Annotated in this window: 47 protein-coding genes (2 of these 47 only partly in view); 36 read left to right on the top strand and 11 right to left on the bottom strand. The window is 69.2% G+C overall.

Annotated features, from left to right (window positions below; translation table 11 throughout):
• From NUG20_RS21710 to NUG20_RS21680, 7 genes are all read left to right on the top strand, one after another.
• A protein-coding gene (locus NUG20_RS21710; RefSeq protein ID WP_263396422.1) for an OpgD/OpgG family glucan biosynthesis protein crosses the window boundary here: on the top strand, positions 1-1459 show its 3' portion. 146 nt of this gene lie to the left of the window's left edge; 1459 of the gene's 1605 nt are visible here — the last part of the coding sequence; the start codon falls outside the window, past its left edge; the stop codon is at positions 1457-1459.
• Positions 1460-1896: 437 nt separating this feature from the next.
• A complete protein-coding gene (locus tag NUG20_RS21705) occupies positions 1897-2868 on the top strand; it encodes an IS110 family transposase (RefSeq protein WP_263396421.1) in 972 nt (323 codons plus the stop codon).
• A 215-nt stretch (positions 2869-3083) separates the two neighbouring features.
• Complete coding sequence (locus NUG20_RS21700; protein ID WP_263396420.1) at positions 3084-5360, top strand: TonB-dependent receptor; 2277 nt, start codon at positions 3084-3086, stop codon at positions 5358-5360.
• 6 nt (positions 5361-5366) lie between these two features.
• Positions 5367-5663, top strand: coding sequence for a hypothetical protein (locus tag NUG20_RS21695; RefSeq protein ID WP_263396419.1), 297 nt, complete (start codon positions 5367-5369; stop codon positions 5661-5663).
• Positions 5653-5925, top strand: a complete 273-nt coding sequence (locus NUG20_RS21690; protein ID WP_263396418.1) for a hypothetical protein — start codon at positions 5653-5655, stop codon at positions 5923-5925. The genes NUG20_RS21695 and NUG20_RS21690 overlap by 11 nt, the downstream gene beginning before the upstream one ends.
• Entirely contained in the window at positions 5922-7469 is a 1548-nt protein-coding gene (locus NUG20_RS21685) for a PepSY-associated TM helix domain-containing protein (protein ID WP_263396417.1), read from the top strand. The genes NUG20_RS21690 and NUG20_RS21685 overlap by 4 nt, the downstream gene beginning before the upstream one ends.
• A gap of 244 nt (positions 7470-7713) precedes the next feature.
• Positions 7714-8895 (top strand): GGDEF domain-containing protein, encoded by a 1182-nt coding sequence (locus NUG20_RS21680; RefSeq protein WP_263396416.1) that lies wholly within the window; start codon positions 7714-7716, stop codon positions 8893-8895.
• A 235-nt stretch (positions 8896-9130) separates the two neighbouring features.
• Here the strand turns inward: NUG20_RS21680 and NUG20_RS21675 are convergent, their stop codons facing one another.
• Positions 9131-10804: a carboxylesterase/lipase family protein gene (locus NUG20_RS21675; RefSeq protein WP_263396415.1), complete on the bottom strand. Its 1674-nt coding sequence runs from the start codon at positions 10802-10804 to the stop codon at positions 9131-9133.
• A gap of 179 nt (positions 10805-10983) precedes the next feature.
• Positions 10984-12147, bottom strand: a complete 1164-nt coding sequence (locus NUG20_RS21670; protein ID WP_263396414.1) for an alpha/beta hydrolase — start codon at positions 12145-12147, stop codon at positions 10984-10986.
• A 335-nt stretch (positions 12148-12482) separates the two neighbouring features.
• Here NUG20_RS21670 and NUG20_RS21665 point away from each other — a divergent pair, with 335 nt between their 5' ends.
• From NUG20_RS21665 to NUG20_RS21615, 11 genes are all read left to right on the top strand, one after another.
• On the top strand, positions 12483-13307 hold the full coding sequence (locus NUG20_RS21665; protein ID WP_263396413.1) for a 2-keto-4-pentenoate hydratase: 825 nt from the start codon (positions 12483-12485) through the stop codon (positions 13305-13307).
• 35 nt (positions 13308-13342) lie between these two features.
• Positions 13343-14335, top strand: coding sequence for a TRAP transporter substrate-binding protein (locus NUG20_RS21660; protein ID WP_263396412.1), 993 nt, complete (start codon positions 13343-13345; stop codon positions 14333-14335).
• Positions 14336-14345: 10 nt separating this feature from the next.
• Positions 14346-14864, top strand: coding sequence for a TRAP transporter small permease (locus NUG20_RS21655; RefSeq protein ID WP_263396411.1), 519 nt, complete (start codon positions 14346-14348; stop codon positions 14862-14864).
• A 3-nt stretch (positions 14865-14867) separates the two neighbouring features.
• Complete coding sequence (locus NUG20_RS21650; protein ID WP_263396410.1) at positions 14868-16151, top strand: TRAP transporter large permease; 1284 nt, start codon at positions 14868-14870, stop codon at positions 16149-16151.
• Positions 16152-16225: 74 nt separating this feature from the next.
• The gene (locus NUG20_RS21645) at positions 16226-17809 is read left to right on the top strand and encodes a family 43 glycosylhydrolase (RefSeq protein WP_263396409.1); all 1584 of its coding nucleotides are present in this window, start codon (positions 16226-16228) and stop codon (positions 17807-17809) included.
• Between the two features lie 47 nt (positions 17810-17856).
• Complete coding sequence (locus NUG20_RS21640) at positions 17857-18915, top strand: LacI family DNA-binding transcriptional regulator (RefSeq protein ID WP_263396408.1); 1059 nt, start codon at positions 17857-17859, stop codon at positions 18913-18915.
• A gap of 668 nt (positions 18916-19583) precedes the next feature.
• Positions 19584-20438: a 5-dehydro-4-deoxy-D-glucuronate isomerase gene (kduI, locus tag NUG20_RS21635; RefSeq protein WP_263396407.1), complete on the top strand. Its 855-nt coding sequence runs from the start codon at positions 19584-19586 to the stop codon at positions 20436-20438.
• A gap of 73 nt (positions 20439-20511) precedes the next feature.
• Entirely contained in the window at positions 20512-21267 is a 756-nt protein-coding gene (gene kduD / locus NUG20_RS21630; protein ID WP_263396406.1) for a 2-dehydro-3-deoxy-D-gluconate 5-dehydrogenase KduD, read from the top strand.
• 156 nt (positions 21268-21423) lie between these two features.
• Positions 21424-22080: an RpiB/LacA/LacB family sugar-phosphate isomerase gene (locus NUG20_RS21625; RefSeq protein ID WP_263396405.1), complete on the top strand. Its 657-nt coding sequence runs from the start codon at positions 21424-21426 to the stop codon at positions 22078-22080.
• Positions 22081-22215: 135 nt separating this feature from the next.
• Entirely contained in the window at positions 22216-23343 is a 1128-nt protein-coding gene (locus tag NUG20_RS21620) for a GDSL-type esterase/lipase family protein (RefSeq protein WP_263398574.1), read from the top strand.
• Positions 23344-23467: 124 nt separating this feature from the next.
• Complete coding sequence (locus NUG20_RS21615) at positions 23468-24670, top strand: Fic family protein (protein ID WP_263396404.1); 1203 nt, start codon at positions 23468-23470, stop codon at positions 24668-24670.
• Positions 24671-24699: 29 nt separating this feature from the next.
• Here NUG20_RS21615 and phhA read toward each other — a convergent pair whose 3' ends face one another.
• A complete protein-coding gene (phhA, locus tag NUG20_RS21610; RefSeq protein ID WP_263396403.1) occupies positions 24700-25590 on the bottom strand; it encodes a phenylalanine 4-monooxygenase in 891 nt (296 codons plus the stop codon).
• 126 nt (positions 25591-25716) lie between these two features.
• On the opposite strand from phhA, the gene NUG20_RS21605 reads away from it, so the two are divergent.
• Together NUG20_RS21605 and NUG20_RS21600 are read left to right on the top strand one after the other, a co-directional pair.
• Positions 25717-26196 carry an Lrp/AsnC family transcriptional regulator gene (locus tag NUG20_RS21605; RefSeq protein ID WP_263396402.1) on the top strand — a complete coding sequence of 160 codons (480 nt, stop codon included), beginning with the start codon at positions 25717-25719 and terminating at the stop codon, positions 26194-26196.
• Positions 26197-26446: 250 nt separating this feature from the next.
• On the top strand, positions 26447-28654 hold the full coding sequence (locus tag NUG20_RS21600; RefSeq protein WP_263396401.1) for a TonB-dependent siderophore receptor: 2208 nt from the start codon (positions 26447-26449) through the stop codon (positions 28652-28654).
• Positions 28655-28743: 89 nt separating this feature from the next.
• Here the strand turns inward: NUG20_RS21600 and NUG20_RS21595 are convergent, their stop codons facing one another.
• The 3 genes from NUG20_RS21595 to NUG20_RS21585 all read right to left on the bottom strand — a co-directional run bounded on the left by NUG20_RS21595 (position 28744) and on the right by NUG20_RS21585 (position 31098).
• On the bottom strand, positions 28744-29772 hold the full coding sequence (locus NUG20_RS21595; RefSeq protein ID WP_263396400.1) for a patatin-like phospholipase family protein: 1029 nt from the start codon (positions 29770-29772) through the stop codon (positions 28744-28746).
• Positions 29773-29896: 124 nt separating this feature from the next.
• Positions 29897-30538 (bottom strand): NrsF family protein, encoded by a 642-nt coding sequence (locus tag NUG20_RS21590; protein ID WP_263396399.1) that lies wholly within the window; start codon positions 30536-30538, stop codon positions 29897-29899.
• Positions 30535-31098: a sigma-70 family RNA polymerase sigma factor gene (locus NUG20_RS21585; protein WP_263396398.1), complete on the bottom strand. Its 564-nt coding sequence runs from the start codon at positions 31096-31098 to the stop codon at positions 30535-30537. The genes NUG20_RS21590 and NUG20_RS21585 overlap by 4 nt, the downstream gene beginning before the upstream one ends.
• A 519-nt stretch (positions 31099-31617) precedes the next feature.
• On the opposite strand from NUG20_RS21585, the gene NUG20_RS21580 reads away from it, so the two are divergent.
• From NUG20_RS21580 to NUG20_RS21550, 7 genes are all read left to right on the top strand, one after another.
• A complete protein-coding gene (locus tag NUG20_RS21580; protein WP_263396397.1) occupies positions 31618-31905 on the top strand; it encodes a BufA1 family periplasmic bufferin-type metallophore in 288 nt (95 codons plus the stop codon).
• Between the two features lie 16 nt (positions 31906-31921).
• Positions 31922-32764 (top strand): MNIO family bufferin maturase, encoded by an 843-nt coding sequence (locus NUG20_RS21575; protein WP_263396396.1) that lies wholly within the window; start codon positions 31922-31924, stop codon positions 32762-32764.
• A complete protein-coding gene (locus tag NUG20_RS21570) occupies positions 32761-33522 on the top strand; it encodes an HvfC/BufC N-terminal domain-containing protein (protein ID WP_263396395.1) in 762 nt (253 codons plus the stop codon). Before NUG20_RS21575 ends, NUG20_RS21570 begins: the two co-directional genes overlap by 4 nt.
• Positions 33519-33977, top strand: coding sequence for a DoxX family protein (locus NUG20_RS21565; RefSeq protein ID WP_263396394.1), 459 nt, complete (start codon positions 33519-33521; stop codon positions 33975-33977). The genes NUG20_RS21570 and NUG20_RS21565 overlap by 4 nt, the downstream gene beginning before the upstream one ends.
• Positions 33978-34063: 86 nt before the next feature.
• Positions 34064-34339, top strand: coding sequence for a BufA2 family periplasmic bufferin-type metallophore (locus NUG20_RS21560; protein ID WP_263396393.1), 276 nt, complete (start codon positions 34064-34066; stop codon positions 34337-34339).
• A 67-nt stretch (positions 34340-34406) separates the two neighbouring features.
• A complete protein-coding gene (locus NUG20_RS21555; protein ID WP_263396392.1) occupies positions 34407-35243 on the top strand; it encodes an MNIO family bufferin maturase in 837 nt (278 codons plus the stop codon).
• Positions 35240-35977: an HvfC/BufC N-terminal domain-containing protein gene (locus NUG20_RS21550; protein WP_263396391.1), complete on the top strand. Its 738-nt coding sequence runs from the start codon at positions 35240-35242 to the stop codon at positions 35975-35977. The genes NUG20_RS21555 and NUG20_RS21550 overlap by 4 nt, the downstream gene beginning before the upstream one ends.
• Before the next feature lie 36 nt (positions 35978-36013).
• On the opposite strand, the gene NUG20_RS21545 is transcribed toward NUG20_RS21550, so the two are convergent.
• Entirely contained in the window at positions 36014-37033 is a 1020-nt protein-coding gene (locus NUG20_RS21545; protein ID WP_263396390.1) for a TIGR00266 family protein, read from the bottom strand.
• A gap of 993 nt (positions 37034-38026) precedes the next feature.
• Between NUG20_RS21545 and NUG20_RS21540 the strand changes: the two genes are divergently transcribed.
• A complete protein-coding gene (locus tag NUG20_RS21540) occupies positions 38027-40939 on the top strand; it encodes a TonB-dependent receptor plug domain-containing protein (protein WP_263396389.1) in 2913 nt (970 codons plus the stop codon).
• 305 nt (positions 40940-41244) lie between these two features.
• On the opposite strand, the gene NUG20_RS21535 is transcribed toward NUG20_RS21540, so the two are convergent.
• From NUG20_RS21535 to NUG20_RS21520, 4 genes are all read right to left on the bottom strand, one after another.
• Positions 41245-42099, bottom strand: coding sequence for an acid phosphatase (locus NUG20_RS21535; protein WP_263396388.1), 855 nt, complete (start codon positions 42097-42099; stop codon positions 41245-41247).
• A gap of 169 nt (positions 42100-42268) precedes the next feature.
• Positions 42269-43135, bottom strand: a complete 867-nt coding sequence (locus NUG20_RS21530; protein WP_263396387.1) for an acid phosphatase — start codon at positions 43133-43135, stop codon at positions 42269-42271.
• 321 nt (positions 43136-43456) lie between these two features.
• On the bottom strand, positions 43457-44245 hold the full coding sequence (locus NUG20_RS21525; protein ID WP_263396386.1) for a rhomboid family intramembrane serine protease: 789 nt from the start codon (positions 44243-44245) through the stop codon (positions 43457-43459).
• A gap of 102 nt (positions 44246-44347) precedes the next feature.
• Complete coding sequence (locus NUG20_RS21520) at positions 44348-45301, bottom strand: TerC family protein (protein WP_263396385.1); 954 nt, start codon at positions 45299-45301, stop codon at positions 44348-44350.
• A 256-nt stretch (positions 45302-45557) separates the two neighbouring features.
• Between NUG20_RS21520 and NUG20_RS21515 the strand changes: the two genes are divergently transcribed.
• The 8 genes from NUG20_RS21515 to NUG20_RS21480 form a co-directional block, all read left to right on the top strand.
• Positions 45558-46739 carry a class I SAM-dependent rRNA methyltransferase gene (locus NUG20_RS21515; protein ID WP_263396384.1) on the top strand — a complete coding sequence of 394 codons (1182 nt, stop codon included), beginning with the start codon at positions 45558-45560 and terminating at the stop codon, positions 46737-46739.
• A gap of 773 nt (positions 46740-47512) precedes the next feature.
• Positions 47513-50686: a TonB-dependent receptor gene (locus tag NUG20_RS21510; protein ID WP_263396383.1), complete on the top strand. Its 3174-nt coding sequence runs from the start codon at positions 47513-47515 to the stop codon at positions 50684-50686.
• Positions 50687-50824: 138 nt separating this feature from the next.
• On the top strand, positions 50825-51589 hold the full coding sequence (locus NUG20_RS21505; RefSeq protein WP_263396382.1) for a SapC family protein: 765 nt from the start codon (positions 50825-50827) through the stop codon (positions 51587-51589).
• Positions 51590-51594: 5 nt separating this feature from the next.
• Positions 51595-52614 carry a cupin-like domain-containing protein gene (locus NUG20_RS21500; RefSeq protein ID WP_263396381.1) on the top strand — a complete coding sequence of 340 codons (1020 nt, stop codon included), beginning with the start codon at positions 51595-51597 and terminating at the stop codon, positions 52612-52614.
• A 68-nt stretch (positions 52615-52682) separates the two neighbouring features.
• Positions 52683-54206 carry a tryptophan halogenase family protein gene (locus NUG20_RS21495; protein WP_263396380.1) on the top strand — a complete coding sequence of 508 codons (1524 nt, stop codon included), beginning with the start codon at positions 52683-52685 and terminating at the stop codon, positions 54204-54206.
• Between the two features lie 215 nt (positions 54207-54421).
• Positions 54422-54919, top strand: a complete 498-nt coding sequence (locus NUG20_RS21490) for a hypothetical protein (protein ID WP_263396379.1) — start codon at positions 54422-54424, stop codon at positions 54917-54919.
• 113 nt (positions 54920-55032) lie between these two features.
• Entirely contained in the window at positions 55033-56295 is a 1263-nt protein-coding gene (locus NUG20_RS21485) for a dipeptidase (RefSeq protein ID WP_263396378.1), read from the top strand.
• A 316-nt stretch (positions 56296-56611) separates the two neighbouring features.
• A protein-coding gene (locus NUG20_RS21480) for a glycerate kinase (RefSeq protein ID WP_263396377.1) crosses the window boundary here: on the top strand, positions 56612-57671 show its 5' portion. It continues 86 nt past the right edge of the window; only the first 1060 of its 1146 coding nucleotides appear in the window; the start codon lies at positions 56612-56614; its stop codon lies beyond the right edge, outside the window.

Raw genomic sequence — 57671 nt, 5'->3', positions numbered from 1 at the left:
GGGCCACGCCCGGGCCATGGCCCAGGCGCCGTACCAGAGCCACAAGCGGGTGCTGCCGGGACCGTTGGAAGCGCTGAACTGGGACCAGTACCAGTCGATCCGCTACCGCCAGGACCATGCGCTGTGGGCGGTCGACAAGGGGCCGAAGTTCCAGGCCAAGTTCTTCCACCTGGGCCTGTACTTCAAGACGCCGGTGCACATGTTTGACCTGGTCGACGGGCAGGCGCAGGAACTGGCCTACGACGGCGCCGCGTTCGACTACGGCAAGAGCGGTCTGCAGGGCAAGCACCTGCCCAAGGAGCTGGGCTTCGCCGGCTTCCGCCTCAACACCAAGCAGGACACCGATCGCGATTTCGCCGCGTTCCTCGGTGCCAGCTATTTCCGCGCGGTGGGCAAGGAAGGCCAGTACGGCCAATCCGCGCGCGGACTGGCGATCGATACCGGCACCGGCGGGCCGGAGGAGTTCCCGGACTTCATCGCCTACTGGCTGGAGCAGCCCAAGGCCGGCTCGGATACCGTGGTGGTGTACGCGCTGCTGGACTCGCCGAGCGTGGCCGGCGCCTACCGCTTCGCGATCACCAACGGCGACGTGCTGCTGATGGACATCGACAGCGCGCTATACCCGCGCAAGACCATCGAGCGGCTGGGCCTGGGACCGTGCACCAGCATGTACCAGGTCGGCGAGAACGACCGTCGCATGGACTGGGACTGGCGCCCGGAGATCCACGACACCGACGGCCTGGCGATGTGGACCGGCGGCGGCGAATGGATCTGGCGGCCGCTGTGCAATCCGCCGCAGCTGCGCTTCAACATGTTCGTCGACGAGAACCCGCGCGGTTTCGGCCTGCTGCAACGCGACCGCAATTTCGACCACTACCACGACGACGGCGTGTACTACGAGAAGCGTCCGTGCCTGTGGGTGGAGCCGAAGCAGGGCTGGGGCAAGGGCTCGGTGCAGCTGGTGGAGATTCCCACCGTCGACGAGACCTTCGACAACATCGTCGCGTTCTGGAATCCGCAGGACAAACCGCAGCCCGGGCAGGAACTGCTGTTCGGCTATCGCCTGTACTGGGGTGCGCAGCCGCCGGCCGCCTCGCCGCTGGCGCATTGCGTGGCGACCCGCACGGGCCTGGGCGGCGTGGTCGGGCAGAAGCGCAACCACTTCTCCTGGCGCTTCGCGGTGGACTTCGTCGGCGGCGAGCTGGCCAAGCTCGGCAAGGACAAGGACGCCAAGGTCGAAGCGGTGCTGCAGCTGAGCCGCGGCAGCACCGAGATCGTCTCGGCGCGGCCGCTGCACGAACTCTCCGGCTACCGCGCAATGTTCGACGTGGTGCCGCCGGATGGGGGCACCCAGCAGATCGACATCCGCCTGTTCCTGCGCGCCGGCGGCAAGCCGCTGACCGAAACCTGGCTGTACCAGTGGACGCCGCCGCCGGCGGCCGAGCGCAAGCTGTATTGAGTGCGGCCGGGCGCTGCCGCGGCATGCGCGGCAGCGCTTGGCGGCTGCGGTTTTACGTCGCCTGGATCCATGCGCATTGCCCGCGATGGTGCGCTGCTTACGGGCAGCGGGTCGGGCGCATCTCAGGATTTGGGCCCGACGTTTCCGCGGTGTGCACAGTGGCCGGCTTTGCTTGTCGCGGCTGAAGCCGCTCCTTGTATCTGGACATGGCGCCCCTGAAGGCGTTATGTCTTCCGACTGATCATCGGGGGAGGTGCGGGAAGTCCAGTCGCTCCTGAAGCTTCGAGCTTGTGCTGTAGATCGGCTCCCGCCCTCCATCTGCTGGCCCTGTGGTGTCCGCACGGTATCCAGAGTCCGCCGCTGGCGTGAACTCGCATCCACAAGGCAGGACCGGGCGCAGCGATGATCGTGATCACCCATCCGATGGAGGAGTCCTTATGTCCCCAGTCGTCGGCATTGACGTCGCCAAGCGCAGTTTCGATCTGGCCATCGACCTGGCCAACGGCAAGTACCGCACCAAGGCCAAGCTTCCCAACGATCCGAAGGGCTTCCAGGCCCTGCACGCGTGGCTGCAGACGCACGCGCAGGCGGACAGCTGGATCGTGATGGAAGCCACCGGCACCTACCACGAGGCGCTAGCCGAGTTCGTGCATGGGTTGGGCTACCGCGTGTGCGTACTCAACCCAGCGCAGATGGCGCTGTATGCACGCAGCCAGCTGACCCGGGTCAAGACCGACCGCAGCGATGCCAAGCTGATCGCCAGCTACGGCCAGCGCCATGCGGCGCAGCTGCGGCCCTGGCAGCCCGACCCGCCGGCGCTCAAGCAGCTCAAGGCGCTGGTGCGGCGCCGGGACGACCTGCTGCAAATGCTGCAGATGGAGCGCAACCGCCTGGACGTGGCCGCGCCGGTGGTGCGCGACTCGCTCCTGGAGAACATCGGCCAGTTGCAGGCGCGCATCGCGCAGATTGAACGGGCCATCGACGACCAGATCGACCAGGACCCGACCTTGCGCGGGCAGCGCGACCTGCTGGTGAGCATCGATGGGATCGCCGACACCAGCGCGGCGTTGATGCTGGCCGAACTTGGCAATGTGGAGCGCTTCGCCCACGCCTCGGCGGTGACCGCCTTTGCCGGGCTCAACCCCCGGCTGCAGGAGTCCGGCAAGCGCCAGGGCCAGGTCTGCATCTCCCGCACCGGCTCCCCGCGGCTGCGCGCGGGCCTGTACATGCCGGCCCTGGTCGCCATGACCCACAATCCGGTCGTCCGTGCGCTGAAGCAGCGCCTGCGCGAACGCGGCAAAGCCGGCAAGCAAATCGTCTGCGCCGCCATGCGCAAGTTGCTGCATCTTGCCTACGGCGTCCTCAAATCAAACACGCCCTTCGATCCTCAAAAGGCCATTGCCTGTTAGACGGGAAGACGGTATCTACAGAGGGCCGCTCCGTCCTGAAGAGCGGGAGAACCCAATGCCGAAGATCCGCCATGGCAGCCCTTGATACGCCGCACAAATTTGTAGCCGCCATCTTCACGCTCTGTTAAAGTCCGCGCCCAGCGCTGCCGGGTCCGGCAGCCAGGCACAGCCGCCGCCATGCCTCCGTCCGATCCTGCTTCCACGGAGCGATGCGCGTGCGCGTCAACTTGCTGTTGCTGTCCGTTTCCATTGCCGCGGTCCTGGCCAGCCCGGCGCATGCGCTGGCCGCCGAGGCGGTCGCGGCCGATCCCACCACCCTGGACCGCATCGTCGTCACCGGCGAGAAGCGCGAGCGCACGCTGCAGGACACCACCAGCAGCGTGGCGGTGACCACTCAGGCGCGGATCGAGCAGGAAAACCTGCAGAACCTCTACGAGGTGTTCAATCGCACCGCCAACGTGTCGCAGAGCTACGGCGATCTGGGCTTCACCATCCGCGGTATCCGCGACATCGACGGCGGCGGCGATGCGCCGCTGGCCACCATCTACCTGGACGGCGCGGCGCTGCCGCGGACCGCGACCAGTTCGGCGCCGCTGAGCATGTGGGACCTGCAGCAGGTGGAGATCCTGCGCGGGCCGCAGTCCACGCTGCAGGGCGAGAACGCGCTGGCCGGCGCGGTGATCCTGCACACCGCCGAGCCGACCATGGACTGGGAAGGCAAGGTGCGCGTGCTGGCGTCCGATCCGTCCGACCGCACCCTGGCCGCGGCGTTCGGCGGCCCATTGGTGGCCGACGAACTGGCGTTCCGCACCTCGGTCGAGCAGCGCAGCTTCGATGGCTACCTGTGGAACGACACGCGCCAGGCCTCCGACGATGCGCAGCATGCGCTGACCTACCGCGGCAAGCTGCTGTGGACCCCGTCGGCGATCGAGGGTCTGCGGGTCCAGCTCGGCTACACCAAGGCGCACCGCACCGGGCCGTACCTGTACGTGTACCTGCACACCGACGAAGCGGGCGCCTTCAAGCGTCGGGTCAACCACGACAACGTCCCCAACCGCAACCGCACCGACAGCGACATCGCCACCCTCAACGTCGACTACGCCCTCAACGCGGCCTGGTCGCTGTCGGCGGTGACGGCGTGGAACGAGGTGGACCTCGACAGCACCTGGGACGGCGACCGCAGCGCGGTGCAGATCGCCGATGCCAGGCGCGTGACCGGCACCCGCACCACCTCGCAGGAGCTGCGCCTGAACTACGACGGCCAGGCGGTGGAGGGTCTGTTCGGCGCGTACTGGGCCAGGCACGAGACCGAGGACGACCTGGTCAATCGGCTCGACGTGAACACCCCGCTCGCCACCATCACCCGCCTGCTGCGCGGCGCCGGCTTCCCGGCCGCCAACGCGGCGGCGATCTCGGCCGCGTATGGGCGGGCGTTGCCGGTGATCCCGGTGTCGTACGTCAGCGCGTCGCCGACCACCTCGGAGAACCGCGCGCTGTTCGCCGACGGGCAGTGGCATGTCGGCCGCGGCTTCTCGCTGATCGGCGGCTTCCGCTACGACCGCCAGCGCTACGAGATGGCCTCCAGTACCAACGCGACCTTCGTCGGCACCTATCCGAGCCCCGCCAGCTTCGCCAGCCCGGGCACCGCGCTGTACCAGGCGATCGATGCGATCAACGCCGGCGTGGCCGGCATCGTCGCCTCGGCCAGCGGCGAGGTGCCGAACAACGCGCGCGACTTCAGCGCGTTCCTGCCCAAGCTCGGCGCGCGCTACGAATGGAGCCCGGACCTGGCTGCCAGCCTGGTGGTGCAGCGCGGCTACCGCTCCGGCGGTTCCAGCTTCAACACCGCGCGCAGCCAGGCCTTCGCCTACGACCCGGAATACACCTGGAACTACGAGGCCGCGCTGCGCTCGCAGTGGCTGGACGGGCGCCTGAGCGTCAACGCCAACGCCTACTACATCGACTGGAAGGACAAGCAGGTCTTCGCCTTCTTCGGTCTCAACGACTACGACTACAACACCATCAACGCCGGTCGCGCGCACCTGTACGGCTTCGAGCTGGAGGCCAGCCACCGGCTCGGCGAAGGCTTCGACTGGTATGCGTCGCTGGGCTATTCGCGCACCCGCTTCGACGAGTTCAAGACCGTGGTCGGCGCCGAGATCACCGACTATGCCGGCCGCGAGTTCGCCTACGCGCCGCGCTGGACCGCGGCCGCGGGCGCCAACTGGCGCTTCGGCGGCGGCTGGGTCGCCAACCTCAACGCCAACTTCCGCGACAAGGTCTACACCGACATCGGCACCGACTCGCCGCAGCTGGCCTCGCGCACGCTGGTCAATGCAAAGTTCGGCTACGAGACCCTGGACTGGAGCGCCTGGGTGTTCGCCAACAACCTGCTCGACAAGCAGTACCTGCAGTACCGCTGGACCGACCAGCCGATCGCCGTCCTCGGCGCACCGCGCGTGGTCGGCATCGGCTTCGAGATGCGCTGGTAAACGCCCATGGCCATGCACGCACTGACCACCGCTGTGTACCTGCTCGCCGCACCGCTGGCGGCGCTGGCGTTCTACCTGGCCACCGCGCACCAGCGCCTGCGCCCGGCCTGGCGTCGGCATGCGCACGCGCTGCGCGTGGCCGGCGTGGCGCTGTCGGCGCTGGCGCTGGCCGCGGCGATCGTCGCGCTCGGGGTGTGGGCCGGGACGTTCGCGGCGCTGAGCGCGCTGATGCTCGCCGCGGTCGCGTTGCCGTACCTGGACGCCTGGTGGCAGCTGCGCGGAGGCCACGCCGATGTGGGCTAGGTGGCTGGCGGCGATCGTGCTGGGCTTGCCGCTGGCGGTGGGCGTGGTCGGGCTGTGCGTGCTGGTGTGGCCGGGCGCGCTGCAGGTGCACACGCTGCCCTGGCTATTGCTGATGTTCCCGCTGTGGATCGGCGCGATGTCGCTGGCGTTCGTGTTCCGCAGCGGCGCGCGCGCCTGGCTGTGGCTGGGCCTGGCCACGCTGCTGTGCCATGGCCTGCTGTACGCGCTGAAGGCCGGCGGCCTCGTGCAGGTGACGGTATGAAGGCGGCGACCCTGCGCCAGTTCCTGTCGGCGCACAGCTGGATGGGCCTGCTCGCCGGCATGGCCTTGTTCATCGCGTTCTACGCCGGCGCGATCACCGTGTTCACGCACGAGCTCAACGAGTGGCCGCGCCCGGCGGCTACGGTCGCGCCGCCGGCGCAGGCACCGGAGCAGGCCACGCAGGCATTGGCCGATGCGGTGTTGGCGCGGCATCCGGCGCTGGCCGAATCGTTCACCCTGACCCTGCCGGGCGAGCACGGCGCGCAGCCGCGGCTGTATGCGTTCGGGCCACCGGCGCAGCCGTTCGGCGGCACCGTGCAGTTCCAGCCCGGCGCCGACGGGCAACCGCTGCAGCTGCCGCAACGCACCGGTTTCGTCGACTTCCTGTACGACCTGCATTTCACCGCCGGCTTGCCGCGCACCTTCGGCACCTACCTGTTCGGCGTGGTCTGCATCCTCTATGGCCTGGCGTTGGTCAGTGGCGTGGTGCTGTACGCGCCGGTGTTCCTGAAGGACCTGTTCGCGCTGCGCCTGGGACGCAACGTCAAGCGCGTGTGGCAGGACGCGCACAACGTGGTCGGCATGCTGTCGTTGCCGTTCCATGTGATCTTCGCCTGGTCCGGCGCGGTGCTGGCGCTGGGCGTGCTGCTGCTGGCGCCATTCCAGTACCTGGTGTTCGACGGCAAGCTGATGCAGGTGTTGGAGCCGGATCTGGAACTGACGCCGCACGTGCAGCCGGCGCACATCAAGGCGCCGCCGCTGCCGGTGGCCGAGCTGCTGGCGCGGGCGCGCGCGGCCAGCCCGGGCTTCGAGCCGGAAAGCCTGTCCTTCCACGACGCCGGCGATGCCAATGCGCGCGTGGAAATCTACGGCCAGCACCCGCAGCGCCGGCTCAACACGCTGGCCGGCGTGGCCATGGAAGCTGCAACCGGCAAGGTGCTGCGTGTGCTGGCGCCGCAGGACATGTCGCCCGGCGTGGCGTCGCTGCGCGGGCTGCAGGCGTTGCACTACGCCAACTTCGGCGGGGCGCCAGTGCGCTGGCTGTATTTCCTGCTCGGCTTGGGCGGCGCGTTCCTGTTCTACAGCGGCAATCTGCTGTGGGTGGAGGCGCGGCGCAAGCGGCGCCAGCAGGCGCAGCCGTGGCGCACGCACGCGATGGCGCGGCTCACCGTCGGCCTCTGCCTGGGCTGTGTGGCCGGCGTGTCGGCGCTGTTCGTGGCCGCACGCCTGTTGCCGCCGGGGCAGGAACGCACCGTGTACTACGCGGTGTTCGGCCTGGGCGTGGCGTGGGCGCTGCTGCGCCCCACCGCGCGCGGCGCCTACGAACTGCTGCTGGCCTGCGCCGCGCTCACCGCGCTGGTGCCGCTGGCCGCGCTGCGCGGTGCCGGCGGCTGGGTGGCGCCGTGGAGCAGCGCGCTGCTGCTGGCGGTCGACGGCTGCGCGTTGGCGCTGGCCTGGACGTACTGGCAGATGGCACGCGCCAGCTTGCGCCGTGGCCGCCAGGGCGATCCCAACAGCGTGTGGGCGCTGCCGGCCAAGGCCTGAGCGCGCCCGCGCGCGGCGGCGAACGCGCCAGCGACGCGGTAGCGCCAGCCAGCGCTGCCTGAATGTTTGGCTCGAAAGCCGTGCCGCGGCACGCGTGCACCGTGGGTCAAAAAGTGGACAATCGCGCGCCAGTGATTTCTCATGTCCCTGGAAGTCGGAGCCGGCAGCGTCAGCGCTGTGCGTCGCGCGGTCGCATGGTGTGGCCGTCACCGTGTGCTGCCACGCTGCGTCTACAGGGGATCGCATGCACCATCGCCACGAAGGGCCGCCCGACGTTCCGTCCGGCGACGCCTATGCCCGCCAGTTGCGCGACGGCTTCGCCACGCTGCGTTTCGACCCGCCGCTGGAATTGGCCTATCGCCGCCATACCGCCGCGACCATGGGCTTCGCGCAGCGCGTGGCGGCCTCGCTGGGGGTATTGATCGCGTTGCTGCTGCTGGCATGGGACGCGCTGCATTTTGGCTGGCTGGGCGGCGCCGACCTGGCCGGTTACGCGGTGGCGGTGCGCGCGGCGACCTTGCTGGCGCTGCTGTGGGCGGCGGTGTCGATCCATCGCGCGTCCTCGCACGGGCCGGGCCGGGCCGCGGTGCTGCTGCTGGTCGGCGGCACCGGGCTGGTGCTGTCCAGCATCGGCTACCCACCGCAGGAACTGCGCTACGCCGCGGCGGTGATGACGCTGGTGATCGTCGCCGGGTTCTTCCCGCTGGGTCTGGCGCTGTGGCAGAGCGTGGCGGTGGCGCTGGCGTTGTGCGCGATCAGCGCCGCGGCCGCGCATCTGCTGCTGGACGGCGCGGCGCAGGACGCCTACCTGCGGTTGCAATGGCTGCTGTGGGTCGCGGTGCCGATCGGCGCGGTCGGCGGCTACCTGCGCGAGCATTCTCGGCGCGAAGGCTTCCTGCAGCGCCGGGTCCGCGACGACGAGGCCCTGCGTGACGCGCTCACCGGCCTGGGCGATCGCCGCCGCTTCGACGAGCACCTGGCGGTGGCGCTGGCCGAAACCCGGCGCCTGCAGCACGGGCTGGCGTTGATCCTGGTCGAACTGGACGGGTTCGCCGCCTTCGTGCAGCGCTATGGCCCGCGCGAGGCCGACCGCGCGGTGGTGGGCGTGGCCGAGGTACTGCAATGCCTGCTGCGGCCGATGGATGTGACCATGCGCATCGACGCCGATCGCTTCGCGCTGGTGCTGTACGACGCCAGCGGCGCGCACCTGCGGCAGGTGGCGCCGGCGCTGCGCGACATGGTCGAACTGCTGGCGATCGAACATGCCGACATGGCGTCCGAACAGCTCAGCGTCAGCGTCGGCGCGCTGCTCGCCGCACCGACCGACACCGCCGCCACGCTGCTGGAACGCGCCGAAACGCTGCTGCAGCGCGCGCGCGTCGGCGGCGGCAACCAGGTGGTGCTGGCCGAGGAGACCGGCTGGTAGCGCGGCCGGTATCGACGCGGGCTTGGCTTTCCTTGAGTGCTATTGCACATTGTAGGAGCGACTTCAGTCGCGACGGGCGCTACTGGTAGTGCCTGTCGCGGCTGAAGCCGCTCCTACAAAAAGCGGTTCCAGTTCGACAGAAGATGCTGAGGCGTGCGATCCGGATGAAGTCGCTGCTACGGCCTGCTGGCAAGCGATCGAAAAACACGCTCCCGGCTGCCCCGCAGCGCCAGCCTCAGAACGTCCCGCGCTGCACGAACGGCGCCTGCTGGTACAGGCGGCGCTCGCCGCCGCGCGGGTCGTGCGCCAGGCGGCTGTCGGCGTCGAACAGCATGGTCTCGCGCTGGGCGAGCGAATACCGTTCCCATCGCGGCAACGCGGCATGGTTGGGATCGCCGTGGCGGGCGAAGGCGAGCAGCGCTTGGCTCATCGCATCGGCCACGCGCTGCGCGTCGGCGCCGTCGCCGGTGCGCGAGCCGGGCTGGCGGATGTTGTCGAACAGCAGCGGGATGTCCAGGCCGTGGAACGCGCCGAACTTGCCGCCGTCCAGCGGCGAGCCCCAGTCCAGCTGGTAGGCCCAGGTCGGTGCGTCCTGCCGCGCGCGCGCCTCGGCCTCTTCGATCGCGCCGCGCCACGAGCGTCCGGCGGTGGTGGCGGCGAAGAACACCTCGCTCGGCGTGTACTGCGGATACAGCCGGCGGTACTCGGCGATCACCACCTGCGGCAGCAGGTCCACGTACTGCTCCTGTTCCAGTTTCGCCGGCAGCGTGTCCCAGGTCAGCGCGAAGTTGGCCGGATCGTTGCCGAGGAAGGCGCGGGTCTCGTCGTGGGTGTTGCCGATCACCATCGGGATCTGCGCCGACTGCGGCGGCGCGTCGGGCCAGAACGGGTGCCGTTGCAGCACCTGCGCGTCCAGCACCGGCCCCAGGTACAGGCCGGTGTTCTCCACCCGCGACGGGTCGCGGGTGCGGGTGGCCTCGAGCAGGCGCTGTAGCGGCAGCGTGCGCAGCGCCGTCAGTTGCGTGGCGTCGAGTTGCAAGGCCTGCAGCAGCAATTGCGCGCGCTGCGTGGCTGCGCGTGGGCCGGCGGCGGTGACCTGCTGGCCGCTCATCGTCCAGGCGCGATGGAACAGGCCTTTTGCAGTCGGCATCGCCATCAGCGTGGCGATTTTGGCGCCGCCGCCGGACTGGCCGAACACGGTGACGTTGCCGGCATCGCCGCCGAATTCGGCCGCGTGCTGGCGCACCCATTGCAGCGCCTGCACCAGGTCGAGCTGGCCGACGTTGCCGGATGCGGCGAAGTCGGCACCGCCGAGCTGCGCCAGGTACAGATAGCCGAACGCGTTGAGGCGGTGGTTGACGCTGATCACCACCACGTCGCCGCGCCGGCACAGGCGCACGCCGTCGTACTGCGGGTCGCTGCCGGAGCCGTTGTTGTAGGCGCCGCCGTGGATGTAGAACAGGATCGGGCGCTTTGCGCCGTCGCGCAGGCCGGGCGTCCACACGTTGAGGAACAGGCAGTCCTCGCTGACCGGGTCGAGCTTGAGCTGCGGCGCCGAGGCGGCGTAGCCGCTGCAGTCGCGCACGCCGCGCCAGGGCTGCTCCGGCAGCGCCGGCTGGAAGCGGCGCGGCGCGGTGTCGGCGCCGTAGGGAATGCCCTTGAACACCTGCACGCCCTGGTCGCGATAGCCGCGGATGCGCCCGCTGCGGGTGCGCGCCAGCGGCGCTTGCGGGTCGGCGGGTGCGGGTGCGGGTGCGGCGTCGGCGCGACCGCCCGGCAGGGCGCCGCTCAGCGCCAGTGCGCCGAGCGCGCCGCCGTGCAGGAAACGGCGGCGGCCGTGGTCGTCGGGTGCCGTGGACACGGCGGCGGCAAGGTCGGCAGGCGGTGTGGCGGCGGGTGTGGTGGTCATGCGTGGCGGAGTCCGTGGGCAGGCGCCGCCGGCCCCGGGCGAAGGTCCGGGCCGGCAGCGGAAAGGGTCGGGTGGATGCGGCGCGGCGCTATGCCAAGCGCCGCTCGGGGCGGTGCGATGCAGGCGGCGTGCGGCGCTCGGTCATGACGGTCTGGTGCATGGCAATGCGGCAGCGCCTGCTACTGCTTCGGCGCGGCAGGCGGGATCGGCGCCAGCGCGGTCGCATCGCCCTGCACGCTACGCATCCAATCCAGCGCCAGCGTCGGCCAGGCCGCCAGCGGCAGGCCGGCGATGCCACGGGTGCCGAACCCGTGGCCGCCATGCGCGAACAGATGCAGTTCCGCCGGCACCCCGGCCTGGCGCAGCGCCTGGTAGAACAGCAGGCTGTTCTCCACCGGCACCACCCGATCGTCCTGCGCGTGCACCAGAAAGGTCGGCGGCATCGCCGGAATCACGCGGTTCTGCAGCGAATACGCGGTCATCGTGGCCGCATCGGCATGCTTGCCCAGCAGCCGCAGGCGCGAGCCGGTATGCGCTGCGGTGCCGCTGCCCATGTCGATGACCGGGTACAGCAGCAGCAGGAAGTCCGGCCGCGCGCTGAGCCGGTCGATTGCATCGCGCGCCGGATAGACGCGCTCGGCGTAGCGGGTGCCGAGGCTGGCGGCGACATGGCCGCCGGCGGAGAAGCCAATCGCGCCGACCCGCTGCGGGTCCACGCCGTAGTCGGCGGCACGCGCGCGGATCAGGCGCAGCGCGCGCTGCGCGTCGGCCAACGGCAGGTCGCGTTGCGCCGCCGCGGCGGCGCCGGCGGCCTCCGCATCGGGCAGCCGGTAACGCAGCACGAACAGGGTGATGCCGGCCTGTTCGGCGAAGATCGGCAGCAACGCCGTGCCTTCCTTGTCCAGCACGATGCGCGCGTAGCCGCCGCCGGGGGCGACCAGCAACGCACTGCCGTTCGGCGTCTTCGGCCGGTACACCACCAGGTAGGGCTGGTAGCGGCCGCTGATGGCGCGGTCGGGCAGCGCCGGATCGTCGCTGCGGTCGACGATGCGCGCCTGCTCCGGACCGGGCGCGGAACCCGGGGCCGGGCCCGGCCACAGCGGGATGCGCGCCGCCTGCTCGGCGGCGGTCTCGCTGCCGGGATGCTCCGCGGCCGCGGCCGCGGCAGGGCCGGCGCCGGCCAAGCCGACGACCAGCGCCAGCAGCGCTCCACGTGCCGCCGGCCGCTGCGCGCGCACCGCGCGCGGCAGCGCCGCCACGACGCCGGTGCGCGACAGCCCTCGTGGAGCCGCTGCGGCTGTGCCCGGCTCCGGCCTGCCGATCTCTTTCTGGATTCGCCTCATCGCCATGTTCCCTCGCAAACGTACGCGCTCGATCGGCCGCATCGGCAACGCCATGCGGCAAGCGCCAGCAAGTATCCGCGGCACGGGTTAAAGAGGTGGCAGCCTGCGCCGCCCGCCGCCCGCCGCCCGCCGCCCGCCGCCCGCCGCCCGCCGCCCGGAGTCCGGAGTCCGGAGTCCCGAGCCCCGAGCCCCGAGCCCCGAGTCCCGAGTCCCGAGTCCCGGCCTTTTTGCCGCACCGCACATTGCCAATGACACCGGTTTACCATATACAACTGCGCAACGCGTTGTCGATGAGCGGCGCAGCAATTTTTCCCGATCCCCAACCTTTTGCGGAGATGCCCTTGAGCACTCATTCCGGCCCTTCGGATACGCCAGCGTCCGCGTTGGCCGACATCGCGGCCCGCTTCGTCCAGGCCCGCCAGCAAGGCCGTTCGCTGCCCGATTTCCCCGGCACCATCCCCGACGACCTGGAAACCGCCTACCGCGTGCAGGACCTGGCGATCGCGCAATGGCCGGACCAGGTGGTCGGCTGGAAGGTCGGCTACATCGGCGCCGAGCGCCGCGACCACTCCGGCGACGAGCGCTTGCTCGGCCCGATCTTCGCCCGCAATCTGTGGAATGCCACCGGTGGAACAACGGACATCCCGGTGTTCGCCGGCGGCTTCGGCGCGGTCGAGGCCGAGTATGTGATGCGCCTGGATGCGGACGTGCCGGCCGACCAGTTGCACTGGACCCCGGAGCAGGCCGCGCAGGTCCCGTCCACGCTGTTCATCGGCGTGGAAGTGGCCAGCAGCCCGCTGGCCACGATCAACCAGCTAGGGCCGCGGGTGGTGATCTCCGACTTCGGCAACAACAACGGCCTGATCCTGGGGCCGCAGGTCGCCGACTGGGCCACGCTGGACGAGGCCGCGCTGCTGGCGGAAACCCTGATCGAGGGCCAGCGCGTCGGCAGCGGTGGTGCCACCCTGCTGCCGGGCGGGCTGCGCGCGGCGTTCGCGTTCGCGCTGGCGCGTTCGGCACGCCGCGGCCGGCCGCTCAAGCGCGGCGAGCTGATCGCCACCGGCAACGCCACCGGCATCCACGACATCGCCATCGGCCAGCACGCGACGATCCGTTTCGACGGCTATGGCGAACTTCATTGCAGGGCCGTCGCGGCGTAAGCCGCGGCAGCCGACGACGCGCGGGAGGGCGCAGCATGATCACTCGTAGAGGTTTCCTCGGCGCAGGGCTGGCCGCGGCCGCTGCCGCCCCGCTGGGCACGCTGGCCCAGGCCGGCGGCGGCAGCCGGTTGCTGACCGCCACCGACGTGCACGTGGCCGACTATCCCACCGTGGAGGCGGTGCGCTGGTTCGGGCAGACTCTGGAGCAGCAGACCGGCGGCCGGCTGAAACTGCGCCAGTACCATTCCGGCCAGCTCGGCCGCGAAGCGGAAGCGATCGACATGGCGCGCTTCGGCGCCATCGACATCACCCGGGTCTATTCCGGCGCGCTCAACAACACCTTCCCGCTGACCCAGGCGCTGTGCCTGCCGTACGTGTTCGACTCGGTGCCGCACCTGCGCCGCGCGATCGACGGCCATGTCGGCGACAGCATCCTGGCCAGTTTCGAGCAGCGCGACCTGGTCGGCCTGGCCATCTACGATTGCGGCGCGCGCTGCTTCTACAACACCAAGCACCCGCTGCATCGTCCGGAAGATCTGCACGGGCTGAAGCTGCGCGTGGCCTCGTCGGACATCTTCCTCAAGCTGATGCGCATGCTCGGCGCCAATCCGACGCCGATGTCGCTGGGCGAAACCTTCTCGGCGATGGAGACGCACATGATCGACGGCGCCGAGAACAACATGCGCAGCTTCCAGTCCAGCCGCCATTTCGAGGCCGCGCGCTACTGGTCGCAGAGCGAGCATTCCTACGCGCCGGACGTGCTGGTGATGTCGCGGCGCAGCTTCCAGGCGCTGGCGCCGGGCGACCGCGCGCTGGTGGTGGAGACCGCGCGGCAATCGGTGGCGGTGATGCGCAAGCTGTGGGATGCCTCCGAGTCGAAGGCGCGCCAGGAAGTGACCGACTACGGCGTGCTGGTCAACGAGGTGGACATGCCCGCCTTCCGCAAGGCCGCCGCACCGCTGCTGGCCGAGTACCGGCGGCAGCCGGAGATCGAAGCCCTGTACCGCCGCATCCGCGATTTCGCTTGAGGCCATGCCGATGACCGACCCCGCCATTGCCGTCCCGGTGGCGCCGCTGCAGCGGCTGCTGGACCGGATCTCCAACCTCGCCATCGGCATCGCCGCCGCCGCCCTGCTCGGGCTGGTGGTGGTGCAGGGCTGGCAGGTGTTCACCCGCTACGTGCTCAACAATTCGCCGAGCTGGACCGAGCCGGTGACGCTGCTGCTGCTGAGCACCGCGATGAGCATGGCGGCGGCGGCCGGCGTGCATACCCGGCGCCACTTCGGCTTCTTCCTGCTGGCCGAGAAGATGCACGCCCACGTGCGCCGGGTCATCGACCTGATCCGCCCGCTGATGATCGTCGCCATCGGCGCGGTCATCGCCTGGTGGGGCGGCGTGCTGCTGCTGGACGGGCTGGACATCAAGATGGCCGGCGCCGCGCTGCCGCAGAGCATCAACTACCTGCCGCTGTCGATCGGCGGCGCGCTGATGAGCGTGTTCGCGTTGTACCAGGCGTGGCAGGTGCTGCGCCCGGCCACCGCTGAAGGAGTGAACTGATCCATGGCCATTGCAATCCTGCTCGGGCTGTTCGTGCTGCTGCTGCTGATCGGCGTGCCGGTGGCCTATGCGCTGGGCGCCGCGGCGCTGGCGACGATCCTGTACCTGGACCTGCCGGCGATCGTGTTGGTGCAGCAGATCTCCGCCGGCAGCGGCTCGGCATCGTTGATCGCCATTCCGTTGTTCATCTTCGCCGGCGAACTGATGCTGCGCGGCGGCATCTCCGAACGCCTGATCGCCCTGGCCTCGTCGTTGGTGGGGCGCATGCGCGGCGGCCTGGGCCAGGTCAGCGTGCTGTCCTCGCTGTTCTTCGGCGGTGTGTCCGGCTCGGCCATCGCCGACGTGTCGGCGGTCGGCGGCACCATGATTCCGCAGATGATCAAGCGCGGCTACGACCGCGACTACGCGGTCAACGTGAGCATGACCGCGGCGCTGGTCGCGCTGCTGGTGCCGCCGTCGCACAACCTGATCCTGTTCTCGGCCGCAGCCGGCGGTGGGCTGTCGATCGCCGACCTGTTCGCGGCCGGCATCTTCCCGGCGCTGCTGATGACCGTGGCGATGATGATCACCGGCTATGCGGTGGCGCGCCATCGCGGCTACGGCACCGAACCGTTCCCGGGCTGGCGCGCGGTGGCGTTGCGCCTGATCGGCGCGCTGCCGGGGCTGGGCCTGGTCGCGCTGATCTTCGTCGGCATCCGCGCCGGCATCTTCACCGCGGTGGAGAGCGCGGCGATCGCGGTGGTGTATGCGTTGCTGGTCACCGCACTGCTGTATCGGCAACTGCGCTGGGCCGAGTTCTTCGCCGCGGTCACGCATGCCTCGCGCACCACCGGCGTGATCCTGTTCGTGATCGCCACCGCGGCGGTGTTCGGCTGGCTGCTGGCCTACCTGCAGGTGCCGGCGGCGGCGGTGAAGCTGCTGCAATCGGTCGCCGACGGCAAGAACACCGTGTTGCTGATGATCGTGATCATGCTGCTGTTGCTGGGCATGTTCATGGACCTGGCGCCGAAGATCCTGATCTGCACGCCGATCTTCCTGCCGGTGGTGAAGGCCTACGGCATCGACCCGATCCACTTCGGGCTGGTGATGGTGCTGGCCGGCGGCATCGGCCTGATCACCCCGCCGATCGGCTCGGTGCTGTTCATCGGCACCTCGATCGGACAGATCACCGTGGCCCAGAGCATGCGCACGATCTGGCCGTTCTGGCTGGCGGCGCTGTGCGTGCTGCTGATCGTGGCGTTCTTCCCGGAACTGTCGCTGTGGTTGCCGCGCGCGCTGCGCGCCTGATCCTTCGTGGCGCGGCCGTCATCGCCGGCCGCGTCCCCATACGCGCCGGCGGCGCGAACCCAGGAGTGGAATCCATGACTTCGCCTACCACCTCGTCCTCCCTGCGCTGGCTGCTGCTGGCCGGCCTGCTCGCCGCTAGCACGCTGGCCGCGGCGGCCGACTGGAAACGCGGCATCGAGCACCAGCGCATCGCCGACCAGGGCGACGGCACCTTCCTCAACCCGGTGCTGGCCGGCGACCATCCCGATCCGTCGGTGCTCAAGGACGGCGACGACTACTACCTCACCCTGTCCTCGTTCGACGCCTACCCCGGCCTGCCGATCTGGCACTCGCGCGATCTGGTCAACTGGCAGCCGCTGGGCCACGCCATCACCGAGAACGTCGGCGCGATCTGGGCGCCGGACCTGATCAAGCACGGCGGGCGCTACTACATCTACTTCCCGGCGCGGCGTGGCGAGCAGGGCCAGCGCAGCAACTTCGTGGTCTGGGCCGACGACATCAAGGGCCCGTGGAGCGCGCCGATCGACATCGGCCTGGGCAAGTACATCGACCCCGGCCACGCGGTCGGCGAAGACGGCAAGCGCTACCTGTTCCTGAGCGGCGGCGACTACGTGCAGCTGTCCGACGATGGCCTGAAGGTGGTCGGTACGCCCAAGCACGTCTACGACGGCTGGAAGTACCCGGAAAGCTGGGACGTGGAGGCCTATGCGCAGGAAGGGCCGAAGATCACCCGCCACAACGGCTGGTACTACATGACCACCGCGGTCGGCGGCACCGCCGGGCCGCCGACCGGGCACATGGTGATCACCGCGCGCTCGCGTTCGATCCATGGGCCTTGGCAGAACGCGCCGAACAACCCGATCACCCGCACCAAGAGCGCGGCCGAGCCGTGGTGGTCGCGCGGCCACGCGACCCTGGTCGAAGGCACCGACGACCGCTGGTGGATGCTCTACCACGGCTACGAGAACGGCTACTGGACGCTGGGCCGGCAGGCGCTGCTGGACCCGATCGAGTGGACCGCCGACGGCTGGTTCGTGGCCAAGGGCGGCGATCTCGGCACGCCGCTGAAAAAGCCCAGCGGGCAGGCGCTGCCGCACGGCTTGGCGCTGTCGGACGCGTTCCGCGGCGGTCGACTCGGCCCGCAGTGGTCGTTCTTCAACCCGGGCCGCGACGAGTACCAGCGGCTGTCGTTTGGCGACGGCACGCTGAGCGTGCAGGGCAAGGGTCGTGCGCCGCGCGACAGTTCGCCGCTGACCGTGATCGCCCCCGACACCGCCTACCAGTTCGAAGTGGAGATGGAGATCGAGCCCGGCGCGCAGGGCGGCGCGCTGCTGTTCTACAGCGAGCGCCTGTACGCCGGGGTCGGCAGCAACGGCGAGGCCTTCGTCATGCACCGCTACGGCGAGGAGCGCCCGGCGCAGCTGGCGCCCAGCGCCAAGGGCGGTCGGCTGTGGTTGCGGGTGCGCAACGACCGCCACATCGTCACCATCCACAGCAGCCGCGACGGCAAGACGTGGACCAAGTACCCGGTGCAGATGGAAGTGTCCGGCTACCACCACAACGTCGCCGGCAAGTTCCTGGCGCTGAAGCCGGCGCTGTATGCGGCCGGAAATGGAAAGGTGCATTTCCGTCAATTCCGCTACCGCGCGCTGGACTGAACATGACTACCGGTAGAATCCGTCCTCTTCCGTCCGGTTTTCCGTCCATGGCGCCGAGCAAACCCACTTCCGCCGATGTCCACGCCTCCGTCCACGGCAAGGCGGCGACGATCAACGACATCGCGCGCCTGTCCGGGGTGTCGAAGAAGACGGTGTCGCGGATCATCAACAACTCGCCGCTGGTGCGCAAGGACACGCGCGAGAAGGTCGAGGCGCTGATGCGCGAGGTCGGCTACGCGCCGGATCCGCTGGCGCGCGGACTGGCGTTCCGGCGTTCGTTCCTGATCGGCATGGTCTACGACAACCCCACCGCGCAGTACATCGTGGACATGCAGTACGGCGCGCTGGACGCGCTGCGCGGTTCCAGCTTCGAACTGGTGGTGCATCCGTGCGACAGCCGCAGCCCCGGCTACATCGAGGGCGTGCGCCGCTTCGTGCAGCAGCAGAAATTGCACGGCGTGATCCTGGTGCCGCGCGCCTCCGAGGACCAGGCGCTGGCCGACATGCTCGCCGGCATCGGCGTGCGCTACACCCGCATCGCCTCGCTGCCGCTGGACGCCACCTCGCAGATGGTGGTCACCCACGACCGCGACGGCGCCGCCGAGGCCGCCGACTACCTGCTGTCGCTGGGCCACCGCGAGATCGCACTGATCACCGGTCCCAGCGCCTACCGCTCGGCGCACGAGCGCACCGCCGGCTTCATCGACGCGCTGACCCGGCGCGGCATCGAACTGCCGCCGGAGCGCATCGTCGAGGCCGGCTACACCTTCGAATCCGGCGTGGCCGCGGCCGAGAAACTGCTGCTCGGCAAGCAGCGCCCGAGCGCGATCTTCACCGGCAACGACGAGATGGCCGCCGGCGTGTACAAGGTCGCGCTGCGCGCCAGCATCAACATCCCGCGCCAGCTGTCGATCATCGGCTACGACGACAGCCCGCTGGCCTCGCGCCTATGGCCGTCGCTGACCTCGGTGCGTCGGCACACCCGCGACACCGGCCGCACCGCCGCGGCGATGCTGATCCAGCCCGAAGGCACCCCGGCGCTGGCCGTGGCCAGCGTGCGCCCGCACCTGATCGTGCGCGACTCCTGCCAGCCGCCGGAAGATTGATGAAGCCGCTGAGCCCCTCTCCCTCCGGGAGAGGGGTTGGGGTGAGGGTACGGCGCGCAGCGTCTCGCTGGGTTTGGGTGCACGAGGCTGCGCCCGTACCCTCATCCGCCCCTGCGGGGCACCTTCTCCCGCTGGGAGAAGGGAGCAGCCGTAGCCCCTCTCCCGTCGGGAGAGGGGTTGGGGTGAGGGTACGGCGCGAAGCGTCCCGCTGAGTTTGGGTGCACGAGACTGCGCCCGTACCCTCATCCGCCCCTTCGGGGCACCTTCTCCCGCTGGGAGAAGGGAGCAGCCGTAGCCCCTCTCCCGTCGGGAGAGGGGTGGGGTGAGGGTCCGGCGCGAAGCGTCTCGCGGAGTTTGGGTGCATGAGGCTGCGCCCGTACCCTCATCCGCCCCTGCGGGGCACCTTCTCCCGCTGGGAGAAGGGAGCAGCCGTAGCCCCTCTCCCGTCGGGAGAGGGGTTGGGGTGAGGGTCCGGCGCGAAGCGTCTCGCGGAGTTTGGGTGCATGAGGCTGCGCCCGTACCCTCATCCGCCCCTGCGGGGCACCTTCTCCCGGTGGGAGAAGGGAGCACCCCATTTCGTGCACTGCGCAATGACACCGGTTTACCAGAGCGGCTAGAATGCCCTTCTGCGGGCCGTCGCCTGGCCCCTGCTTGCCCCGGAGATCCCCATGTCCCTGTACTGCAAGACCCACTACGCCACCCATCCCGACGCCATCAAGGGCGCCAGCAACGACCAACTGCGCGAGCTGTACCTGCTCGATGGCCTGTTCGTCGACGACGCGGTCACCCTGAAGTACACCCACTACGAGCGCTTCGTGCTCGGCGGTGCGGCGCCGGTGAGCAAGGCCGTGCAACTGCCGAAGCAGACCGAGCCGGCCTCCGCCGCCGGCCATCCGTTCCTGGAGCGCCGCGAGCTGGGCGTGATCAACGTCGGCGCCGGCAGCGGCACGGTCACCGTGGACGGCACCGCCTACACGCTGGGACCAAAGGACGGCCTGTACGTGGCGATGGGCAGCGAGGAGGTGGTGTTCGCCTCCGACGATGCGGCCAACCCGGCCCGCTTTTACCTGGCCTCGACCCCGGCGCATGCGCGTTTCCAGACCAAGCAACTGTCGATCAAGGACGCGGTGGCGCTGGACCGCGGCGCGCTGGAGACCAGCAACGAGCGCACCATCTACCAGTTCATCGTGCCGGCCACCTGCCAGTCCTCGCAGCTGCTGCTGGGCCTGACCGTGCTCAAGCCCGGCAGCGTCTGGAACACCATGCCGCCGCACCTGCACGACCGCCGCAGCGAGGTCTATTTCTACTTCGACCTCGGCGCCAACGATCGCGTCTACCACTTCATGGGCGAGCCGGACGCGCAGCGCCACATCGTGATCCAGAACGACGAAGCCGTGGTATCGCCGCCGTGGTCGATCCACATGGGCGCCGGCACCAGCAACTACGCCTTCATCTGGGCGATGGGCGGCGAGAACCTGGACTACACCGACATGCACGTGCTGGACATCTGCCAGCTCAAGTAGGCCGTCGTGCGCGCCATGCGCGCCGCCGCCGCGTTTTCGACCGCATCCGCATCACTCATAGGAAGCATCCGCAATGACGAACCCGTTCAGTCTCGAAGGCAAGGTCGCACTGGTCACCGGCGCCAACACCGGCCTCGGCCAGGGCATCGCGCTGGCGCTGGCGCAGGCCGGCGCCGACATCGCCGCCGCCGGCATCCAGGCGCCCACCGAGACCGAGGAAAAGGTCAAGGCGCTGGGCCGCCGCTTCGTCGCCATCGAGGCCAACCTGATCAGCATCGAGCCGGTGCAGCGCGTGCTCGACGAGACCCTCGCCGGGCTCGGCGGCCTCGACATCCTGGTCAACAACGCCGGCCTGATCCGCCGCGCCGACGCGGTGGATTTCAGCGAGCAGGACTGGGACGACGTGATGAACGTCAACATCAAGTCCGCGTTCTTCATGTCGCAGGCGGCCGGCCGCCACTTCATCGCCCAGGGCAGCGGCAAGATCATCAACATCGCCTCGATGCTGTCGTTCCAGGGCGGCATCCGCGTGCCCTCGTACACCGCCAGCAAGTCCGGCATCGCCGGCATCACCCGCCTGCTGGCCAACGAGTGGGGCGCCAAGGGCCTGAACATCAACGCCATCGCGCCGGGCTACATGGCCACCGACAACACCGCGCAGCTGCGCGCCGACGCGGCGCGCAACCAGTCGATCCTGGAGCGCATCCCGGCCGGTCGCTGGGGCGTGCCGGAAGACCTCGGCGGCACCGCGGTGTTCCTGGCCAGCAGCGCCTCGGACTACGTCAACGGCACCATCATCCCGGTCGATGGCGGCTGGCTGGCGCGCTGAGCCAAGCACGCAGCGTGCGCTGCTCCCTTCTCCCCCCCGGGAGAAGGTGCCCGCAGGGCGGATGAGGGTTGGCCCGCACGCACACCATCCAGATGCAGACGGCGGTCGGCGCCACATCAATCACACGCACCATCTTCCCCCGCAATCGGAGACACCATGAAAATCGCACTGATGAATGAATTCAGCCAGGCCGGCAAGAACCCGGTGATCCTGCAGCAGCTCACCGACGTGGCGAGCGCGCAGGGCCACAGCGTGTTCAACGTCGGCATGGACGGCGACGACGATCATCGCCTGACCTACATCCACCTGGGCATCGTCGCCAGCCTGCTGCTCAACTCCAAGGCGGTCGACTTCGTCGTCGCCGGCTGCGGCACCGGCCAGGGCGCGATGATGTCGCTCAACGCCTACCCGGGCGTGTTCTGCGGCTACTGCATCGAGCCGACCGACGCCTACCTGTTCGCCCAGGTCAACAACGGCAACGCGCTGGCGCTGGCCTTCGCCAAGGGCTACGGCTGGGGCGCGGAAATCAACGTGCGCTACATCTTCGAGAAGGCCTTCAGCGGCGAGCGCGGCATGGGCTACCCGGCCGAGCGCCGCGAGTCGCAGCAGGCCAATGCCGGCATCCTCGCCCAGGTCAAGCAGGCCACCGCCAAGTCCTACCTGGACGGCCTGCGCGCGATCGATCCGGAACTGGTCAAGCAGGCGGTCGGCGGCGAGCGCTTCCAGCAGTGCTTCTTCGACAACGCGCAGGATGCCGAGATCCGCGCCTTCGTCGCCGGCGTGCTGGGCAAGCCGGAAGCCGCCGCGGCCTGACCGCACAGCGCCACGCTCGAACCCCTCTCCCGCGGAGAGGGGTTGGGGTGAGGGCCGAACACGATCGACCAAGCGGCACCACGCTTCCCATCGGCTTGGCGTGCTTCCCGCCGACAGGCGCAGGATGCCAAGCGCATACACAGCGCAGCGGAGTCCACCATGCGTCTGCTCTTTTCTGCATTGCTGTCGCTCTGCGCCGGGATCGCCTGCGCCGAGCCGCAGCGCGTGTTCATCGCCGGCGATTCCACCGCGGCCGAATACGGCCCCGAACGCGCGCCGCAGGCCGGCTGGGGCCAGGCCTTGCAGAGCTATCTGGATCCGACCGCCTGGCAGGTGCGCAACCACGCCAAGGGCGGGCGCAGCGCGCGCAGCTTCATCGCCGAAGGCCGCCTCGACGCCATCGCCAAGGACCTGCGCCGCGGCGACGTGCTGCTGATCCAGTTCGGCCACAACGATGCCAAGGTCGAAGACCCTACGCGTTACGACGACCCGGACACCGCTTACCCGCAGTATCTGATGCGCTACGTGCAACTGGCCCGCGACAAGCGCGCCACGCCGGTGTTGATCACCCCGGTCGCGCGGCTGCTGTACGACTTCGGTTCGCTGCTCGACACCCACGGGCTGTACACCCAGGCGGTGAAACAGCTGGCCACGCGCGAGCAGGTCGCGCTGATCGACCTCAACGCCAGTTCCACCCGCTGGATCCGCGCGCTGGGCGAGCAGGGCGCCAAGCCGTACTTCATGTTCGTGCCCGAGCAGAACAAGGCCGACGGCACCCACTTCAGCACCGCCGGCGCCACCGCCGTGGCCTGCCTGGTGCTGCGCGACTGGGTGGCGTCGACGCCCGAGCTGAAACCGGCCTTGAAGCGTGACATCGACTGCGACGTGAGTCAGCCCGCAGGGCAGGGCAGCGAGCCGGCCAAGCCCTCGCGCGTTGTCCACGAGCGCGATATCGGCATCAGTCAGCCCGGCCCGCACGGCGGCGCCGGGCCGACCACCGCGTATCCCTTCTTCGCCGACGACAAGGACCTGCCCTTCGTGCTGCGCAAGCGCGTGCTGCACAAGGGCGCGGGCATCGGCCTGCACCCGCAGCACAAGGACGAGATCTATTACATCGTCAGCGGGCAGGGCAGCTACGTGCTGGATGGCAAGCAGTACGACGTGGCGGCAGGCGATGCGCTGCTGACCCGGGTGGGCAGCCTGCATGCGCTGCAGCAGCGGGGGGAGCAGGATCTGGTGGTGCTGCTGGCGTATCCGCGGTGAAGCCCAGCCGGGCAGGGCCCGGCTCTACCAGCGCCAACCTTCAAAAGCCATTGATGCTTTTGAAGGATGGCGCACCAAACTTCAAAAGCGTAGAGTGCTTTTGAAGTTTAGGGCGGAGGGTTCCATGCGACGGGAAGACATAGCGGTCCCACTGCGCCAGTACCTGGTGCCGGTCGAAGGTCGCACGAACCTGGTGGCCATGACAGCCCCGCCAACGCCGCGCAGGCTGCCCGCTGGGCAGTCGGGCAACCGCGAACTGTTCGCTGGCGCCAACGCGGCGCTGGCCCGGCTGGAACAGGCAATGCGCCACTGGCCTGCCCCGGATCTGGTCACCCGTACCTTGGCGCGACGCGAAGCCGTGCAGAGCTCCCAGATAGAAGGGACCCAGACCGATCTGGACCAGTTGCTGGTGTATGAAGCTACCCTTGGCCTCGACGGCCTGCCCGCCGACGTGGTGGTCACCGAGCGTTACGTACAGGCGCTGCAGGACGGCCTTGAAGCGGTCAAGGAGCGGGGTAGGTCCGCCATCGACCTTGCGCTGGTCAATCACCTGCACGCAGTGCTGATGCAGGACACGCCCGAGCATTTCCCAAAGGGCAGCTATCGTCAGGAACAGGCCGTCATCGGCCCGTTGGGAGGACGCCTTGAAGACGCACGCTTCGTTCCTTCGCCGCCGGACCGGATCGGCGAGGCGATGCAGGAACTGGAACGGCAGATGCTGCAGTACCAGGCGGCGGAAGACGAACAGTTCGAACTGAACATCCTTGCCCAGCTCGCCATCGCGCACGCCCAGTTCGAAACCATCCATCCATACAAGGATGGCAATGGACGCACCGGTCGGCTGCTGATGCCGCTGATACTGGCGGCAGAAGGATATCCACCGCTGTACCTGTCCGGCGCATTGCTCCGAAGCAAGGACACCTACTACGAAGCGCTCAACCAGGTGCAGATCAAAGGCAACTGGGTACCGTGGATGGATATGGTCTCCAAGGCCGTGGTGGAGTCGGCGAACGATGCGATCGCCATCGCCGAGGACATGCAGCAGCTTGTAGCAGAGTGGTCGGTGAAGGTAAGCCGCTATCGCGGCGATTCTGTCGCGCGTCGACTTCCCGCGCTGCTGGTCGGCCATCCGGTGGTCACGGCGTCACAGGTTGCTTCGCTGCTGGATGTGTCTGACCGGTCAGCGCTTACCGGCATCTATGCGCTCGAGGAGGCCGGAATCCTGTCGAAGGGCAACGAGAAGAAGTGGGGCAGGACGTACCACGCCCACGCCGTCCTCAAGCGACTCAACCAGCCACCAGCGCGCGTGGCTACGCGGCCGCGTTGAAAGCAGCCGGGCAGAGCCCGGCTCTACGGTTAAACGTCGCCGCCTTCCGCCCAGCCTTCGCCGGTGCCCTTCTGGTACACGCGGTCGCCTTCCTGAACCTCGCCGGCCGGCAGGTGCTCCTGGGTTTCCAGCGCCACATAGATCGGAGTGAAGTCCGGCGCAGTCGCCTGCATCAGCTGCTCGAAGCTGTCGATGACGAAGTAGGTCTTCTGGAAGGTGTCGATGCGGTAGCGGGTGCGCATGATCCGCGCCAGGTCGAAGCCGATGCGGTTGGGCGCGGCCGATTCCAGCGCGTACAGCGATTCGCCCTTGGACGAGACGATGCCGGCGCCGAAGATGCGCAGGCCGTCGGCGCTGGCGATCAGTCCGAATTCCACCGTGTACCAGTACAGGCGGGTGAGGTTCTGCAACGCGTCCGGGCCGATGCCGTGCGCCTTCACTCCGCCGCGGCCGTAGGCCTGCATGTAGTCGGCGAACAGCGGGTTCATCAACAGCGGCACGTGGCCGAACAGGTCGTGGAACAGGTCCGGCTCGGCGATGTAGTCGATCTGCTCGGGACGGCGGATCCACCAGGTCACCGGGAAGCGGCGATTGGCCAGGTGATCGAAGAAATCCAGTTCCGGCAGCAGGCCTTCGACTCCGACCAGGGTCCAGCCGGTGGCCGCGCCCAGCACCTCGTTGAGCTGCTCGAAGCGCGGGATCGCCTGCGGGTTCATACCCATCGCGTCCTGCGCCTGCAGGAACTCGTCGCAGGCGCGGCCGACCAGCAGTTCGCGCTGGCGCTGGTACAGCGTGCCCCAGGTGGCGTGGTCGTCGGCGCTGTAGCTGTCCCATGGCTGCGCGACCACGGCCGTGGTGTAGACCGGCACGTAGCCCTTGTCGGTCTGCTGGTGTTCGACGCGGCGCGGTGCGGTTTCCATGGGCGGTAGCTCCGGAAGAGTGCCTGTGATGGTAGGCGCCAAGCCACGCAATGGGCTTGCGAAGTTGCGCGCTTGCGGCCGCTGCGCGCAAGATTGTTGCACCAAAGCCATGTTGCAGAGCAATAAATGACCGATTCGGCCGCGTTCGACCGCACCGACCTGCGCCTGCTGGCCCTGTTGCAACGGCAGGGCCGGGCCAGCAATGCCGAGCTGGCGGCCCAGGTGAACCTGTCGCCGTCGGCCTGCCTGCGCCGGGTGCAGCGGCTGGAGGCCGACGGGATCGTGGCCGGCTACGCGGCACGCCTGGTGCCGGGCGCGATCGGCCTGGGTCTGCAGGCCTTCGTCCGGGTGCAGCTGGAAAAGCATGGGCAAAGCGGCATCGCCCACTTCGCCGACAGCGTGCAGGGCTGGGACGAGGTGGTCGCCTGCCACGCGCTGACCGGCGACATGGACTACCTGCTGCACGTCTACGTGCGCGATCTGGCGCATTTCTCCGCCTTCCTGCTGGACAAGCTGCTCAATGCCGCCGGCGTGGCCGACGTCAATTCCAGCTTCGTGCTGCGCACGGTCAAGGACTTCGCGGGCCTGCCACTGCCGCGCGGCTGAGCGGCGATCGGGACGACAGCACGCGTGCCGAACGGCGCCAGCGCTTGTTAAGTTGTTGCTAACGATTTACATTTGCGTCTCGCGACGGCCGCAGCCGGCCCAGCGTCTCCCGCTCGATCCCGCCAGCCCGACTCTGGGCCAGCCATGCCGGATATCCGTGCCGTGGAGCCCGTCTGCGCCCGTCCGTTTCCTCTCCCCCTCGGCGGCGCGCCTGCATCGGTCGCCGCCGCTCAACGACGACGCCGATTCCATGACCCGCTCCCCCACGCGCCACCTGCTGCATCTCGCCCTGCTGTCCGTCCTGTCCACCACCACCGCGCCCTTGCACGCGGCCGACGCGGCGGCCGATGCCGGCGCCGCTCAGCCCACCACGCTGGACAAGGTCGAGGTCAGCGGCAGCCGTGCGCGCGCGCAGCCGTCGACGACCACGCGCCTGCCGCTGACCCTGCAGGAGACGCCGCAGTCGGTCAGCGTGCTCGGGCTGCAGCGGCTGGAGGAGGAATCGCTGTTCAGCGTCAACGACGTGCTGCGCAACGTCACCGGCGTCAACGTGTCCTTCTACGACACGCAGCGCCCGCTGTATTTCGCGCGCGGTTTCCAGATCACCGACTTCCAGGTCGACGGCCTGCCGACCTACAGCGGTTCGACCAACCAGGAATACGACATGGTCTTCTACGACCGCGTCGAAGTGATCCGTGGCGCCAATGGCCTGCTCAGCGGCGCGGGCATTCCCTCGGCCACGGTCAACATGCTGCGCAAGCGTCCGGGCAAGAGTTTCGACGCCTCGTTCGCGGCCACCACCGGCAGCTGGGATTTCCGCCGCACGCAGGCCGACGTGACCGCGCCGCTCACCGACGACGGCCGCTTCCGCAGCCGCGTCGTCGCCGCCTGGCAGGACCGCGACTACTACTACGACCACTATCACGAGCAGAAGATGTCGGGCATGGCGGTGCTGGAAGGCGACCTGACCGACTCCACCACGGTCACCGTCGGCTATCAGCGCCAGGACAACGATCCGGTCGGCTCGACCTGGGGCACGGTGCCGTACTTCGCCGCCGACGGTTCCTTCGCCGACCTGCCCAGTTCGACCAACCTGGCACCGAAGTGGTCGCGCTGGCAGCGCGACACGCACACCGCCTTCGCCAACCTGGAGCAGCGCTTCGGCGAGGACTGGCTGCTGAAGGTCAACGTCGCCCGCACCGAGGGCGAGGTGCGCAACCTGCGCGTGTACGGCAGCGGCTATCCGGACACGCGCGACGGCAGCGGCATCTATCTGCGCGCCGCCGCTGGCGAGACCGCCGATACGCGCGATGGCGTGGACGTGTACCTGTCCGGCACGTTCCCGCTGTTCGGCCGCGACCACGACCTGGTCGTCGGCGGCAGCTGGCAGGACCTGCAATCGACCGCCTCCACCCTGGCGCTGCGCTATCCCGGCGACTGGGCCAGCTGCGGCCGCGAGCGCTGCTACTACATCCCCAACGTCCACGACTGGGACGGCGACATTTCCGAGGTCACCTATGCGCGCACCGGCGCCTCGCGCGTGGCGCGCACCACCCAGCGCGGCGTGTACGCGTCCACGCGCCTGCGCCTGGCCGAACCGCTGTCGCTGATTGCCGGCGCGCGCCTGAGCTCGTGGGAAACGCGCACGCGCGCCTACGACACCAGCGGCGCCTACACCGGGACCAGCGGCCGCTACGAGGTCAGCGACGAAGTCACGCCCTACGTCGGCCTGGTCTACGCCATCACCCCGGAGATCTCCGCCTACGCCAGCTACACCGAGATCTTCAACCCGCAGAACTACAAGGACAAGGACAACAACCTGCTGGCGCCGGTAGAAGGCTCCAACCTGGAAGCGGGGATCAAGGCGCAGCTGGGCGGCGGCCGCGCGTTGCTCGGCGCGGCGGTGTTCGAGGCGCGGCAGGACAACTACGCGGTGCGCGACATGAGCCAGCCCGAAGCGTCGCTGCCCGACGGCAGCTCGGCCTACCTCGGCATCGACGGCACCAAGAGCCGCGGCTGGGAAGTGGACGTCAGCGGCGAGCTGCGCCCGGGCTGGACGCTCAACGCCGGCTACACCCACGCCAAGGTCACCCGCGCGCCGACCGACGCGATCTACGCCAACCTGCCGGAAGACTATCTGCAGCTGTCCACCCAGTGGCGCCTGCCGGGCGCCTGGCAACGCCTGAGCATCGGCGGCGGGCTCAGCTGGCAGAGCGCGGTGCGCGGCTACAACATCCTGCGTCCGGTGGGCGACGGCAGCGGCGCCGAGGTGCCGGTCACCGTGGTGCAGGACGCCTACACGCTGGTGCACTTCAACGCGAACTACCAGCTCAGCACGCAATGGACCGCGACGCTGGCCGTACGCAATGCGTTGGACAAGAAGTATTGGGCGAATCTGGACTACCAGAACTACGGTGAACCGCGTTTCGTCAGCTTCACCTTGCGCTGGCGTTACTGAGGCGTGCGTAGGAGCGGTGGGCGTGGACGCCTAGCCGCTCCTGTCATCGCGCCCGAATTGCGCCGGGTGCCTGCCGTTGCCGTGCTGGCTCAGTCCTGCTTCTTGCACGGATCGTCGCGACCGATCAGGCGGCCCAGGCGCGAGCGCGGTTCGCACGGCGGGGCGACCGGCTGTGCGGCCCTTGCGGCAGCGGTGGCGGCCGCGGTGCGCTGTTGCTGCAGCTGCGCCAGCTTGGCCTTGATCTGCGGCATCGCCGCCAGTGCGGCCTTTTCGCCTTCCAGGATGGCGGCGTTGCGCTGGGCGAAGTCGGCGGCGCCGATGTCGTTGACCTTGGGCCGGATCACGATGTCCGCGCGCGCCAGTTCCTGCTGGCCCAGGCGCTGGCCCATGATCGCGATCGACTGGTTGACGATGCCGAGCATGCCGGCCGGGTTCTTGCCGCTGGCCTTGCTGGAGATGTCCACCGCGACCACGAAGTCGGCGCCGAGCTGGCGCGCGGCGTCCACCGGCACCGGGCTGACCACGCCGCCGTCCACATAATGGAACTTGCCGATGGTGACCGGTTCGAACACGCCGGGAATGCTGCTGGAGGCGCGCACCGCCTGGCCGGCGTTGCCGCGTACGAACACGGTGCGCTCGCCGTCCTCCAGGCGTGTGGACACCGCGGCGAAGGGCTTGCCGAGTTTTTCGATCGGGCGGTTCTTGAGCTGGGCGTTGACGTAGTCCTGCAGCGCCTGGCCCTGCACCAGGCCGCCGGAGAACAGGCGCATGTCGCGGATGCTGGTCTCGTCCAGCGCCACCGCGGCCTGCTGCATCTGGAACGCGTCCATGCCGCTGGCGTACAGCGCGCCGACCACGCTGCCGGCGCTGGTGCCGGACACCACCACCGGTTCCAGCCCGTTGGCCTGCAGCATCTTGATCACGCCGATATGGGCGAAGCCCTTGGCCGCGCCGCCGCCCAGGGCGATGCCGATGCGCAGCGGCTTGACCGCGGCGGTCGGTGCCGGTCCCACGACCACCGGCGCCGGCGGTGCCGGCTTGGGGTCGCCGCCGCAGCCCGCGAGCAGGCCGAACAGGGACAGGGACAGGAGCAGGCGCGGGGAACGGAAGGCGGTCATGGAGGCGGTGTCGTGGAAGGGAGGGCGGAGCCGGCGCGAGCATACCGGGATCCGCCTGCACCGCCCACGACCGGAGGTCATGCCGCGTGGCGGACGCGGCGCCGCCACACGAAAGGCGCCGCCGCTACCAGCGCAACAGACGTGGGCCGAGCGCGGCGCCAAGGGCGGTCGGCAGCGCCATTCCCAGCACGTACCAGAGCGCCCAGAACGGGACCGCCATCTCCGGGCAATGGATGCAATAGGCCATGGTCGCCAGCGCGCCGCCGAGCAGCCCGCCGGCGGCGCCGGCTACGCGCAGGCGGGTCGGTGCCAGCCCGCGCAAGGCCCAGAACACGCTGGCGAAGCTCGGAATCGACAGCAGCGCGATATTGAACGGGCAGCTGTGCCAGCTCTGGCCCTGCAGCAATGGCAGGCGTAGGTCCGCCGGCGCCGCCCACAGCGCGGCGCTGGCGGCGATCCACAACGCCACGACCGGGACGCCGATCGCGATGGCGGCGGTGCCGACCCGCCGCCCGGGCGTGGCCAGGCGCCAGGCCGCCAGGCCGGCGCCGGCGGCCATGCACGCGGCGAAGCCCAGCTTCGCCCAGAACGCCGGATCCGCAGTCGCCACCGCCAGATCCGGGCGGATCCCGAACACCGCTGATGCCAACAGCAGCGCACCCAGCAGCCCGCTCGGCAGCGCCAGCGCGAACCGCTCGGCAGAGGCATGCCGGTCCACGCGCAAGGGTTCCTGCGCCAGCAGCGCAATCAATTCATCGGTCTTCATGTCGTACTCCTGATCTTCAGCGCCAGCGCCTTGAGTCCGCGGTGCACGCCGATCTTGACCGCCGATTCGGACATGCCGGTCAACCTGGCGGTTTCGCTGACCGACAGGCCCTGCAGCTTCACATGCACGATCGGCAAGCGGTGCCGGTCCGGCAACTGCTCCAGCAGCCGGCCGATTTCATGGCGGGCGTGCGCCGGCGCGTCGTCCGCATGCGCGAACAGATCGTCGGCGGCGGTCAGCGGCAGTTGCAGCGGACCTTTGCGCGCATGCGCCCGGTAGAAGTCCAGCAGCTTGTAGCGGGCGACCGCATAGACCCACGCGGTCAGCGGCTCGCTGCGGCGGTAGGTGTGGCGGCTGTTGTGGATGGCCAGCAGGGTTTCCTGCAGGACGTCTTCGACGTCGTCGGGCGCATGGCTCAGGCGTCGGCGCAGGAAACCGCGCAGGTGGGCGCTGAGCTCGTCCAGGAACGCGCGATAGTCGCGCGCGTCGCCATCCAGGCCGGCCACGAACAGCAGGTGCAGGCGCGCTTCCACCGCCTGCAGCGCGTCCAGGCGGCTCATCGCGGCACGCTGCCGGCGGCCTGGGATGGGACGGGGACACGGCGCGAACGGCGGATGCACATGCAGCGCTCTCCACGGCGGCCTGGCGGGCGCCGGACACGCAGGATAGGACGGCGCCGGCCTGGACGCCGGACCTGCGTCCCGTGCCCGACCGCCATTGCCGCCACCGCCGTGGACCCGGCAGCGCCTGGCGCCGGCGCCGGTTCCCGCCATCCAGGGCGGGCAACCGCGCACAGGCCCGCCGCCGCCGCGACCAATGGCGCCGCAGGCGCAGGGGCGACGGCCACCGCCGCCATCGCTGTCTCGCTGTTCACTCCGGTTTCCCTGCCCCTCTTCGATTCAGAGGTAGTTCGTCGCATCCGCGACGGCGGTTACAGCCAGCGACAGAAATTTTTCATTTCCGACTCGGCCATTGGCTGTAACCGTGGCGGCATTCGTGGCGAATTGCAGAAAGGATCCGGTCGCATGGTGCGCTCGCGATCCGGTCCCTCTCTTCACCCGTTTCCACAGGAGCATCCCATGAACGTACGCAACGCTGCAGCGTCGGCCCTGACCTTGGCGGCCCTCGTCACCGGAGCCGCGATGGCGCAGGGCGCCGACCCCTCCACGCAACCCAAGCCGATGGAAAAGTGCTACGGCGTCGCCAAGGCCGGCCAGAACGATTGCAAGGCCGGCGCCGGCACCAGTTGCGCGGGCACGTCCAAGCGCGACTACCAAGGCAATGCATGGAAGAACGTACCGGCCGGCACCTGCGTCGGCATCAAGACGCCGAAGGGCCATGGCACGCTGACCCCGGTCGGCGCCTGAGCGCGGCGCCGCGGCGATGCAACTCGGCGCCGGCATCGGCCTGAAGCCGCAGCACTACGCGCAGGCGCTGGACTGCCCTGCGCCGGGGTTGTGGTTCGAGGTGCATCCGGAGAACTACCTGGTCCAGGGCGGGCCGCGGCTGGCCTGGCTCGAGGCGATCGCCGCGCGCCACCCGCTGTCGCTGCACGGCGTGTCGCTGTCGCTGGCGGCCGATGCCGATCCGGACGCGCGGCACCTGCACCGCCTGGCCGCGCTCGCCGAGCGCGTCCAGCCGTGGCAGATGTCCGAGCACCTGGCGTGGTCGGTCTGGCGCGGGCGCTACCATCCGGATCTGTTGCCGGTCCCGCGCAGCGCCGCAGCGCTGGTGCGCGTGGTGAGCAATGTCCAGCGCGCGCAGGAGGCGCTCGGCCGCACCCTGGCGATCGAGAACCCGAGCCATTACCTGGCGCTGCCCGGGCATGCATGGAGCGAACCGGATTTCCTGTCCGAACTGGTGCGGCGCAGCGGTTGCCGGCTATTGCTGGACATCAACAATGCATACGTGAGTGCGCACAACCTGGGTTTCGATGCCTATGCCTACCTGGACGCCTTCCCCGCCGATGCCGTGGTCGAAGTCCACCTGGCCGGCCATGCCGAGGATGCGGCGGACCAGCAGGCGCTGCTGATCGATTCGCACGACGCGCCGGTGGACGACGCGGTCTGGCGCCTGTACGCGCATTTCCTGGACATCGCCGGGCCGCGGCCGACATTGATCGAGCGCGATGGCGACGTGCCCGCATTCGATGCGCTGCTGCTGGAGCGCGATCGCGCGCAGCGCTTGCTGGAGCGGGCGACGACGCGGCGGCGGTGTGCGGCATGACCGCGTTGGCGCAGTTCCAGGACGGCTTCGCGCGCGCGCTGTACGGCGATGGCGATGCCGAAGGGCTGGCGACGCAGCCGGGATTCCGCATCTATCGCAATACCGTGCTGCGCGCCTGTATCGATGCGCTCCAGGAAAATTTTCCAAGCGTACGCCGGCTGGTGGGTGAGGCGTGGTTCGAAGACGCGGCGCGTGCCTACGCCCAGCGCTGCCCACCCGACGATGCGCGCCTGCTGCACTACGGCGGCGACTTCGATGCGTTTCTTGCTGCGCTTCCCGAGGCCGGGCAACTGCCCTACCTGCCGGGCGTGGCGCAACTGGACCGTAGCTGGCGCGAGGCGTATGTCGCGGCCGATGCCGCTGCGCTGGATCCGTTGGCTGTGGCAGCGCTGGCCGCCGAACGGCTGGCCGGCGCGCGCCTGACCGTGCATCCGAGCGCGCGCTGGCATTGGTTCGAGGCGTTGCCGGTGTACGCGATCTGGTGCGCACAGTGCGATGCGGCGGCGGTACCCGACCTGGAGTGGCGCGGCGAAGGCGCGCTGCTGCTGCGGCACGGCGGCCAGGTGCAGCGGCATGCGCTGGGCGTGGGCGGTTGCGTGCTGCTGGAGGCCTGCCACGGCGGCGCCACGCTGCGTGCCGCGGCAGAGCAGGCGCAGCAGGCCGATCCCGCGCTGGCGTTGGCGGCCACGTTCGCGACGCTGCTGGGCGCCGGCGCTTTTTCTTCCCTCGACCTTTCTTCCACGCAAGGAATTCCATGACGCCCATCCTCGCTTCCCCGGACCTGCGCGCGCGCTGGAATCGCCTCGCCGCCGCCGTGTCGCAGCGCATCGGCCACTCCGCGCTGGCGCTGTTGTTCCGGCTGTCGATCGCCGCGATCTTCTTCCTGTCCGGACGCACCAAGGTCAGCGGCGTGCTGACCATCACCGACAGCACCTACGCGCTGTTCCGCGAGGACTACCGCGTGCCGCTGCTTGCGCCGGAGCTGGCTGCGCACCTGGCCACGTATGCCGAACATCTGTTCCCGCTGCTGCTGGTGCTGGGCCTGTGCACGCGGCTGTCGGCGCTGGCGCTGCTGGGCATGACCGCGGTGATCGAGATCTTCGTCTATCCCGATGCCTGGCCCACGCACCTGAGCTGGGCCGCGCTGCTGTCGTACCTGATCGTCCGCGGTGCCGGCCGCGTATCGCTGGACCGGCTGCTGCGCATCGCCTGACCGTCGCATCGCGGTGTAACCGCGGCGACGCTTGCGCCGAAGTACCTGCTGCCAATCCGGCATCCGTCCATCCCCGAGGAACGTCCATGATCGCTACCCGTACCGTCACCGGCTTCGCCGCCACCGCCGCCCTGCTCGCCGTCGCCGCCGCCAGCGTCCCGGCCACCGCCAGCGCCACCGCCAAGGGCGATGCCAAGGTCGTGGCCTGCTATGGCATCAACAGCTGCAAGGGCCAGTCCGACTGCAAATCCGGCAGCCACGAGTGCAAGGGCCAGAACGCGTGCAAGGGCCAGGGCTTCAAGGACGTGACGGTGAAGCAGTGCACCGCGGCCGGCGGCTCGCTGACCGCCCCCGCCGGCTGAGCCGACGCCTGGGTCCCGGCCGGCGCCACGCGCGCCGGCCGGGACGACGAACGAGACCTTGCGCCAGATGGACACGATCACGCCTTTCCATGGCTTCGGGTTGGGCCTGCGCCCGCCGCACTATCCGCTGTATCTCGAGGAGCCGCCCGCACTGGATTTCGTCGAGGCGATCTCGGAAAACTTCATGGTGTCCGGCGGCCGGCCGCTGCACGTGCTGGATCGGGTGCGCGAACGCTATCCGGTGGCGCTGCATGGCGTCTCCATGTCGCTGGGCTCGGCCGACGGCCTCGACCGCGAGTATCTGCTGCGGCTCAAACGCCTCGCGCAGCGCGTGCGTCCGTTGTGGGTCTCCGACCACCTGAGCTGGAGCACGGTGGCAGGATTCAATTCGCACGATCTGCTGCCCTTGCCCTACGACGCCGAAGCGCTGGACGTCGTCTGCGCCAACATCGCCCACGCCCAGGACGTGCTGGAGCGGCCGCTGCTGCTCGAAAACCCTTCCACCTATCTGGCCTTCGCAGGCGCCACCATGAGCGAATCGGCGTTCCTGCGCGAGGTATGCGCGCGGACCGGCTGCTACCTGCTGCTCGACGTCAACAATGTCTACGTCAGCGCCATCAACCATGGCACGGATCCGCAGGCCTACCTGGATGCGCTGCCCTGGGACCGCGTACGCCAGGTGCACCTGGCCGGACATAGCCAGGGCAGCGAGCTGCTGATCGATACCCACGACCAAGCCGTCTGCGATCCGGTATGGGCGCTGTACGCGACGGTGTGCCGGCGCATCGGCGCGATCGCGACCATGATCGAGCGCGACGACCGGATCCCGCCGCTGCCCGAATTGCTGGACGAGCTGCAGATCGCGCGGCGCATCGCCGCCGACGCGGCACGCGCGGCCGCATGAGCCTGCTGGACCTGCAGCGCCGCTTCTCGGGTTGGCTGCGCGACCCCGAGGCCGATGCGGATGCCTGCCTGGACGCGCGTCAGCGTCCGGGCCTGCGCGTGTATCGGCATGCCTACCGCGCGCAGCTCGGCGACGCACTGCGCGACACCTACGCCACCACCCTGGCCTGGTTGGGCGACGCCGCGTTCGACGCGGCCGCTGCCGGCTACGTGGCGCGACATCCTCCTGCTGCCTGGAACCTTGGCGCCTACGGTGACCGGTTCGGCGCCTACCTGGGCGCGCGCCATCCCGAGCGGCCGGAACTCGCGGACCTGGCCTGGCTCGACCTGGCCTTGCGCCGCGCTTTCGATGGGATCGACGCGGCGCCGGTGACGCTGGCGTCACTGGCCGGTGTGGATTGGGAGCAGGCGCGCCTGCGCTTCGTGCCGACCTTGCGCCGCCGCCGCATGCGCAGCAACGCCGCTGCGATCTGGTTGGCACTGTCGGAGGGGCGTGCGCCGCCCGCGGCGGTACGTCTGCCCGAGGCGGTGGCGATCCGGGTGTGGCGCAAGGGGTTGTCGCCGTATTTCCAGAGCATGTCGCCGCTGGAGGCGCGCATGCTGCGCGATGGGCTGGCCGGGCTGCGCTTCGGCGCGTTGTGCCGGCATGCGCCTGACCAGGATCCGGCGGTGATCGGACGGGTGCTGGAGCAGTGGCTACGCGATGAAGTGCTGGAGGCTGTCGTGTCGGCGTGAGCGGCGCACGCTGGCGCCGCTCACGCCGGTGCAGCCTCAGAAGTTGTTGTCGCCGTCCAGCATCCGGCCCAGGCCGCCGAGCACCGAGCCTTCGCCGCGGTTCTGCCCGCCGCCTTGCGGCGCGGCGGCGAACATGCGCCCGGCCAGGCGCGAGAACGGCAGCGACTGCAGCCACACCTTGCCCGGGCCGGTCAGCGTGGCCAGGAACATGCCTTCGCCGCCGAAGAACATGCTCTTGATGCCGCTGACCGGGCGCACGTCCATGTCCACCGTGGAATGGAACGCGACCACGCAGCCGGTGTCCACGTCCAGGCGCTCGCCGGCGGCCAGCTCGCGCTCGACCACGCAGCCGCCGGCGTGCACGAACACCCAGCCGTCGCCTTCCAGCTTCTGCATGATGAAACCTTCGCCGCCGAACAGGCCGGTCATGATCTTGCGCTGGAAGTGGATGCCCAGCGACACCCCGCGCGCACCAGCCAGGAAGCTGTCCTTCTGGCAGATCAGGCGGCCGCCGTGCTGGTCCAGCTTCATCGCCAGCACCGTACCGGGATAGGGCGCGGCGAAGGCGACCTTGGCCTTGCCCTGGCCCTGGTGGGTGAACACGGTGGTGAACAGGCTCTCGCCGGTGACCAGGCGCTTGCCGGCCGAGAACAGCTTGCCCATCAGCCCGCCACCCTGTGCGCCGCCGGAGCCGTCGCCAAACACCGTGTCCATCTGCACGGCCGAATCCTTGAACATCAGCGCGCCGGCCTCGGCGACTGCGCTTTCGCCCGGGTCCAGTTCGATCTCCACGAACTGCATCTCGTGGCCGACGATGCGGTACTCGATGTCGTCGGCGCGGCCGCTGCCGCCGGGTGGCGGCGGCAGGTCCGGCGGCAGGCCGGCACCGGACGCCTGACGCAGTTCGTCGACCTGCTGCGCCGGCTTCCAGCCGTTCTGGCCCTGGCGCCAGGCCATGGCGGCGGGATTGTTGCGGGCGAACGCGATGGCGTCGGCATCGTCGAACGGGCCGGAGCGGGTCTGCTCGCTGCCGGTCAGGAAATACCACTGGGTCATGGTTGCAGGTCCTTGGCGGAAATCTGCGGCGAGTCTATCCCGCCGCCCCGGTCGGTTCGCATCTGTCCAAAGGCATGGGCGCGGGCTGTTCGCCGACTGTTTCCTGCAGGAGCAACGTCGGTCGCGATGCAACGAAGCGGCGCGCTTCCCCGGGATCGAAAAGCGTCGCGGCTGAAGCCGCTCCTACACAAGAGCCTGGCTGGACCGGCGCACGCGGCGCACGCTCCTGTAGCAGCGGCTTCAGCCGCGACCGATCGATAACCGCAGCGCTCTACAGCTCGCTCGCCAGCCGCGCCGGCAAGGTCTCAGCTTCCTCAAGCCGTGCGCGCGCCATCCAGGTTCGCGCGGAACCGTGGGGTTGTCCTGCAGCTTGGCGACCGTCGCCGCGCCGACGATGCGGCTTTCGCCGCAGCTGCGCCCGCGCGCCATCGGCGCGTCGGTAGGCGTCGGAGCGGCCCCGCTGAGCAACGAAGGCGCGTTATGGCGACGAAGATCGAATGCGTCGCCCGACAGCACGGAGCCTGGCCAGCCTGCTCCGCACTGAGGCGGGGACGTGATGGGCGGCGGCATCACAGAACGCGGCTGCACGTCGACGGATACGAGGGCGGCTACTCGCGAACTCCGCCTACCGGGCGACATCCATGCGGTCCAGCCGCAGTCGATCGCAAACACCGCGACCTGGCGTTGCCAGTGGCGCTCGCGGAGATTCCCATCAGCAAAGCGCCTCGTCCCAGTGCGGATGCTGCAACGCACACAGAATCGTCTTGAAGGGGATTCCTTAGATCGTTCCAAAAAGCGAACTGTGTCACGTTTATCGGCCGTTTATCTCGCGTATGTTCGCCACCGGGGGATCGGTGACACACGGCTGACATTTCGCATGTCGAGCGAACGCGGCAATTCGGGGTGGACCCTGTCCATCGCGTTGGACCGTTAGGCCTGATTTTCAACGTTCGGAGGGGATACATGCAGCACTCAACATTCCATCGCACTGCCATGGCGAGTGCGCTCGCATTGGCGCTGTTTTCGCCGTCAGCCGTACTGGCCCAGGCGCAGGACGCGCCACCACCCCCCGCGGAGCGGGCCGACCCGTCCGCCGCGGCCGGGACCAACGAAAAGGCGAAGACGCTCGATTCGGTCATGGTCACCGGTTCGCGCATCAAGCGCACGGACGTCGAAGGCCCGGCGCCGGTGACGGTCATCACCGGCGCTCAGATCATGAAGGAAGGCTTCACCACGGTGTACGAAGCGCTCGGCTCGCTCACCGAGGTCACCGGCAACGTGCAGAACGACTACGACTGGGGCCAGAGCTCGGTCAACGCCAGCCCGCTCAACCTGCGCAACCTCGGCCCCGGCCGCAGCCTGCTGCTGATCAACGGCCACCGCGTGGCCGACTATCCGATGCCCTACCAGGGCAAGAGCAACTTCGCCAACTACAACAACATTCCCACGGGCATCGTCGATCGCATCGAGGTGCTCTCCAGCGGCGCCTCGGCGATCTACGGCTCCGACGCGGTGGCCGGCGTGGTCAACGTCATCCTCAAGAAGGACATCGACGGCGACACCCTGCGCGCGCGCTACGGCACCACCACCGAGGGCGGACGCGACGTCCGCGATGTGTCCTGGTCCGGTGGCCGGCACGGCGAGGACTGGAGTGTTGCCTACACGATGCAGTACTTCGACCGTAAGCCGTTGTGGTCGCATGAACGTCCCTTCATGGACGAGGAGTCCGATTCGCCCCGCCGCAACTGGACCTACGGCGGCGTGCGGCAAAATGCCGCGACGAATACGCCGCAGTCCGGCATCCGTCTCTACGACGTGACCAACGACGTGCGCATCAGGCCGCCGAGCGGTGCCTGCGACCAGTTCGGCGGCGACTTCTACGAGCACAACCGCATTCTGTACAACGATTTCACTGGTGCGCAGACCGATACCGGTTGGCAGTGCGCCAATCGTTCCGCGTTCCAGCACTGGACGCTGCGCAACGGCAGCAAGGATCTCTCGATCTATCTGTACGGCACCAAGCAGTTCGGCAGCGTCGAAGCCTGGGCGACCTACGGGTACTGGGACTCGACCGGAAAGAGCAACACCTTCATGCCGGCCTGGGGCAGCCAGAATTACATCGATCGCGACAGTGGTCAGGAACGCAGCTTGCTGCGTTACTTCACACCCGGCGAAATCGGCGGCGAAGACCGCGCGCTGACCAAATCCAAGGAGAAGAACTGGGACTTCAGCGCCGGACTGCGTGGCACGGTCTTCAGCGATCGCTTCGACTGGGAAGTGATGGCCGGTCGCGCCGAATACGAGATACAGGAGCGCTTCCCGACGATCCACAACGGGCGGGCGACGCAATACTTCCTCGGACCATCGCTGGGCACGGATGCGGCCAGCGGCTTGGAAATCCATGCGCCCGACTACAACCGGCTGTGGAATCCGGCGTCCCGCAGCGATTACGAAGGCATACGCGCACTCGGCGACAAGAAGTCGCGCACCTGGCTCACCCAGGCGAGCGCGGCACTCAGCGGCAACCTGTTCGAAGGGTGGGCCGGCCCGATCGGCTTTGCCGGCGTGCTGGAAGCTGCGGAACAGGGCTACAAGCTGAGCCCCGATCCCAACACCATGGGCCTGGATCCCGTGTACGAAACCCCGTTCGGCAACGTCGAGACCGGCGGCGGCGAGCGCAAGCGCTACGCGGCGGGTGTGGAGTTCAAGATCCCCTTGCTCAAGAGCCTGACCCTGTCGACCGCAGGCCGCTACGATCGCTATGACGCGGTCGCCGACGATGCCGCCAGCACCTACAACGTGGGCCTGGAGTGGCGCCCCTTCTCCACCTTGCTGCTGCGCGGCAGCTACGCCACCAGCTTCCGCGCGCCGGACATGCACTACGTGTATGCCGATCCCAGCGAAAGCGTGGCCGACCAGGTCGACTATCGGACCTGCTTGACCGATCCCAACCGCCAGACCAGCAATTGCCCCGGCGGCGATGGCGACCCGTACCACATCGACAATCCGCTGATCGCCCGGCAGGGTTCGCAAGACCTGCTGTACGAAACCGGCGACTCGCTCACCTACGGCTTCGTCTGGGATGCGTTCGAAGGGTTCTCGGTCAGTGCCGACTACTGGCGGATCAACATCGAGGACGCGATCGACGACGTCGACGCCAACCAGGTGTTGCTGGACGAGGCTTACTGCATCACCGGACAGCAGCCCGCCGACAAGCCGGCCCGGACGCCGCCCAGCCAAGCGCTGTGCGAACTGCAGCTGAGCCGGGTGACGCGCGACGCCAATGGCGTGGTCACCCGCGTCGAAATCGGCCCGATCAACCGCGCCAGGCAGAGCGTGAGTGGCGTGGACGTCGCGTCGCGCTACAGCCTGCAGACCGAGAACTGGGGAACGTTCGAATTCGCGCTGAACTACACCCGGCAGCTGACCTACAAGATTGCGCAGTTCCCGGGCGATCTGTTCGAAAACACGCGCGACCAGGACCGGCAGATACGCTATCGCGGACGCGCCAGCGCTACCTGGAATCTGGATCCCTGGACCGCGGTGCTGTACGTGGATTGGACCGCGGGGACCCGCAGCGACCGCTTCGCTGGCTGCACCGCGCTGCCCAATGGTTTCCGCCCGGATGTGACCACCGACTGTACGGATCTGCGCACGAACGCGGCAGGCGAGCGCAGCATCAGCTACGGGCAGCAGAGCGAACTGGTGAAGTACTACAACCAGGACAGGATCTATTGGAACGCCAGCCTCGGCTACCAGGCCACGGACGCGTTGCGCCTGAATGTCTACGTCAACAACATCCTCAACGATCACTACCAGGACAAGTGGTGCGGCGGCTTCGCCTATTGCGTGGCCAATCCGGTGGGCCGCGAAGTGGCGGCGGAGGTCGTCTACCGGTTTGATTGATGCGGTTGCTGGAGTAGCGATACAAACGGAGCGCCCTGCTTAGCCGGGCGCTTCGCTTTGTGGCGTGGCGGCGGGCCGGCGGCAGAGCGGTGCCGTCCACCGGTCGCAGTGCGTCGATCCGCTGCACCGGCGACCGGCGGCTCGCTTCAGTGGCGACGCAACGAAGCCTCCCCGGGGATCGAAAAGCGTCGTGGCTGAAGCCGCTCCTACAGAAGCGCGTGCGGGCTCGGCGCAAGCGGCATGCACGCGTTTGTAGGGGCGGCTTCAGCCGCGACCGATCAATCGATCACCGCAGCGATCCCGCCCTACAGCGCGCTCGCCGGCCGTACCTGCAGCGTCTCGGTTTCCGCAGCGCAATCCTTGGCCGGTTTCAGGCCTTGCGCGCGCGCGTCGGCGATCTCCTTGCGCGCGCCGTCCAAGTCGGCGCGGAACTGCGGGTTGTCCTGCAGCCTGGCCACCGTCGCCGCGCCGACGATGCGGCTGGCCAGCACGTCGCTCTGCCAATGCACGTTGCAGACGATGCGGCTCTCGCCGTAGCTGCGGCCGCGCGCCATCAGCGCGTCGGTGCGCGCCGGGTCGGCTTCGCTGAGCACCTGCGCCCAGGCCCAGCCGATGGAGGTGTGGCCGGACGGGTAGGAACCGTTCGGGCGCAGCTCGGCCTCGTCGGCAGGCGTGCAGCTGGCTTCGCCGTTGTCCATGAACGGGCGTGGCACGTGGTAGTAGGCCTTGGCCTTCTCCGCGGCGTCGCCGGCGTCTTCGGCCACGCGTTGCAGCAGCTGGTACAGGTGCGGGGTGTGCTCGACGCTGACCTGGACGCCTAGCGGGCAGCTGAAATGGTTGGCCGCGCCGGGGAAGTGCAGTTCGGCGTCCTGTGCGGCCAGCGCGAAGCGCGGCGTGCCGCGCATCGCCCGCGCTTCCTGGTTCACCGCTTCGTCCAGCGCGCGCCCGGGCGAGCCCTTGGCCGGCGGTGGCGGCACCAGCAGCAGGCTGTCGGGCAGTTGCGATGGCGTGAGATAGCCGCTGACCTTGGCCTCGGCCATCGGCGTGGGCGCCGGCGCGGCGGGCGGCTTGGCCTGCAACACGACCGGCGCGGCGATCGCGGCGGCCAGGGCCAGGCCGAGGCCGGCGAGCACGGGGAAACGGGAAGAGCGACGAACCATGGCGAAATCCATTGCGGGGGAAACCGGCCATGTGAAGGCACGCATGTGACAGTGCGTGGCACCGTCGCGATGGCCGTACAGCTGGCGTCAGGCAAACGCCGACGCAGTCTTGGCCAGCGCCGGATGCAGCGGCCGGCGCAGCCCGTGCGGGGGCCGTTCCGGCGACGCGCTACAGGGCGCTGGCCGGCTGCACCTGCAGCGTCTGCGTCTGCATCTGCGCCGCGCAGTCCTCGCTCGGCGTGGCGCCCTGCGCCTGCGCGCGTGCGATCTCGCCGCGCGCCGCCTCCAGGTCGGCGCGGAATGCCGGGTCGGCATGCAGCCTGGCCACCGCCGCCGCGCCCATGAAGCGGCCGGCCAGCACGTCGCTCTGCCAGTGCACGTTGCATACCAGCCGGCTTTCGCCGTAGTTGCGACCGCGGGCGATCAAGGCGTCGGCGCGATCGGGCGCGATCTCGCCGAGGATCAGCGCCCAGGCCCAGCCGATGGCGCTGTGCCCGGACGGATAGGAGCCGCTGTGGCGCAGCCCGTCCTCGTCGTCCGGGGTGCAGGTCGGCTGCTGGTTGCGCATGAACGGGCGCGGGCGCAGGTACTGGTTCTTGGCCGCCTTGGTCGCGGCACTGGCATCGATGCGGCTGCGTTCCAGCAAGGTGTACAGGTGCGGGGTGTGTTGCGCGTCGATGGCCACGCCCAGCGCGCAGGCGAACTGGCCGGCGCCGGCCGGGAAGCTCAGTTCGGCGTCGCGCGCGGCCTGCTGCCAGCGCGCGCTGCCTTGCAACGCCAGCGCCTCGCGGTTGACCGCCAGGTCCAGCGTCTCCCCAGGCGAGCCCTCGGCCGGTGGCGGCGGCAGCAGCTGCAGACTGGCCGGGACCGCGGCAGCGGCGAGGTAGCCGATCGCCTTGTCCGGCTCGGCCGCGGCCATCGCCTGGTCCGGCGCCGGTACCGGCGCACGGGTGGGCGAGGTGCTGCACGCGGCAAGCGCCATCGCCAGCAGGGCGAGGGCGGCGGAACGGAAACGGAAGGCAGGGGACGCGGGCATGCGATCTCGGGCGGGCGACGGCGGATCGGCCAGTGTACGGCCGGCGCCGCGGCGCGGCAGGCGGCCAAGGCGGCGGCCGGTATTGGACTGGGACGGCAGCAATCATGCCGAGCGGGGGCGAACCCGTAGGAGCGACTTCAGTCGCGACGGCCTTACCGATAGTGCGTCGCGACTGAAGTCGCTCCCACAAAAAGCCCGCGGCAACCGTAAACACCTGGGTCGCCAGAGTCCAGCGCTGGGCGTCCTGGGGCAGAGCGCAGCTGCAGGCAGACAGCCGCTGTCGTACTGCGCAGCGAGGCAACCACGCCCGCGGCAGAGGCCTCAGCCCTCGTCGCGCTCCTGCCGCGGCGGGAAGCGCAGCACCACGCCGCGCGGCACCTGCGGCGGTTGCCACAGCACCGGTACCTGCGCCGGCGGCGGCGGTTCCAGTTCCTCGTCCAGCGCCGACAGCGTCTCCTCGTCCTCGTCTTCCCAGCTGTAGCGCTTGCGTGGCGGCAGCGGGTCGCGGTGGCGCAGCAGCAGCGCCGCGACCGCGCCGCCCAGCGCGCCGCCCAGGTGCGACTGCCAGGACACGCCGGCCTCGTGCGGCACCACCGTCATCAGCATGCCGCCGTAGAACAGGAACGCGATCATGCTGGCGGCGATCGCGGCGCGGTCACGGCGCAGCAACCCGAGCGCGAACACCAGGAACAGCAGCCCATGGGTGACGCCGCTGGCGCCCAGATGGTGGCTGCCGGGGTCGCCAAGCAGCCACGCGCCCAGGCCCGAGCCCAGCCACAGCAACGGCAGCGCCGCCAGGGTGGCGCGCGGATACACGCTGCCGGCCAGCGTGCCCAGGATCAGCAGCGCGCCGGCGTTGCCGGCCAGGTGCTCCAGCGAACCGTGCAGCAACGGCGCGGTCAGCACCCCGAGCAGGCCGCTGGCCTGCTGCGGCCCCACCGACCACGGCCGCCAGTCGAACAGGTCCTGGCTGGCGAACACCGCCACCAGCACCGCGATCAGGGCCAGGCTGGCGTTGAAGGCGCGCAGGATCCGGGCCCGGTCGAAGCGGTCCTGCGCCTGCGCGTCGTCGGCGGGCGGGGGCGAGGCGAGCGAAGAAGAGGTGTCCATGGTCCCTGGATGGCGACGTCCATTGCCCAGGGCAAGGCGCCACCGGTGGGAGGGACTGGCCGCGGCCGCGGGACAATCCGCGGCCGCGACCCGTCCCGCGCCCTAGTGCGCCGGCTTGGCCGGGCGCAGCAGGCTCAACGCCACCGTCGCGCCGATGACCAGCGCCACCGCCAGCAGCGACACCAGCACCGGGATCTTGTACAGGTCGATGATCAGCATCTTGGTGCCGATGAACACCAGCACGATCGCCAGCCCGTACGGCAGCAGGTGGAAGCGGTCGGCCATGCCCGCCAGCAGGAAGAACATCGCGCGCAGGCCCAGCACCGCGAACACGTTGGAGGTCAGCACCAGGAACGGGTCGGTGGTGATCGCGAAGATCGCCGGAATGCTGTCCACCGCGAAGATCACGTCGGTGATGGCGATCAGCATCAGCACCGCGAACAGCGGGGTGAACCAGCGCTTGCCTTCCTGGGTCACGCTCAGCGCGTTGCCGTGGTACTGCGGGGTCAGGCGCAGGTGCTTGCGCATGAAGCGCAGCACCGGGTTGGCCTCCAGGTCCGGCTCCTTGCCCGCCGAGAACCACATCTTGATGCCGGTCAGCAGCAGGAACGCGCCGAACACGTACAGCAGCCAGTGGAACTTGGTCAGCAGCACCGAGCCGGCGAAGATCATGATCGCGCGCAGCACGATCGCGCCGAGCACGCCGATCACCAGCACGCGCTGGCGCTGCTCCTCCGGCACCGCGAAGTAGCTCATGATCATCAGGAACACGAAGATGTTGTCGACCGCCAGCGACTTCTCCACCAGGTAGCCGGTCAGGAACTCCAGCGCGTACTGGTTGCCGGTGGCCACGTCGATGGTCTCGCGCAGGTACCACCACAGGCCGGCGTTGAACGCCAGCGCCAGCCCGATCCAGCCCAGGCTCCACCACAGCGCTTCCTTGAAGGTGACCTTGTGCGGACCGCCGTGGCGCATCAGCACCAGATCCGCCAGCAGCGCCGCGATCACCACGATCGCGAAACCGCTCCACAACCACACGTTGCCTATCGTTTGCATGGGGAATTCCCGTCAGTGAAGGTTGAACCTCGGGCCGTGGCGGCGAGGCGTCCTGGACGGAAACGATGGGTCGTTGCCAGAGGAATGCCTTCGCCACTGCGGCGAAGGTCTCGCTCGCAGCCGATGTTCCGGCTGCCGTTGCACCGGAGCCTGCGGGCTCGAATTGACGGCGACAACGTCGGGAGCTACTCCCCTTCTGCGCCCATTCTTGCGGCTGGCGGCGGTGGCGTCAATCCGGGCGGATACAATGGCGTTCATGAATACTCCCCTGCCCGTAGTCCGCCTCAAGAACGCCTGGCGCTCCAGCCATCCGTGGATCTTCCAGAAACTGGTCGAAAAGCCCGCCGCCAAGCCCAAGCCGGGCAGCCTCGTCGACGTGGTCGGGGTGGACGGGGAGTGGATCGGCCGCGGCTTCTACAACGGCCATTCGCGCATCGCCGTGCGCATCCTGGAGATCGATCGCGACGTGCCGGTCGACGAAGCCTGGTTCGCCGGCAAGATCGCCGAGGCGGTGTCGCTGCGCCGCGACGTGCTGAAGCTGGACGCGGTGTCCGACGCCTGGCGCGTGGTGCACGCCGAGGGCGACGGCCTGTCCGGGCTGGTGGTGGACCGCTACGGCGATCTGCTGGTGGTGGAGTTCTTCAGCGCCGGCATGTTCCGCTACCGCGAGTGGATCTACGCCGCGCTGCGCACCCAGTTCCCCGGCGCGCGTTTCTACAGCTTCGCCGAGGAGCACGTGCAGAAGCAGGAGAGCTTCGACTACCGCCCGGTGTCCAGCAGCGGCGAGCGTCCGGAGCCGGCGATCATCAGCGAATACGGCGTGCGGTTCCGCGCCGACCCGGCCGGCGCGCACAAGACCGGCTTCTTCGCCGACCAGCGCGAGAACCGCCAGTGGCTGAGCCAGCAGGTGGCCGGCAAGCGCGTGCTCGACCTGTGCTGCAACACCGGCGGCTTCGCCGTCTACGCCAAGGTGCGCGGCGCCGAGGACGTGGTCGGCGTGGACATCGACGAGGACGTGATCGAGATCGCCAAGGGCAACGCCAAGCTCAACGACGTGCGGCTCAAGTTGGTGCAGGCCGACATCTTCCCGTACCTGCGCGACGCGGCGCTGCGCGGCGACCGCTACGACGTGGTGATCCTGGACCCGGCCAAGATGACCCGCGACCGCGACCAGGTGATCCCGGCGCTGAAGAAATACCTGGACATGAACAAGCTGGCGCTGGGCGTGGTCGCGCCCGGCGGCCTGTTCGCCACGTTCTCCTGCACCGGCCTGGTCGCCGAGCACGAGTTCCTGGACATGCTGCGTCGCGCCGCGTATTTCTCCGGCCGCACGATCCAGATCCTGAAAGTGGCCGGCGCCGGCGCCGACCACCCGTTCATGGCCCACGTGCAGGAATCGCGCTACCTGAAAGCGGTGTTCTGCCGCGTCCTGAACTGACCCGCCGCTGCGCGCTGGCGTTTGCCGCGCGCAGCAAAGCCCATCGTTCCGGCGGCGCGCTGGCATCGCGATGCGGCGGTGCGGTCGTGGCTGAGAACGCTTCCAGCCGCGTGCCATTGCGTAAGCCCCGAGCTTGCGCATGCGCGGTCGCGATGCGCACGCACGCCCATCTCGCGCCGGGGCACGCGCGTGCCGCCGTTTTGTCTACATCAGCGTGACCACGCCAACGCGGCAGCGTCCACGCGCCTTGCGCATGCGTCCATGGCCTCGCGGCGACGCGCAACTCCAGCATTCCGCTGCAGGCGGGCCGCTTGCGCAACGCCTGCAACTGATAACGCTTACATCGTGGTCCGCATCCCAGTGAATGTCTGCATAACGTAGCTTTGTTGCGCCGCACGGTGACAAACGTTGGCACACGGGATTAGGTTTGCGCGGTCGGTTGATAGCGCTATCACGAGCAGCCAGGGGCTGACGCCGTGGCCATCGCGTCATCCGCCGCGGCGGCAGCGCCGCATGGATCTTGTTTCGAGTTGAGTACCGGCATTCGCTGTAGCGGGCGGCTCTGTCGGCGCCCGGGTCGGAAGCGGGCGCGCGATGGCGCACCCGGCGCCCTTCGGGGGGAAGGCGCGATTCATCCATCGACAAGAAGTTAGGGGACCACATGCAGGCATGCAGCGATGCGTGTCACGTACCAGGGACAGCTTCGGCGCGCGACGCGCGTCGGGCGCCGTAGGCGGCGTTGCCCGTCCGACTCCAGCACCGAGGACATTCTGATGCGTCAGCAGTTGAAGAAGTTCCGCTCCAAGGCCATGTTCACCTTCGTCGGCGGGGTGCTGGTGATCAATCCGGCGTTCGCCCAGCAGGCGCCGCAGACCCAGGCGCAAACGCAGGCACAGACCAGCCAGCAGCAGTCTTCCGCCGATGCCACCACGCTGGACACGGTCAGCGTCACCGGCATCCGCAACAGCCTCAACCAGTCGATGGGGATCAAGCGCGACAACGCCGGCGTGGTCGATGCGATCAGCGCCGAGGACATCGGCAAGTTCCCCGACACCAACCTGGCCGAGTCGCTGCAGCGCATCACCGGCATCTCGATCGAGCGCCGCGACGGCGAAGGCGCGCAGGTCACCGCGCGCGGCTTCGGCCCGCAGTTCAATGCGGTCACCCTCAACGGCCGCGTGATCCCCGGCGCCGACGCGTTCGGCGCGCCGGGCGCGGTGCCGATCGGCGGCGTGGACGGCGGTACCCGCGCGTTCAACTTCGCCCAGCTCGCGTCCGAGTCGATCACCGGCCTGGAGGTGTACAAGACCAGCCGCGCCAACGCGCCCAGCGGCGGCATCGGCGCCACCATCAACATCCTCACCGACCGCCCGTTCAACCACAAAGGCCTGGTCGCCAGCGCCGGCGCCAAGGCCGCGTACGACGACTCGCAGCCGTTCGACAACAAGATCACGCCGGAGGTCTCCGGCATCTTCAGCTATACCAACCCGGACAAGACCTGGGGCATCGGCCTGAGCGGCAGCTACCAGAAGCGCCGCGGCGGTTCGGTGCAGGCGACCGAGAACGGCTGGAACATCCAGCGCTGGACCGGGACCGACCCGGCGCTGCGCCCGGACGCCAACGTGCAGAACGCGCCGGCGATCGGCCAGCTCTACGGCATGCCCAACGACCTGCGCTACGCCTTCGCCGACTTCGAGCGCGAGCGGCTCAACGGCCAGGCGGTGGTGCAGTTCGCGCCGACCGACAGCCTGACCCTGACCCTGGACTACACCTACTCGAGCAACGAAATCCGCGAGGACCGCGGCGAGCAGGGCATCTGGCTGCAGCGCGCCAACAGCTTCACCGACCTGGTGTTCGACACCGGACAGGCGGTGGCCACGCCGGTGTACCTGCGCGACGTGCCCAACGGCGCCAAGGACTTCGGCATGGAGCAGCAGCGCAACATGCAGAAGTACAAGCTCGGCTCGCTCGGTTTCAATGCCGACTGGCAGGCTACCGACCGCCTGCGCCTGACCTTCGATGCGCACAACTCCAAGACCCAGAGCCTGCCCAACGATCCGGTCACCGGCGGCAGTGCCACCTATTTCAGCTATGCCGGCACCAACAACTGCACCGGCGGCACGCAATGCGGCGGCCAGTGGGCGCAGGAACTGTTCTTCAACAACAGCCTGCCGATCGGCGCGCGCACCTGGTACCCGACCGCGGCCGATTCGGTCGCCGGGACCAACGGCCTGCTCAACCAGAACTTCTCCCCGGCCGAAATCGGTTCGCAGGTGCTGCGCATCTATTACCAGAGCCAGGTGACCGAGGTGAAGGAAGGCCGCGTCGACGGCCAGTTCGACTTCGACAACGGCCGCTTCCAGTTCGGCGTGGACAGCGCCAAGACCACGATGCACCGGCGCATCAGCGACACCAACTCGACGCTGGGCGACTGGAGCGTGGCCAATGCCGGCAACGAGCCGGGCATGATCGATTTGCTGCAGCCGGTCGGCATCACCGGCATGTTCAACGATTTCAACGCCTCCGGCGCCGCGCCGGGTGCCTGGCGCGGCAACGCCGACCAGCTGGCGCAATGGGCGAGCACCGCCTACGGCGCGACCACCCGCTACAACCCGCAGTTCAGCTCCGACAATCAGGTCGAGGAGAAGACCCGCGCCGCCTACATGCAGCTGGAGTTCGACGGCGAGCTCGGCGGCATGACCACCAATACCCGCATCGGCGTGCGCTACGAGAAGACCGACGTGGTCTCCACCTCGCAGGTGTCGACTCCGACCGCGCTGGAGTGGCAGGCCAACAACGACTTCCGGCTGCTGCGCTCCGCCGAGCTGCAACCGTTCAGCGAAAAGCACAGCTACAGCCACATCCTGCCGAACCTGGATTTCAGCATCAACCTCACCGACACGCTGAAAGCCCGGGCCTCGTTCGGGCAGAGCATCGCGCGGGCGCCGTACACCAACCTGATCGCCGGGCCGACCCCGGGCACGCCGTCCGGCTCGATCCTGATCAACCCCTCCACGCGCGCGTCCGGCTCTTCGGAGAATCCGAGCCTGGATCCGCTGGAATCCAACAACCTGGACCTGGCGCTGGAGTGGTACTTCGCCGACGCCAGCTACGTGTCGCTGACGTTCTGGGACAAGCGCGTATCCAACTTCATCGGCACCAGCGTCACCCGCGAAAACCTGTACGGGCTGACCGATCCGACCTCCGGGCCGGACGCGCAGGCGGCGCTGGCGTTCCTGCAGAGCGGGGCCTGTGCGGCGCAGGTCGGCGCGGCCGGCAACGACGTGGCGGCGGCATGTTCGGCCAACGACACCTCGCTGTTCTCGGCGATGGCGCTGCTGCGCAATTCCGCGGCCACCGGCGGGCTGGGCGCCTACAACGGCAGCTCGGCGCAGACCCTGGCGCTGGAGAACGCCTACGACCTGGTCGGCGAAGCCGACGATCCGTTGTACGAGTTCGACGTGTCGCGCCCGATCAACCAGAACAAGGCCAAGATCCACGGCTGGGAACTGGGCGGCCAGTACTTCCTGGGCGAAACCGGCTTCGGCGTCTATGCCAACTACACCGTGGTCAAGGGCGACGTCGGCTTCGACAACACGGTGCTGGACCGCGATCAGTTCGCGCTGCTCGGCCTCAGCGACACCGCCAACGTCATGCTGATGTACGAGAAGTACGGGTGGAGCGCGCGCCTGGCCTGGAACTGGCGCGACGAATACCTGATTGCGGCCAACCAGAACGGGTCCAGCCGCAATCCGTACTACGTCGAGCCGTACCGGCAGCTGGACCTGAGCGTCAGCTACGCGATCACCGACAACCTGTCGGTGGGTTTCGAGGCGATCAACCTGACCAGCGAGGACGTGCGCTGGCACGGGCGCTCGGAGAAGCAGGTGATCAAGGTGATCGACCAGAGTCCGCGCTACACGGTGGGCGTGCGCTACAACTTCTGAACCCGGCACGGCCGCGCGCGGCGGCGGCCGCGTGCGGCAACGGCACGCGCGCCGCACCGCGTCTTGCGGGCGCGGCGCTTTGCTGCAATGGTCGCGTGGCGTCCCGCCGAGTTCCGCCACCGACCCGCTGGAGTACAGATGGCCCGATACGAACTGCTCAACAACGTCGCCCACCAGGACCTGCGCGTGATCCTGCGCTTCGGTCCGGAGTTCGGCGACGCCACCGGCGTGGTCCAGGCATTCCCGACCGAGTTCGCCGAGCTGCAGCGCGAATACCCGATCCTGCTGCGCAAGGATCCGGGCGACGGCGCGTTCCAGTCGGTGGCGCTGCTGGGCTTCGAACAGCAGGAAAACCTGTTCCTGCAGGGCGCACAGTGGAATGCGGCGTACCTGCCGGGCATCGTCGCCAAGGGCCCGTTCCTGATCGGGTTCCAGGAGCAGCACGAGGACGGCGAACTGCGCCGCGAGCCGGTGATCCACGTCGACCTGGACCACCCGCGGGTCAGTTTCAGCGAGGGCGAGCGGGTGTTCCTGCCGCAGGGCGGGAACAGCCCCTACCTGGAACACATCATCACCGTGCTGCGCGGCATCCGCGACGGCGTGGAAGGCGGCAACGCCATGTTCGCCGCGTTCGATGCGCTGGGCCTGATCCAGCCGGTGCGCATCGACGTGCAGCTGGGGCAGGCGCACAACGTGCACCTGGCCGGGCTGTACGGCATCGATCGCGAGCGGCTGGCCGCGCTGGACGCGCCGTCGCTGCATGGACTGCACCGCACCGGCTACCTGGAAGGGGCCTATCTGCTGCTGGCCTCGCTGCACAACATGCGCCGGCTGATGGCCGAGAAGCAACGCCGCCTGCAGCATCCGGACATCGCCACGGCCGCCGCCGGGCAGGCCGCCTGAGCGCGATGGCGGCGTTGGCGGCGATTGCCGAACGCAGCGATTGCCGGTCCGGCGCGCTGCCGCTGGCCGAACTGCTCGAGGCCGGCGAGCCGGTGGTGCTGCGCGGGCTGGTGCGCGACTGGCTGCTGGTCCAGGCCGGCCTGCGCGGCACGCATGCGGCGATGGAGCTGCTGCGCGGGCACAGCAACGGCCGCGCGCTGCAATATTCCTACGGCGCGCCGGAGATCGGCGGCCGCCCGTTCTACAACGACGACTTCACCGCGCTGAACTTCGAGGTGCGGCGCGGCGACCTGCCCGGTCTGCTCGATGCGATCGCCGCGCACCTGGACGATCCGCGGCCGCCGGCCTACTACCTGGCCTCGCTGCCGGTGGACGACAGCCTGCCGGGGTTCCGCGACGGCAACGACGTGGACTTCGCCGCGCATGGCATCCAGGGGCGGCCAAGCATCTGGATCGGCAACCGCATCACCGCGTCCTGCCACTACGACGCGCCGAACAACCTGGCCTGCTGCGCGGTCGGCCGGCGCCGCTTCACCGTGTTCCCGCCGGAGCAGATCGGCAACCTGTATCCCGGCCCGCTGGAGCCGACGCCGGGCGGGCAGGCGGTCAGCGTGGTGGATTTCGCCGCGCCCGACTTCGCCCGCTATCCGCGCTTTGCCGAGGCGCTGGCGCACGGCCGCAGCGCGGTGCTGGAGCCCGGCGACGCGCTGTTCCTGCCCGGCCTGTGGTGGCACCACGTGGAAGGGCTGGAAGCGTTCAACGTGCTGGTCAACTACTGGTGGAGCGGCGCACCAGCCTGGCTGCCGCCGCCGTTGCCGGCGCTGTATCACGCCATGTGGGCGCTGCGCGACCGGCCGCAAGCGGAGAAGGCGGCCTGGCGCGAGGTGTTCGAGTACTACGTGTTCGGGCCGGCCGACCGCGCGGGCGAGCATCTGCCGGCGCAGGCGCGGCACCTGCTCGGGCCGATCGACGACATGCATGCGCGGCAGCTGCGCGCGATGCTGCTGGCCAAGCTCAACCGCTGACGCCGCCACCACTGCCCTGCGCGCGCCGCCGCGCGCGCCACATCCACGACTGCAGGAGAGACGACGCAATGGCCCAGATACGCAAGGTGGTGATCGCAGGCGGCGGCACGGCAGGCTGGATCGCCGCCTGCGCGCTGGCGCACCAGTTCCGCGGCCTGCTGGACATCACCCTGATCGAGTCCGAGCAGATCGGCACGGTCGGCGTCGGCGAATCCACGGTGCCGCCGATCCGCAGCTTCCACCGGTTCCTGCAGATCGACGAGCAGGAATTCCTGCGCGCGGTGGCCGGCACCTTCAAGCTCTCCATTTCCTTCGAGAACTGGCCGCGGCATGGCGAGCGCTACATCCACCCGTTCGGCCTCACCGGGCAAAGCACCCTGGTCTGCGCGTTCCACCATTTCTGGCTGGAAGCGCAGCGCCGCGGGATGGTCTCCGAGCTGGGCGACTACTGCCTGGAAACCGTGGCCTCGCGCGTGGACCGCTTCGCGCTGCAACAGTCGCCGCCGGTCAACTATGCCTACCACCTCGATGCCGGGCTGTACGCGCGCCTGCTGCGCAGCCACGCCGAGCGCTACGGACTCAAGCGCGTGGAAGGCAAGATCCAGCAGGTGCGGCAGCACGCCGAGAGCGGTTTCGTGGAGGCGCTGCTGCTGGAAGACGGCACGCTGGTCGAAGGCGACCTGTTCATCGACTGCACCGGTTTCCGCGGCCTGTTGATCGAGCAGACCCTGCACACCGGCTACGAAGACTGGAAGCAGTGGCTGCCGTGCGATCGCGCGGTGGCGGTGCAGACCGAGGCGGTGGCGGCGCCGGTGCCGTACACCCGCGCCATCGCCCATGCCGCCGGCTGGCGCTGGCATATCCCGTTGCAGCACCGGGTCGGTTGCGGGCTGGTGTTCTCCAGCGCGCACATGTCCGACGACGAGGCACGCGCCAAGCTGCTGCACGACGCCGCCGCGCCGCCGATCAAGGACCCGTGGCTGGTGCCGTTCCGCACCGGCCGCCGGCTCAAGGCCTGGAACAAGAACGTGGTCGCGCTGGGCCTGGCCAGCGGCTTCATCGAACCGCTGGAATCCACCAGCATCCACCTGACCATTTCCGCGGTGATGCGGCTGATCGCGCTGTTCCCCACCGACGGCATCGCCCCGTCGATGGCCGACCTTTACAACGACGTCAGCCGCGCCGAAATGGAACACGTGCGCGATTTCATCATCCTGCACTACCACGCCAACCAGCGCGACGAACCGATGTGGCAGGCCTGCCGCGAGATGGCGCTGCCCGAGTCGCTGCAACAGCGGCTGCGCGCCTGGCGCGAGCGCGCGCACGCCTGGCAGGGCAGCGACGAACTGTTCCGGGTGGATTCGTGGATCCACGTGCTTCTCGGCCAGGGCATCGTGCCGGCGCAGCACCACCTGCTGGCGCGCGCGCTGCCCGACCAGGAACTGCAGCGCTTCCTCGACGCGATCCGCCAACCCATCGACCGTGCGGTGGCGCAGATGCCGTCGCAGGAGGCGTTCATCGCGGGCTATTGCAAGGCGCCACCGGAAGTCTGGGCGGGCCGTGCCCCCGCCAGGACGACGGTGCCGGCGTGACGGATAGCCGATTGCCGACGCGCGCGACGCGCCATTGGTCGCGCAAGCACGCGATCGGTCGGTAGCGCCATAGCCTTCACGGCTTTGCCGCGCAGTGCACGCGTGCTGGTTCACGCGACTCGCGCACGCTACGCTTGCGCGGCGTGCGCGGCCAGGACGGCGCCCCGAGTCCTGCCCACGCATTGTCCTGCAGCGACGAGCCTTGGGAGGCTGCCGTGCACACACCAACGCCAACCGCTTGCTCGGATCCGGCAGCGCCGCTGCGCTACCCGCCAGGCTATCCGCCGACCGGCGCGCGCGAGCGATTTTTCATCGGTGTCAGGTGGCTCGGCCCGGACCTGTCGTTCTTCGGGCGACTCTACGCCCAGCAGAAGGCGCGCAGCGGCGAGTTGCTGGATCTGTGGGGTGGTGGCGCGCGACAACAGGCGGCGCGCGCGATCGGTGCCATCTTCATGCATCGCCTGCATTGGCCTGGTCCGTATTTTTCGCCCGACGACGCGGTCGAGGTCATTGGCGGAGGCCCGCGTTTTGCATCGCTGGGCAACGAGGGCGAGCTCGAACACGCGATCCACGACATCCACGCCTCCCTCGGCGTCGCCATGCCGGCGCGCTTCTGGCAAGACGCCGGGACGTTGACCCTTGGCGAGTTAGTGGATGCGCTGCTTGCCGAGGGCATGGCGGCTGCCGGAGGGGCTGCGCCGGCGGCCGATTGAGCCGCAGCGCACCGACAGGCAGGCGGCCGGTGGGCATCCGCCGTCGCTTCATGGCGCTCGCCTGCCCACCGGCATGGCTATCATCGAAGGCCGTCCGTTCCGGAGCTCCATGCATGACGCTGCGAACCCTGTGTCTTTCCGTATCGCTGGCGCTGGCGCTGGCGCTGTCCGCGGCGCTGCCGGCGCATGCCGTCGAATTCACGAAAGCGGAACTGGCGCGCGCCACCGCATTGCAGCAGCGGCTGCTGACGTTGGATTCGCACCTGGACACGCCGGCCAATTTCGAGCGCGGCGACTTCGACATCATGACCGCGCATGCCGGCAACCGGCTGGCGCAGGTGGACTATCCGCGCATGCTCGCCGGCGCGCTGGACGGCGGGTTCTGGGCGATCTACACCGGCCAGGGCGACCGCAGCGCGCAGGCGCATCTGGACGATCGCGACGCCGGGCTGCAACGGTTGATGGCGATCCGCACGCTGCTCGCGGCGCATCCGCAGCAGTTCGGCATGGCCACCACGCCGGCCGACGCGGCGCGGATCAAGGCCGCCGGCAAGCGCGTGGTGTACCTGAGCATGGAGAACGCCAGCCCGCTGGTCGCCGATCCGACGCTGCTGCGCTTCTATTACGCGCAAGGCCTGCGGCTGATGAGCACGGCGCATTTCCTCAACAACGAATTCGCCGACTCGGCCACCGATCCGAAGGGACCGGAATGGCATGGACTGAGCCCGGCCGGAAAGCAGCTGGTGCAGCAGGCGCAGAAGCTCGGCATCGTCATCGACCAGTCGCATGCCTCCGATGCGGTGTTCGACCAGCTGATAGCGCTATCGCCGGTGCCGATCCTGCTCTCGCACAGCGGCGCGCGCGCGCTGCACGCGCATCCGCGCAACATCGACGACGCGCGCTTGAAGGTGCTGGCCGCGCACGGCGGGGTGATCCAGATGAACTCCTACGGCGGCTACCTGATCGACAACGGCGCCAGCCCCGAGCGCAAGGCCGCCGAGGAGGCGTTGATCGCCAGATACGGCGGCTGGGAGCATCTGCAACTGGCCGATGGGCTCACGCTGGGCGAAGAGATGAAGGCGCTGGACGCCAGATATCCGGTGCGGCAGGCGACGCTGGACGATTTCTTCGCGCACCTGGAGCACGTGCTGGCGCTGGTCGGCCCCGAGCACGTGGGCATCGGCATGGACTGGGACGGCGGTGGCGGCGTGGCCGGCATGGAGGACGTCGGCGACCTGCCGAAGATCACCGCCTGGTTGCTGCGCAAGGGCTACAGCGAGCAGCAGATCGCCGCCATCTGGGGCGGCAACCTGTTGCGGGTGATGCAGCAGGCGCAGGATTGGGCGGCGGCGCAGGCGAAGGCCGGGGCTTCCTGAGCCCGCCAAGGACAGAGGCAGCAGCGGCCATCGCGGCAGGCCGCATCCGCGGCTCCAGCTGGCGCTGCGCCCACGGCAAGGACGCGCTGCGCATGCGCTGGCGCATCGCCACCGCGACGCTGCCGCAGCGCGCGTCGATGACGCCAGCACGTGTTGGGCGACTTCGATCGGAACGGGCGCATTGCCGCGCGCTCGGCGTGGATCGGCTGGCCGTGCCAACGCCTGTAGCTGTCGCGCGAGCGAGCGCGACCCGCGTGGTCACGCGCATGGCCTGCAGCGCTCGCGACGCGCGGCATCGGCTAGCATCGGGGCGACCATGAAGATCGTCATCGCACCGGATTCGTTCAAGGAAAGCCTGTCCGCGCTGGAAGTGGCCACGCAGATCGAGGCGGGGTTTCGCGACGTGTTTCCGACGTGGACCTACGTCAAGGTGCCGGTCGCCGACGGCGGCGAGGGTACGGTCGCGGCGCTGGTCGCGGCCACCGGCGGGCGTCGCGTCCCACACACGGCGACCGGACCGCTGGGCGCGCCGGTGGAGGCCTTCTTCGGCATGAGCGGCGATGGCCGCACCGCCATCGTCGAGATGGCCGCGGCGAGCGGGCTGGCGTTGCTGCCGCCGGCGCGGCGCGATGCGCTCGCCGCCACCAGCTACGGCGTCGGCGAATTGATCCTGGCGGCGCTGGACGCCGGCGCGCGCAGCATCGTCGTCGGAGTCGGCGGCAGCGCCAGCAACGATGGCGGCGCTGGCATGGCGCAGGCCCTGGGCGTGCGATTGCTCGACGCGCAGGGCCGTGAGCTCGGCGCCGGCGGCGGTGCGCTGGCCGCGCTTGCGCGGATCGATGCGACCGGCCTGGATCCGCGGTTGCGGCACTGCGACATCCAGGTCGCCTGCGATGTCGACAATCCGCTGACCGGGCCCGCAGGCGCCTCTGCGGTGTTCGGGCCGCAGAAGGGCGCCACCCCGGCGCAGGTCGCGCAGCTCGACGCCAACCTGTCCCACTACGCCGCGGTGATCGACGCCGACCTGGGCATCGCGATCGCCGCGCTGCCCGGCGCGGGTGCCGGCGGCGGCCTGGCCGCGGCGCTGGTCGCGTTCCTGGGCGCGCAGTTGCGCCCGGGCGCGGACATCGTCGCCGAGGCGCTGGGACTGGAGGCGCTGGTGGCCGCTGCCGATCTGGTCGTCACCGGCGAGGGCCGGCTGGACAGCCAGAGCGCGCGCGGCAAGACGCCGCTCGGCGTGGCCCGCATCGCCAAGCGCCACGGCAAACCGGTGGTGGCGATCGGCGGCGGCCTGGGCGCCGACGCGGCGCTGCTGCATGCGCATGGCATCGATGCGATGTTCGGCGCGGTGCCACGCCCCTGCACGCTGGAGCAGG

The sequence above is a fragment of the Xanthomonas sp. CFBP 8443 genome (assembly GCF_025666195.1).
In the GTDB taxonomy this organism is placed as follows: domain Bacteria; phylum Pseudomonadota; class Gammaproteobacteria; order Xanthomonadales; family Xanthomonadaceae; genus Xanthomonas_A.
Note: the sequence above shows the minus strand (reverse complement) of the source record. Positions and strands in the feature narration are given on the sequence as shown.

What these genes read in the sequence shown, in the direction of transcription:
- NUG20_RS21705 (WP_263396421.1), top strand. Translation starts at nt 1,897, where the DNA reads ATGTCCCCAGTCGTCGGCATTGACGTCGCCAAGCGCAGTTTCGATCTG.
- NUG20_RS21695 (WP_263396419.1), top strand. Translation starts at nt 5,367, where the DNA reads ATGGCCATGCACGCACTGACCACCGCTGTGTACCTGCTCGCCGCACCG.
- NUG20_RS21690 (WP_263396418.1), top strand. Translation starts at nt 5,653, where the DNA reads ATGTGGGCTAGGTGGCTGGCGGCGATCGTGCTGGGCTTGCCGCTGGCG.
- NUG20_RS21685 (WP_263396417.1), top strand. Translation starts at nt 5,922, where the DNA reads ATGAAGGCGGCGACCCTGCGCCAGTTCCTGTCGGCGCACAGCTGGATG.
- NUG20_RS21680 (WP_263396416.1), top strand. Translation starts at nt 7,714, where the DNA reads ATGCACCATCGCCACGAAGGGCCGCCCGACGTTCCGTCCGGCGACGCC.
- NUG20_RS21675 (WP_263396415.1), bottom strand. Translation starts at nt 10,804, where the DNA reads ATGACCACCACACCCGCCGCCACACCGCCTGCCGACCTTGCCGCCGCC.
- NUG20_RS21670 (WP_263396414.1), bottom strand. Translation starts at nt 12,147, where the DNA reads ATGAGGCGAATCCAGAAAGAGATCGGCAGGCCGGAGCCGGGCACAGCC.
- NUG20_RS21665 (WP_263396413.1), top strand. Translation starts at nt 12,483, where the DNA reads ATGCCCTTGAGCACTCATTCCGGCCCTTCGGATACGCCAGCGTCCGCG.
- NUG20_RS21660 (WP_263396412.1), top strand. Translation starts at nt 13,343, where the DNA reads ATGATCACTCGTAGAGGTTTCCTCGGCGCAGGGCTGGCCGCGGCCGCT.
- NUG20_RS21655 (WP_263396411.1), top strand. Translation starts at nt 14,346, where the DNA reads ATGACCGACCCCGCCATTGCCGTCCCGGTGGCGCCGCTGCAGCGGCTG.
- NUG20_RS21650 (WP_263396410.1), top strand. Translation starts at nt 14,868, where the DNA reads ATGGCCATTGCAATCCTGCTCGGGCTGTTCGTGCTGCTGCTGCTGATC.
- NUG20_RS21645 (WP_263396409.1), top strand. Translation starts at nt 16,226, where the DNA reads ATGACTTCGCCTACCACCTCGTCCTCCCTGCGCTGGCTGCTGCTGGCC.
- NUG20_RS21640 (WP_263396408.1), top strand. Translation starts at nt 17,857, where the DNA reads ATGGCGCCGAGCAAACCCACTTCCGCCGATGTCCACGCCTCCGTCCAC.
- kduI (WP_263396407.1), top strand. Translation starts at nt 19,584, where the DNA reads ATGTCCCTGTACTGCAAGACCCACTACGCCACCCATCCCGACGCCATC.
- kduD (WP_263396406.1), top strand. Translation starts at nt 20,512, where the DNA reads ATGACGAACCCGTTCAGTCTCGAAGGCAAGGTCGCACTGGTCACCGGC.
- NUG20_RS21625 (WP_263396405.1), top strand. Translation starts at nt 21,424, where the DNA reads ATGAAAATCGCACTGATGAATGAATTCAGCCAGGCCGGCAAGAACCCG.
- NUG20_RS21615 (WP_263396404.1), top strand. Translation starts at nt 23,468, where the DNA reads ATGCGACGGGAAGACATAGCGGTCCCACTGCGCCAGTACCTGGTGCCG.
- phhA (WP_263396403.1), bottom strand. Translation starts at nt 25,590, where the DNA reads ATGGAAACCGCACCGCGCCGCGTCGAACACCAGCAGACCGACAAGGGC.
- NUG20_RS21605 (WP_263396402.1), top strand. Translation starts at nt 25,717, where the DNA reads ATGACCGATTCGGCCGCGTTCGACCGCACCGACCTGCGCCTGCTGGCC.
- NUG20_RS21600 (WP_263396401.1), top strand. Translation starts at nt 26,447, where the DNA reads ATGACCCGCTCCCCCACGCGCCACCTGCTGCATCTCGCCCTGCTGTCC.
- NUG20_RS21595 (WP_263396400.1), bottom strand. Translation starts at nt 29,772, where the DNA reads ATGACCGCCTTCCGTTCCCCGCGCCTGCTCCTGTCCCTGTCCCTGTTC.
- NUG20_RS21590 (WP_263396399.1), bottom strand. Translation starts at nt 30,538, where the DNA reads ATGAAGACCGATGAATTGATTGCGCTGCTGGCGCAGGAACCCTTGCGC.
- NUG20_RS21585 (WP_263396398.1), bottom strand. Translation starts at nt 31,098, where the DNA reads ATGAGCCGCCTGGACGCGCTGCAGGCGGTGGAAGCGCGCCTGCACCTG.
- NUG20_RS21580 (WP_263396397.1), top strand. Translation starts at nt 31,618, where the DNA reads ATGAACGTACGCAACGCTGCAGCGTCGGCCCTGACCTTGGCGGCCCTC.
- NUG20_RS21575 (WP_263396396.1), top strand. Translation starts at nt 31,922, where the DNA reads ATGCAACTCGGCGCCGGCATCGGCCTGAAGCCGCAGCACTACGCGCAG.
- NUG20_RS21570 (WP_263396395.1), top strand. Translation starts at nt 32,761, where the DNA reads ATGACCGCGTTGGCGCAGTTCCAGGACGGCTTCGCGCGCGCGCTGTAC.
- NUG20_RS21565 (WP_263396394.1), top strand. Translation starts at nt 33,519, where the DNA reads ATGACGCCCATCCTCGCTTCCCCGGACCTGCGCGCGCGCTGGAATCGC.
- NUG20_RS21560 (WP_263396393.1), top strand. Translation starts at nt 34,064, where the DNA reads ATGATCGCTACCCGTACCGTCACCGGCTTCGCCGCCACCGCCGCCCTG.
- NUG20_RS21555 (WP_263396392.1), top strand. Translation starts at nt 34,407, where the DNA reads ATGGACACGATCACGCCTTTCCATGGCTTCGGGTTGGGCCTGCGCCCG.
- NUG20_RS21550 (WP_263396391.1), top strand. Translation starts at nt 35,240, where the DNA reads ATGAGCCTGCTGGACCTGCAGCGCCGCTTCTCGGGTTGGCTGCGCGAC.
- NUG20_RS21545 (WP_263396390.1), bottom strand. Translation starts at nt 37,033, where the DNA reads ATGACCCAGTGGTATTTCCTGACCGGCAGCGAGCAGACCCGCTCCGGC.
- NUG20_RS21540 (WP_263396389.1), top strand. Translation starts at nt 38,027, where the DNA reads ATGGCGAGTGCGCTCGCATTGGCGCTGTTTTCGCCGTCAGCCGTACTG.
- NUG20_RS21535 (WP_263396388.1), bottom strand. Translation starts at nt 42,099, where the DNA reads ATGGTTCGTCGCTCTTCCCGTTTCCCCGTGCTCGCCGGCCTCGGCCTG.
- NUG20_RS21530 (WP_263396387.1), bottom strand. Translation starts at nt 43,135, where the DNA reads ATGCCCGCGTCCCCTGCCTTCCGTTTCCGTTCCGCCGCCCTCGCCCTG.
- NUG20_RS21525 (WP_263396386.1), bottom strand. Translation starts at nt 44,245, where the DNA reads ATGGACACCTCTTCTTCGCTCGCCTCGCCCCCGCCCGCCGACGACGCG.
- NUG20_RS21520 (WP_263396385.1), bottom strand. Translation starts at nt 45,301, where the DNA reads ATGCAAACGATAGGCAACGTGTGGTTGTGGAGCGGTTTCGCGATCGTG.
- NUG20_RS21515 (WP_263396384.1), top strand. Translation starts at nt 45,558, where the DNA reads ATGAATACTCCCCTGCCCGTAGTCCGCCTCAAGAACGCCTGGCGCTCC.
- NUG20_RS21510 (WP_263396383.1), top strand. Translation starts at nt 47,513, where the DNA reads ATGCGTCAGCAGTTGAAGAAGTTCCGCTCCAAGGCCATGTTCACCTTC.
- NUG20_RS21505 (WP_263396382.1), top strand. Translation starts at nt 50,825, where the DNA reads ATGGCCCGATACGAACTGCTCAACAACGTCGCCCACCAGGACCTGCGC.
- NUG20_RS21500 (WP_263396381.1), top strand. Translation starts at nt 51,595, where the DNA reads ATGGCGGCGTTGGCGGCGATTGCCGAACGCAGCGATTGCCGGTCCGGC.
- NUG20_RS21495 (WP_263396380.1), top strand. Translation starts at nt 52,683, where the DNA reads ATGGCCCAGATACGCAAGGTGGTGATCGCAGGCGGCGGCACGGCAGGC.
- NUG20_RS21485 (WP_263396378.1), top strand. Translation starts at nt 55,033, where the DNA reads ATGACGCTGCGAACCCTGTGTCTTTCCGTATCGCTGGCGCTGGCGCTG.